Raw genomic sequence first — 54999 nt, forward strand, 5'->3', positions numbered from 1 at the left:
TTCTGGAACGGTTCCAGCGCGTTGACGCACTTGATCAGGGTGGATTTGCCCGAACCCGATGGGCCGCACACCACGATCACTTCGCCTTTTTTGACATCAGTGCTGCAATCGGTCAGCACCTGGAAGTCGCCATACCACTTGTTGATGTTCTTGATAGAGATCATACGGCAAACCTTTTTTGCAGACGCTTGACCAGCAGCGAGGCGGAAAAGCTGATGATGAAGTAGACGACACCGGCGAAGATCAGGAACTCATTGGAGCGGCCGATGATGTCGCCGTTGGAGCGGGCGGAGTTGAGGAAGTCCACCAGGCCCACGGTGTAGACCAGCGAGGTGTCCTGGAACAGGATGATCGACTGTTGCAGCAGCAACGGGGTCATCTTGCGGAAAGCCTGGGGCAGGATGATCAGACGCATGGTCTGGCCATAGGTCATGCCCATTGCCTGGGCTGCGCCCATCTGGCCCTTGGGGATCGACTGCACGCCGGCCCGCACGATTTCACAGAAGTACGCAGCTTCGAACATCATGAAGGCCACGACGCAGGAAGTGAACGCGCCGATCGGGGTGTCTTCGCCGGTGATCCAGCGCAGCACGAACGGCACCGCCAGGTAGAACCAGGTGATCACCAGCAGCAGCGGGATCGAGCGGAAGTAGTTCACGTAGGCGCCGGCCAGGCGCGACAGCAGTTTGCTGGACGACAGGCGCATCAGCGCCAGGACCGTACCCAGTGCGATGCCGCCGACCACGCCCATGACCATCAACTGCAAGGTCATGACCATGCCGTTCCACAGGCCCGGAATGGCGGGGATGATACCGCTGAAATCGAAGTCCATTATTTACCCCCCACGGAGATCAGGCCGGGCACCGCGACTTTCTTCTCGATCACGCGCATCAGCAACATCAGGCTCATGTTCAAGGTGAAGTAGATCAACGTGGCCAGGGTGAAGGCTTCAAACAGGTTGGCCGAAAACTCGGCAGTCTGTTTGGTTTGCGCCAGCAGTTCCATCAAGCCGATCAAGGACGCCACGGAGGAGTTCTTGAACACGTTGAGGAATTCGGAGGTAAGCGGCGGAATGATGATGCGGTAGGCCTGGGGCAGCAGCACGTTCCAGTAGATCTGTGGCAGCTTGAAGCCCATGGCACGCGCCGCAGCTTCCTGGCCACGTGGCAGCGCCTGGATGCCGGTACGCACTTGTTCGCACACACGGGCGGCGGTGAACAGGCCCAGGCACACGACAACGCTCAGGTAGGCCGAGGTGGTCGGGTTGAGGTCCTGTTTGTACCAGTCCTGCAGGTTCTGCGGCAGCATATCGGGCACCAGGAAGTACCAGATAAACAGCTGCACCAGCAGCGGCACGTTACGAAACAGCTCGACGTAGCAGGTCGCGATGCCCGCTACGATGCGGTTTGGCACGGTGCGCATGACCCCCAGAATGGAGCCAAGCAACAAGGCGATAATCCATGCCACGACAGCGATGGCGATGGTCCAGCCCAAGCCGGCGATGTACCAGTCGAGATAAGTCTCGCTGCCAACGCCAGTGGACTTGAAGAACACGCCCCAGTCCCAGTTGTAATTCATTAGGGTCTCCCCTCGAGATCGATCGATGTACAAGCACCCGCTTGGGGAAGATCCTTTCCCGCCTGACGGTGAACGCCAGGCACACGCGATCGGCTCGAAAACCGCCAGGTCGAGTGTTCCACATTAATGCCAGCAGGTAGTAACAGACGCCTGAGGGAGGGTTGGCTCCCTCAGGACATAAGCTTAGTCAGGTATCAGATTTTTACGTCAGGGGCTGGCTTGTCGCTTGGGTTGGCGATCAGCTCCTTAACCTTTTCGCTCATCGGGAAGTTCAGGTTCAGGCCTTTTGGTGGGATCGGGCTCTCGAACCATTTGCTGTAGATCTTGTTGATCTCGCCGGATTTGTACAGGGCAACGATGGCGTCATCCACGGCTTTCTTGAAGGCCGGATCGTCTTTACGCACCATGCACGCGTAGGCTTCGAAGGACTGTGGAGTACCGGTGATGACCCAGTCGTCCGGCTTCTTGGCCTTGGCTTCTTCGCCGGCCAGCAGGGCGTCGTCCATCATGAACGCGACGGCACGGCCGCTTTCGAGCATCTGGAAGGATTCGCCGTGGTCTTTGGCCGAGATAACGTTCATGCCCATCTGCTTGTCGGCGTTCATCGCTTTGATGATGCGCTCGGACGTGGTGCCAGCGGTGGTCACGACGTTTTTGCCTTTCAGGTCGGCAAAGTCAGCGTAGGACGGCTTGCCATCCTTGTCCTTCTTGACCAGCAGACGGGTGCCGATTTCGAAGATGTTGACGGTGAAATCAACTTGCTGGGCGCGTTCGGCGTTGTTGGTGGTGGAGCCGCACTCAAGGTCCGCAGTGCCGTTCTGGATCAGCGGGATACGAGTCTGCGAAGTCACCAGGTTGTATTTGGCCTTCAGATCGGGCTTGTTCAGGTCTTTTTTCAGGGCTTCAACTACAGCCAACTGAACGTCGTGGGAGTAGCCCACGGGTTTGCCCGAGCCATCCGCGATGTAGGAAAACGGAATGGAGCTGTCGCGGTGAGCGAGGGTGATGGTGCCGGAGTCGTTGATTTTCTTCAGTGTGCCGGTGAGTTCGGCGGCGAAAACTGGAGTGCTGATCAGAGCAGCAGCGATAGCTGCGCCCAGGATATGGGGAACGATGCGCATCAATACTTCCTCGACATTTGTTTTTTTTATGAAGCCGGCTAAGCGACTCTCTTTGTACTGCGAATGCCCATGACGGCTCCTAAGGCGCCTCAGGCAATCGTCAGGGAGTGTAGAGCATGAGTCGTGCCATACCAGAAATAAAAGGTTATTTGATTGATTTATAAGGAGATTAAGTTTGTGTTACGAGGGATTTGTAACGGTTTGGTCCGGCAAACCGAATGGGGTGGGGTGTGGCGTTCGGAAAACCGAATGGTCAGCAAGGTATTCCGAGCCAGGCTTTTTGTGGGAGCTGGCTTGCCCCGCGATGCCTGCACCTCGGTCTTTGATTGAACCGAGGTGATGCAATCGCAGGCACCGGCGGCCTATCCGGTGCTGCTGGGCTCGGCCTTCAGTGTGATTCGCGACATGGGCCTGCGCTATGCCAGGACACACCCCATAAAAAAGCCCCTGGACCTTGCGGTACAGGGGCTTCTCGTCACTGCCTGCGATCAGGCTGCTTCAATCTTCGCGCGGTTTTGCTCGACCTTGGACAGGTAGCGCTGCACGTTTTCCTGCTCTTGCGGTGTGGTGAACAAGCCCAGCTTGGTCCGGCGCCACAGCACGTCCTGCGGTTGCGTCACCCATTCTTCGGCGCACAGGTAATCGACTTCGCGGGTGTACAGGCCGCCACCCAGGTGTTCGCCCAAGTCAGCAAGCGATTGCACGCCTTCGAGCAAGCGCCAGGTACGGCTGCCGTACGTGGTGGACCAACGGCGTGCGATCTCGCTTGGCACCCAGTCAAATTTGGCGCGAATCGCTTCGGCCAAGGCTTCTGGCGTAGTCATGTTCTCGCCGCCCGGCAGGCTCGCCGTGGCGGTCCAGCTTGGGCGCATTTGCGTGAAAAACGGCGCCAGTTGCGCCATCGCCGATTCGGCCAGCTTGCGGTAGGTGGTCAACTTGCCACCGAACACCGACAGGATCGGCGCTTCACCGTTACCGCCAGACAGCGACAGGGTGTAGTCGCGGGTGATGGCCGACGGGTTGTCCGATTCGTCGTTGCACAACGGGCGCACGCCGGAGTAGGTGTGCACGATGTCGTCGCGGCTCAACTGCTTCTTGAAGTGCGCGTTGACCACTTTGAGCATGTAGTCGGTTTCACCTTCGGTAATCGCAACCTTCGCTGGGTCACCGGTGTACTCACGGTCGGTGGTGCCGATGATGGTCAGGTGGTTCAGGTACGGAATCGTGAAGACGATGCGCTGATCTTCGTTCTGCAGGATGTGCGCGTGCGCACCTTCGTAGAGTTTCGGCACGATCAAGTGGCTGCCCTGGATCAGGCGGATGCCGTAAGGCGAGTCCAGCTTCAGGTCTTCCTTGATGAACTTGGCGACCCACGGGCCGGCGGCGTTCACCAAGGCGCGGGCGCGGATCGAGAACAGGCTGCCATCGGCGCGTTCCATGTTCATTTCCCACATGCCGTTGCTGCGATGTGCGCTGATGCAACGGGTCTGGGTGTGGATATGCGCGCCTTTTTCACGGGCGGCCATGGCATTGAGTACCACCAGGCGGGCGTCATCAACCCAGCAGTCGGAGTATTCGAAGCCTTTGGTGATTTCACTTTTCAACGGGCTGTCGGGGCCGAACTTAAGGCTCTTGGAACCGGCGAGTTTCTCGCGCTTGCCCAAGTGGTCGTACAGGAACAGGCCCGCGCGAATCATCCACGCCGGGCGCAGGTGCGGGCGGTGCGGCAATACAAAGCGCATCTGCTTGACGATGTGCGGGGCCTTGGCCAGCAGCACCTCACGTTCGGCCAGAGCCTCGCGCACCAGGCGGAATTCGTAATGTTCGAGGTAGCGCAGGCCGCCGTGGATCAGCTTGCTGCTGGCGGAAGATGTGTGGCTGGCCAAGTCGTCCTTTTCGCAAAGGAATACCGACAAACCGCGCCCGGCTGCGTCTGCTGCAATGCCGACGCCATTGATTCCGCCGCCAATTACGGCAACGTCATAGACTTCGGCAAGCGGTGGAGCAGGCAAGGTGGAAGGGTTCATCGGCTGGCCTCGCGATCTTTTCGTCTTGGAATTCGAACATTAATGTTCATTTGCGAAAATGGTAGCTGATAAACGCGCACACAGCCACCCGACTTCGATTGAAAAAACTCATCGAAGGGCTGAAAAGGGAAGAATTGTGAACATGAGCCAAGGAAAGGCTCGAGAGAGGGGGGTTGGATATATCGCCATCGCGGGCAAGCCCGGCTCCCACAGTTGATCGTGTACCTGCATGAGAATGCGGTCAACTGTGGGAGCGGGCTTGCCCGCGATGGCGCCAGTCCAGGCGCTAAACCACTTCCAGCCTGACTTTGTGCTGGTTCAACAACTGCACCAACGCCGGCACCGGCTGCTGGTCGGTCACCAGACAGTCCACCAGACTGATCGGCCCCAAGCGAATCATGGCATTGCGCCCGAATTTACTTGAGTCGGCCGCCAGGATCACCTGGCGTGCATTGGCGATGATCGCCTGGGAAACCCTGACTTCCTGATAGTCAAAGTCCAGCAGGCTGCCGTCTTCATCAATGCCACTGATGCCGACCAACGCAAAGTCGACCTTGAACTGGTTGATAAAGTCGACACTCGCCTGGCCCACCACACCGCCGTCACGGCGCACGTTGCCGCCGGTCAACAGCACATCGAAGTCGTCCTTGGCACTGAGCATGGTGGCAACGTTGAGGTTGTTGGTGATGATTTTCAGGTGGTTGTGATTGAGCAGCGCACGCGCGATGGATTCGGTGGTGGTGCCGATATTGATGAACAGCGAGGCGTGATCAGGGATTTGCGCGGCAATGGCTTCGCCGATGCGTTGTTTCTCATCGCGCATCTGGTCGGCACGCATGGCGTACGCGGTGTTCTCGACACTGGAGTCATAGGCCGCGCCGCCGTGGTAGCGGCGCAGCAGGTTGGCGTCCGCCAGTTGGTTGATATCGCGGCGGATGGTTTGCGGGGTGACAACGAATAGCTGCGCCATCTCCTCGATACTGACGTAGCCGCGTTCGCGCACCAGTTCGAGAATTTGTTGTTGGCGGGGAGGCAGATTCATGGGGCGTCCTTTGGGCTGCCATACAAAAGTGGCCCATGATGCCGCAGCAATCGACTCCCCGCCAGTTACAACCCGATTTGGGTCCGACGGTTGGCTTATTCAGCGCCTTCGTGTGGTTCCCAGTCGCGGGTGCGGCTGACTGCTTTTTGCCAGCCGGCGTAGAGCTTCTCTTTGGCGGCTTCATCAAGCTGTGGTTCGAATTCGCGCTCGATGACGGCCTTGCCACGCAGCTCATCCAGGCTGCCCCAGAAACCACAGGCCAGGCCTGCCAGGTACGCGGCGCCGAGTGCCGTGGTTTCGCGCATTTGCGGGCGCTCGACCTGGGTGCCGAGGATATCGGCCTGGAACTGCATCAGGAAGTTGTTGGCCACCGCGCCGCCGTCCACACGCAGGGCTTTGAGGCGTTCGCCAGAGTCCTGTTGCATGGCGTCCAGCACGTCGCGGGTCTGGTAGGCAATCGACTCCAGGGCGGCACGGATAATGTGATCCACGCGCACGCCACGGGTCAGGCCGAACAGCGCGCCACGGGCATACGGGTCCCAGTACGGAGCGCCCAGGCCGGTGAAGGCTGGCACCAGGTACACGCCGTTGCTGTCCTTGACCTTGCCGGCGAAGTATTCGGTGTCGGTGGCGTCGGCGATGATTTTCAGCTCGTCACGCAGCCATTGCACGGTGGAGCCACCGTTGAAGACCGCGCCTTCGAGGGCGTAAGCCACTTCGCCACGTGGGCCGCAAGCGATGGTGGTGAGCATGCCGTGCTTGGATTTCACCGCCTTGTCGCCGGTGTTCATCAGCAGGAAGCAACCGGTGCCATAGGTGTTCTTGGCCTGGCCGGCTTCTACGCACATCTGGCCGAACAGCGCCGCTTGCTGGTCACCGGCAATACCGCCGATGGCGATGCCGCTTTTGGTGCGGCCGTAGATTTCCGAGGAGGACTTGACTTCCGGCAGCATTTCGCGCGGCACGTCGAGAATCTCCAGCATCTTCGCATCCCACTCCAGGGTGTGGATGTTGAAGAGCATGGTGCGCGAGGCGTTGGTGTAGTCGGTGACGTGGGTCTTGCCGCCGGTAAATTTCCAGATCAGCCAGCTGTCGACGGTGCCGAACAGCAGTTCGCCATTGCGCGCACGCTCGCGGCTGCCTTCGACGTTGTCGAGGATCCACTTGAGCTTGGTGCCGGAGAAGTACGGGTCGGTGACCAGGCCGGTGGTGTCACTGATGTATTGCTCGTGGCCATCGCGCTTGAGCTGCTGGCAGATCTCGGTGCTGCGGCGGCACTGCCACACGATCGCGTTGTAGATCGGGCGGCCGGTGATCTTGTCCCAGACCACGGTGGTTTCACGCTGGTTGGTGATACCGATGGCAGCAACCTGGTCATGGTGCAGGCCGGCTTGTGCCAGGGCCTCGACCATTACCGCGCTCTGGGTGGCGAAAATTTCCATCGGGTCATGTTCGACCCAGCCGGCTTGCGGGTAATGCTGAGCGAATTCACGCTGGGCGGTGCAGACCACGTTGGCGTCACGATCGAAGATGATCGCCCGCGAACTGGTGGTGCCCTGATCGAGGGCAATGATGTAGTTCTTATTCTGAATGTCGGTCATGTCAATTGCCTTGGACGAAATAAGGAAGTCAGAAATCAGCCTGGGCCGCGAAGGGCAGGGGCACCAGGCCGGCGCTTTCAGGAAATACGAGTCTTGCCGGTGACAGCCGTGTCAGGTGTTTCTTCAGCTATAGCAGGTGCGGCGCTCGGCAAGTGGCGGGCAATCAGCCCGCGATAAGCCGCTGCGCCGAGGCAGGCGCCGACAATCGGCGCGAAAATCGGTACCAGGAAGTAAGGAATATCGCGGCCGCCAGTAAAGGCCATTTCACCCCAGCCGGCGAAAAAGGTCATCAGCTTGGGGCCGAAATCACGCGCCGGGTTCATCGCAAAGCCGGTCAGCGGGCCCATGGCACTGCCGATAACTGCAATCAGCAGGCCGATTAACAGCGGGGCCAACGGGCCGCGGGGCAGGCCATTGTTATCGTCGGTCAGGGCCATGATCACGCCCATCAGGATGGCGGTGATGACCATTTCCACCAGGAATGCCTGGGCCGTGCTCAGCAGCGCGTGCGGGTAGGTGGAGAACACCGACGCCAATTCCAGGCTGGCCTGAGAGCCGCGAATCATGTGGTGAGTTTGTTCGTAATCGAAAAAGAGGTTGCTGTACAGCGTGTAAACCAACGCCGCCGAGCAGAACGCGCCGGCGATTTGCGCGAGGATATAGAAGGGCAGTTTGCGTTTTTCGAAATCGGCAAAAATGCACAGCGCGATACTTACCGCCGGGTTGAGGTGCGCCCCGGAAATACCGGCGCTCAGGTAGATCGCCATGCTCACGCCGACCCCCCAGATAATACTGATTTCCCACAGCCCGAAGCTGGCACCCGCGACCTTGAGCGCAGCGACACATCCTGTACCGAAGAAGATCAGAAGCGCAGTCCCCAGGAATTCGGCCATGCATTGGCTCGAAAGTGAAGGCTGTTGAAGAGCAGTAGTCATGGCAAACCTCGATTGTTGTTCTTGTTGGCGCACAGCCTCAACGGACCGTTGCGCGATTTTCACCGTAATCAGGATCCCCATCCTGACTGCAGCTTCCCGCTGGAACACTGGAGCACTATTCCTACAGTATTCGGAAACGAAAAAATATAGACAAGAATGACCGCTGTCAAAGGTCGAAAGTGAACCATTGGTCATTTTCGAACTATTGGTCTGGTGAATGATCACGGGTTAGGCTGCAAGCGCGCATGGCGGGAGGGGCGCACTAGAGCGTTTTGCGCAGGCTTGGCCTAGAATTGGCGATCTTTCTGCCGCGCCCGGAGTAGTCATGACACCCGCACTGGACCTGTTGAAAAAAGTTCGCGCCGAACATCGCATCCACAGTTACGAGCACGACCCCAAGGCAGCGTCCTATGGCCTGGAGGCCGCGGAAAAATTGGGGCTCGACCCGGCGCAGGTGTTCAAGACCTTGCTGGCCAGCAGTGAGAAAGGTGAATTGTTGGTGGCGGTGGTGCCGGTCGTCGGAAGTCTGGACCTGAAGGCGCTGGCCCATGCGGCCGGCGTTAAAAAAGCCGAGATGGCCGATCCGGTCGCGGCGCAGCGCTCTACCGGTTACCTGTTGGGCGGCATCAGCCCGTTGGGGCAGAAGAAGCGTTTGCGCACATTTATTGATGAGACCGCGCAACAGTTTGCGACGATTCATGTGAGCGCAGGCAGGAGGGGGTTAGAAGTGGAACTGGCCGCAGCGGTGCTGGCCGAGCATACCCAGGCCAAATTTGCGCCGATTGGGCGGGGCTGAAACTCACTTCTGAATGCACTGAAAATCTAATGTGGGAGCTGGCTTGCCTGCGATGCAGACACCTCGGTCTGTCAGTTGAACCGAGGTGATGCCATCGCAGGCAAGCCAGCTCCCACATTTTTTACCCGGTTTAGTCTGTTGCTCAGTGGGCGGCGCTGTAACGTCGCACGCCGGATTCAACTTGAGGAATCTGCGCCGCCGTGCTGCCCGATGCCTGAAACAACACCAGATGCTCCGCCGCCACCCGAATCCCCACCTGCGCACCCACCTGATGGTCTGCATGGCTGGGGAAAATCGACTCCAGCTGTGCACCGGTCGGCAGTTGCAAGCGGTACAAGGTCGAAGCGCCGAGGAAAGTCTTGCCGACAATCCGCGCTTTTAACGCGCTGTCGGGTGCGTAAACGATGTCATCCGGACGTAGCAACACATCCACCGCGCCACCCGTTGGCCAGGTGTAGGCACGGTTGCCACGCAAGTCACCCAGTTCGGTGCTGACCGATTCCGGCGAACTCAATTGCCCGCGAATGAAGTAACCCTGGCCGATAAAGCTGGCGACATAAGGGGTTTGCGGTTCGTGGTAGAGGTTGTAGGGCGTGTCCCACTGCTCAAGACGGCCCTCTTTGAATACGCCCACGTGATCACTCACGGCGAAGGCTTCTTCCTGATCATGGGTGACCAGAATCGCGCTGGTGCCGCGCGCCTTGAGAATGTCGCGTACTTCATGGCTGAGCTTGCGCCGCAGTTCACCGTCGAGGTTGGAGAAAGGTTCATCGAGCAGCAACAGTTGCGGTTCCGGCGCCAAGGCGCGGGCGAGGGCGACGCGTTGTTGCTGGCCGCCGGAAAGTTCGTGGGGGAAACGCTTGCCGAGGTTTTTCAGGTTGACCAGTTCCAGCAGTTCGCCAACCACGCGGTCTTTTTGCGGGTGCTTGCGAATGCCGAAGGCGATGTTGTCGGCCACGCTCAAATGCGGAAACAGCGCGTAGTCCTGAAACACCATGCCAATGCGACGTTTCTCCGGCGCCAGGGTGAACCCGGCACTGGAGATTACTTCACCGGCCAGGCTGATCTCACCTTCATGCACCGGCTCAAACCCGGCGATCGCGCGCAAAGTGGTGGTTTTTCCGCAACCCGAGGAGCCCAGCAGGCAGCCGATGTCACCGGCGTTGAGGTGCAGGTTGAGGTGCTGCACCACGCGTTGATCTTGATAGCCGCATGCCAGATTGCGCAGGTTCAGCAGTAATGGCTGGCTCATGCGTGGTGGTACGACGGCGGGACGAGGAACTCGAGCAGCGCCTTTTGCGCATGCAGGCGGTTCTCAGCCTGGTCCCACGCCACCGAACGCTCATCGTCGAGCAGGTCGAGGCTGATTTCTTCGCCCCGGTGCGCGGGCAGGCAGTGCATGAACAGCACGTCTGGCGCGGCCAGGTCGAGCAGGGCACGGGTCACCTGGAACGGCGCGAACAGCGCCAGGCGCTTGGCGGTTTCTTCTTCCTGGCCCATGGAGGTCCACACGTCGGTGCTCACCAGATGCGCGCCGATGACCGCGTCACGCGGGTCACGCACCACGGTCACGCGATCGCCGGCCTGGGCCAGGAAACGTGCATCCGGCTCGTAGCCTTCGGGGCAGGCAACGCGCAGTTGGAAGTCGAACTGGATCGCCGCTTCTATATAGCTGTTGCACATGTTGTTGCCGTCGCCGATCCAGGCCACGGTCTTGCCCTGGATCGAACCACGGTGTTCAAGGAAGGTTTGCATGTCGGCCAGCAACTGGCACGGGTGCAGGTCATCGGACAGGCCGTTGATCACCGGTACACGGGAGTTGGCGGAAAATTCGGTCACGGTGCTGTGGGCAAAGGTGCGGATCATCACCGCATCGAGCATGCGCGACATCACGCGGGCAGCGTCGGCGATCGGTTCGCCGCGGCCCAGTTGGGTGTCACGCGAGGACAGGAAGATGGCTTGACCACCCAGCTGGATCATGCCGGCTTCGAACGACACGCGGGTGCGGGTCGACGACTTCTCGAAAATCATCCCGAGCACACGGTTTTTCAAAGGCTCGAACAGTACGCCGCGGTTACGCAGGTCTTTAAGCTCAATGCCTCGACGGATCACGCTGACCAGCTCTTCGGGCGTGCAATCCATCAGGGAGAGAAAGTGCCTTGCGCTCATCATTAACTACCTTTTTGCAACAGACCGCAGATACTCAAAGCCTTGTTTATTGTGACAACGGGCGAGACCTGCGGCGAAAGCCGCACGGGGCGACGAAATAGGGGAAGGCGCGATCTTATAATTAAATGTCGCGTCTTACCAATAGGGCTACAGTTTTTAAGGGTGTTCAAGAGGGGCGCCGGAGCGCTTTTGAAGACTGATTCCTGACAGCAGCGCCCCATTTGTACACTGGCGCCAAGACCTTTTGCAATGTGTGGGGCGGGCCTGGAGCGGGTTGTGTCGGTTTCGGAGCGCCTATGCAAAGATTTGAAACACTTGCCCATGGCCTGGCCTGATGCCCCTCGATTCACAGAACGAACGTTGCTGGTGCGCGTTCAGGTGTCGGGCCATAGTTGGGCCAAAGCCCAATAAAGAGACTGGCCATGACCAAGACTCTCCACCACCGTGCCTGCCATCTGTGTGAAGCCATCTGCGGCCTGACCCTGGAAACCACCCAGGCGGACGACGGCAGCCTGGCGATCACCTCTATCAAGGGCGACCCGCTGGACGCGTTCAGCCGCGGACATATTTGCCCAAAAGCCGTGGCGCTGCAGGATATTCAGAACGACCCCGACCGCCTGCACCAGCCCATGCTGCGAGTGGGCAGCGACTGGCAGCCGATCACGTGGGACGAGGCCTTTGCACTGGTAGCCGAACGCCTCGCAGGCATCCAGGCCCGGCACGGGCAGAACGCGGTGGCGGTGTATCAGGGCAACCCCAGCGTGCATAACTACGGGTTGATGACCCACAGCAACTACTTCCTTGGCCTGCTGAAGACGCGCAATCGGTTTTCCGCCACCTCGGTGGACCAGTTGCCCCATCACCTCACCAGCCACCTGATGTACGGCCATGGCTTGTTGCTGCCGATTCCGGATATCGACCACACCGATTTCATGCTGATCCTGGGCGGCAACCCGCTGGCGTCCAACGGCAGCATCATGACCGTGCCCGATGTGGAGAAACGCCTCAAGGCCATCCAGGCCCGCGGCGGCAAAGTGGTGGTGGTTGACCCCCGGCGCAGCGAGACGGCGGCGATTGCCGATCAGCATGTGTTCGTGCGGCCCGGTGGCGACGCGGCGCTGCTGTTCGGGCTGCTCAACACCTTGCTCAGCGAAAACCTGACCCGCGACAGCCATTTGCCGATTGCTGGCCTGGAGGATGTGCGCCAGGCGATCGCCGGGTTTACCGCCGAAGCCATGAGCCGCCAGTGTGCGGTGCCGGCCGAGCAGATCCGCCAGTTGGCGCGGGACTTTGCGGCGGCGGACAAGGCCGTGTGCTACGGGCGCATGGGCGTATCGACCCAGGCCTTCGGCACGCTGTGCCATTGGCTGGTGCAATTGATCAATCTGGTCACGGGCAACCTCGACCGTGTCGGCGGCGCCTTGTGCACCACGCCGGCGGTGGATCTGGTGGCCTCCACTGGCGGCGGGCACTTCAATCGCTGGCAAAGCCGGGTGTCCGGGCGGCCGGAGTACGGTGGCGAGTTGCCCGTTTCGGCCCTGGCCGAAGAAATGCTCACCGAAGGCGAAGGGCAGATCCGCGCCCTGGTGACGGTGGCCGGAAACCCGGTGCTGTCCACGCCTAACGGTCGCCAACTGGAGAAGGCCCTGGACGGTTTGGAGTTCATGGTCAGCGTCGACCTGTATATCAACGAAACCACGCGCTATGCCGACCTGATCTTGCCGTCCACCTCAGCGTTGGAAAACGATCACTACGACACCACGTTCAATATGTTCGCAGTGCGTAACGTCACCCGCTTCAATCGCGCGATCCTGCCCAAGCCGGCCGGCGCGTTGCATGATTGGGAGATCTTTGTCGGCTTGGCCAAGGCCTTCGCTGCGCACACTGGCGTCGTGCTCAAGCCGACCATGGCGCCGGCACAGATGATCGACTTTGGCTTGCGTGCCGGGGTCTATGGCGATGCGTCCGAGCACAAACTGTCGGTGGCCATGCTCGCCGATCATCCCCATGGCGTGGACCTGGGGCCGCTCAAACCCAACTTGGCCGCACGCTTGAAAACCGCCGACGGCCACGTGCAGGCAGCGCCTGCGGTGATCCTGGCAGACCTGGCGCGCTTTGCGGCCCAGCCGGTGCCAATGGTCAATGAGCTGTTACTGATCGGCCGTCGGCATGTACGCAGCAACAATTCCTGGATGCATAACTATCACCGCCTGGTGAAGGGCAAGCCGCGCCATCAACTGCATATGCATCCCGACGACCTTGCCAGCCGACAATTGAGTGATGGGCAGTGGGTGCGCGTCAGCTCACGCGTTGGCGAGATCGAAGTGGAAGTGGTGGCCAGCCTGGACATGATGCCTGGCGTGGTCAGCCTGCCACACGGCTGGGGCCACGGTCGTCCAGGCGTGCGCATGACCATCGCCAGTGGGCAGCCTGGGGCCAGTGCCAATGACCTGACCGACGAGCGGCAATTGGATGAATTGTCTGGAAACGCCGCGCTCAATGGCGTGCCGGTGCAGGTGGCCGCCGCATAAGGCCCGAGCACTGCGCTGGAATTTTGCGTTACAATGCGCCACCGTGCCGACCTGTGAGTCGCAAAGTTCCAGCCGAGGTGTTCCATGGATATCATCGAAACGATCAAAGAGCAGATTGCCAATAACACCATTCTGCTTTACATGAAGGGCGCCCCGAACGCTCCTCAGTGCGGTTTCTCCGCGAAGGCTTCCCAGGCCATCATGGCGTGCGGCGAGAAATTCGCTTACGTGGATATCCTGCAAAACCCGGAAATCCGCGCCAACCTGCCGAAGTACGCCAACTGGCCAACTTTCCCCCAACTGTGGGTAGCCGGTGAGCTGGTCGGCGGTAGCGATATCATCACTGAGATGGCTGCTGACGGTTCGCTGCAAGCGCTGATCAAAGAAGCAGCGGTAAACGCGGCGGCCAAGACTGACGCTTGACCCGAATGCAATAAAAAGCCCCGCTTCTCGAAAGAGAGCGGGGCTTTTTTGTGATCGTTCCCACGCTCCGTGTGGGAATGCATCCTGTGACGCTCTGCGTCACCATGCTCAAGTGGGAACGATCTTCAGCGCTTATTCACCCATCTGCGATTGCAGGTAGTTTTCCAGGCTGACTTTAACGATCAAGCCCAGCTGGGTTTCCAGCCAGTCGATATGTTCTTCCTGATCTTCCAGGATATCTTCCAGCAGCTCACGGCTGCCGAAGTCGCCTTTGGTTTCGCAGTGAGCGATGGCGGCCTTGAGGTCGCTGTGGCTCTTCTGCTCGAACTTCAGGTCGCTGCTGATCATCTCCTGGGTGTGCTCGCCGATGTTCAGCTTGCCCAGGTCCTGTACGTTCGGCAGCCCTTCCAGGAACAGGATGCGCTTGATCAGCGCGTCTGCGTCCTTCATGGCCTTGATCGATTCTTTGTATTCACGCTTGCCGAGCTTTTCCAGGCCCCAATCGTCATACATGCGCGCATGCAGAAAGTACTGATTGATCGCGACCAGTTCATTGGCAAGGATTTTGTTGAGTTGCTGGATGACTGAGATGTCGCCTTTCATGACTGGGGTCCTGCCCTGTAATAGCTGTGTATAGGGCGGAGTTTGAGCGGCGAAATCCCTAGTGTCAAACCTAAGTTATTGAATAATAAATGAAAATTAATCGGAATAAGAATGTTTGTGTTCCGCGTCTTGACGCTAACTAATTGAATTACGGGCATAAAAAAACCGGACATTAAGTCCGGTTCTTCAAAACACGCCTATTTAAGCGTGTGTAAATTCTGCTGAGTAGGGGAGTGCGGCCTGGGCTGTTTGCAGCTGCGTCAGGGTTTCCCGTACCACTTGCTTGGCGAGGCAAGCACATTTGCCGCACTGGCTGGCAACGCCGGTGGTTTCACGTACTTCCTTGTAGCTGCAGCAACCTTCATAGATTGCTTCGCGGATTTGTCCGTCGGTGACGCCAGTGCAGAGGCAGACATACATAAGGGAGAACCATCGCGGGTTTAAGGCTTAAGTGCGATGGATCTTAATGTTAACGAGAATGATTGTCAAAGTAGATTCACAGGGTATTGCCAGGTACCTGCGGCGCGCTGACGAACGGTTTTTTCAGTGTATGATGGTCGGTCTTCACGAAGCGTGACCGCGTCACAGGCCTGTCGCTTAACTGCGCCAGACTTGGGCTGGTCCTTTTACTTCAATCGTCACCCTTACATCAGGAGATACCCAATGAGCGTACTCGTCGGCAAACAAGCCCCGGATTTCGACGTACCTGCCGTCCTCGGCAATGGCGAAATCGTAGACAGCTTCAAACTGTCTGAAGCCATCAAAGGCAAATACGGCCTGGTGTTCTTCTACCCGCTGGACTTCACCTTCGTGTGCCCGTCGGAGCTGATCGCTCTGGACCACCGCATGGACGATTTCAAGGCGCGCAATGTTGAAGTGGTAGCCGTTTCCATCGACTCCCATTTCACCCACAACGCCTGGCGCAACACCGCCATCAATGATGGCGGCATCGGCAAAGTCAAATACACCATGGCTGCCGACATGAAGCACGACATTGCCAAGGCCTACGACGTTGAGTCCGAAGGCGGCGTGGCGTTCCGTGGCGCGTTCCTGATCGACGACAAGGGCGTTGTACGCTCGCAGATCATCAACGACCTGCCGCTGGGCCGTAACATGGAAGAGCTGATCCGTCTGGTTGACGCCCTGCAATTCCACGAAGAGCACGGCGAAGTCTGCCCTGCCAACTGGAAAAAAGGCGACAAAGGCATGAACGCTTCGCCAGAAGGCGTTGCGGCTTACCTGACCGAGAACGCTGGCAAGCTGTAAGCCTCGTTTCAGGTACAAAAAAACCGGCCTGTGAGGGCCGGTTTTTTTATGCACTGCATTATTGACTCTGTGGCGAGCAAGCTCCCTCGCCACAACCACAAAGGCGTCAGCCTCAGTCGTTGAAGTCTTCCCAGCCGCCCATTTGCTTCCACCGATTGACGATGCCGCAGAACAGCTCGGCAGTCTTCTCGGTGTCGTAGCGTGCCGAGTGGGCCTCACGACCGTCAAAGTCGATACCGGCCGCCTGGCAGGCCTTTGCCAGCACGGTCTGGCCGTAAGCCAGGCCCGCAAGCGTGGCGGTGTCAAAGCTGGAGAACGGGTGAAACGGGTTGCGCTTCATGTCCAACCGCGTCACGGCAGCATTCAGGAAGCCCAGGTCGAAGCTGCTGTTATGGCCCACCAGGATCGCGCGTTTGCAGCCATTGGCCTTCAACGCTTTACGCACACCACGGAAGATATCGGTCAGCGCCGCTTCTTCACTCACGGCCATGCGCAGTGGGTGATCGAGCTTGATGCCGGTGAACTCCAGGGCTGCAGCTTCGATATTCGCGCCTTCAAACGGCTCCACACGGAAGAAGTGGGTGTGTTCCGGGAACACAAAACCCTGTTCATCCATGCCGATCGTGGTCGCGGCGATTTCCAGCAATGCGTCGGTGGCGCAGTTGAAACCACCGGTTTCTACGTCGATGACAACCGGCAGATAACCGCGAAACCGCTCGGCCATCGGGTGGCGGGAGCCGCCACCACTGTGCTCGTGTTCGTCGTCGTAATGGTCTTCACTCACTTGCTTTCCTCCAGCAGGCGCCAGCGCAGTGTTTCACCGGCGCGCAGCGGGATAACAGTCAGCTCGCCAAACGGCAGGCTGGCAGGGGCGGTCCAGTCTTCACGAACCAGGGTAATGCGGTCGGTATTCGCCGGCAGGCCGTAGAAGCGCGGGCCGTTGAGGCTGGCGAAGGCTTCGAGCTTGTCCAGGGCGTTGCGCTGTTCAAACGCTTCGGCATACAGCTCGATGGCGGCATACGCGGTGTAGCAACCGGCACAGCCGCACGCAGCTTCTTTGGCGTGCTGGGCGTGGGGCGCCGAGTCGGTGCCGAGGAAGAACTTCGGGCTGCCGCTGGTAGCGGCGTCCAGCAGGGCCACCTGGTGGGTGTTGCGCTTGAGGATCGGCAGGCAATAGAAGTGCGGCCGAATCCCGCCCACCAGCATGTGGTTGCGGTTGTAGAGCAGGTGATGCGCGGTGATGGTCGCGCCGACGTTGGCCGAAGCCTCGTTGACGAACTGCACGGCGTCGGCGGTGGTGATGTGTTCGAACACGACCTTGAGGGTCGGGAACAGCTCGACCACGCGGCGCATATGCTCGTCGATGAAGATCTTTTCACGATCAAACACATCCACATCGCCACGGGTGACTTCACCGTGGATCAGCAGCGGCATGCCGACTTCAGCCATGGCTTCGATTGCCGGCAGGATCTTGTCGATACTGGTCACGCCGGAGTCGGAGTTGGTGGTCGCGCCCGCCGGGTACAACTTGGCGGCGTACACAAAACCGCTGGCCTTGGCCTCGCGGATTTCGGCAGGCTGGGTACGGTCGGTGAGGTAGAGCACCATCAACGGTTCGAAGCGGCTGCCGGCCGGGCGCGCAGCGAGGATACGCTGGCGATAGGCATCGGCTTGCTCGGCATTACGCACCGGAGGTACCAGGTTAGGCATGATAATCGCGCGGCCAAACGTGCGCGCTACATCGGCCACGGTTTGGGGTAACGCAGCACCATCGCGAAGATGAATATGCCAGTCGTCGGGACGCAGCAGGGTCAGGCGGTCGGACATTGGGGATTCCAGGCGGGTCAATCTGGTGGGAATGCTACCGGAAAAGACTCTTGCAGGCACTCGCTATCAAGTTTTGCCGCACGTGTCCGATATCCCTGGGTATGCCTTAACGACGTATGACGCTTTGAAGTGTTGTAGAAACCAGTGGAGCCTCCCGTGCGCCAGCATTATCTAGCCCTGCTCAGTGTGTTCGCCAGCCTGCCTGCGATGGCACTCACATTCCAGACACGTCTGGAGAATATTGAGTGGAAGGTGGAAGGCGACCAATTCGAGTGCCGCCTGGCCCAGCCGATCACCGATTTCGGTTCGGGTGAGTTTGTGCGCCGGGCCGGCGAGCAGGCGACATTTCGCCTGAAAGCCTATAGCGGCGCGCTCGGAGCGGGCTCGGCGACCTTGCTGGCTGCGGCGGCACCCTGGCAACCGGGCCGTGGTGATATCAACTTGGGCGCCGTGCGTGTTGGCAGTGGCGACGTGCTGTTCAACAGCTCCCAGGCCCAGGCCGGGCGTTTGTTCACGGGTTTGCTGGAGGGGCGTAGCCCTACGGTGCGGCATTACGGGCGTGAGGGCGGCTACTCGGAAGTCCGCCTGTTGCCGGTGAAATTCAACAAGGCCTTCAACGACTATCAACTGTGCACCACCAAGCTATTGCCGATGAATTACGATCAGGTCAAACAGACTGAAGTCGGCTTCCCCGGCGGCGGTATCCAGCTGGACGCCGCTGCCAAGAAGAAGCTGGACGTGATTCTCGCGTTCATGAAAGCCGACCCGACGGTTAATCACGTCGAGCTCAATGGTCATTCCGACAACAGCGGTAACCGCCTGACCAACCGTGACGTCTCGCGCCGTCGTGCCCTGGCGGTGATGGACTACTTCAAGGCCAATGGCATTCAGGAATCGCAGATCACCCTGCGTTTTCACGGTGAAAGTTACCCACTGGCGCCCAATACCAATGCCGCCAACCGCGCCCGTAATCGTCGCGTGAATATTCAGCTCGAACGCGTGGCTGCCCCCGAGAAACCGGCACCCCAGGCCACTGGCCCGAGCAGCGCGGCACACACGTCATAAGGTGCGACCATCGGTCGCCCGCTCGACATAATCTGTCGCTTTATCTTCATTTGCTGTCGCGCCTCTGTAAATTCACGGTTTTGGTCGGTAGAATCGACGGCTTTCCGTACAACCCCGTGGAGTGATGGCATGGCCGACGTAAACAAGGTCGTTCTCGCGTATTCCGGCGGCCTGGACACTTCGGTGATCCTCAAGTGGCTGCAGGATACTTATAACTGTGAAGTGGTGACCTTCACCGCTGACCTGGGTCAGGGCGAAGAGGTCGAACCTGCACGTGCCAAGGCGCAAGCCATGGGCGTGAAAGAGATCTACATTGACGACCTGCGCGAAGAATTCGTCCGCGATTTCGTCTTCCCGATGTTTCGCGCCAACACCGTCTACGAAGGCGAGTACCTGCTGGGTACTTCCATCGCACGCCCGCTGATCGCCAAACGCCTGATCGAAATCGCCAACGAAACCGGCGCCGACGCCATTTCCCATGGCGCTACCGGCAAGGGCAACGACCAGGTGCGTTTCGAACTGGGCGCCTACGCGCTCAAGCCAGGCGTGAAAGTGATTGCTCCTTGGCGTGAATGGGACCTGCTGTCCCGTGAAAAGCTGATGGATTACGCTGAAAAGCATGCAATCCCGATCGAGCGTCACGGCAAGAAGAAGTCCCCGTACTCGATGGACGCCAACTTGCTGCACATCTCCTATGAAGGCGGCGTGCTGGAAGACACCTGGACCGAGCACGAAGAAGACATGTGGAAATGGACTGTCTCCCCGGAGAACGCTCCAGACAAGGCCCAGTACCTGGAACTGACCTACCGCAACGGCGACATCGTTGCACTGGACGGCGTCGAAATGACCCCGGCCACCGTGCTGGCGACCCTGAACCGTATCGGTGGCGAACACGGTATCGGCCGTCTCGACATCGTCGAGAACCGCTACGTGGGCATGAAGTCCCGTGGTTGCTACGAAACCCCAGGCGGCACCATCATGCTGCGCGCTCACCGCGCCATTGAGTCGATCACCCTGGACCGTGAAGTGGCTCACCTCAAAGACGAGCTGATGCCCAAGTACGCCAGCTTGATCTACACCGGTTACTGGTGGAGCCCGGAGCGTCTGATGCTGCAACAGATGATCGACGCCTCCCAGGTCCACGTGAACGGCGTCGTGCGCCTGAAGCTGTACAAGGGCAACGTGATCGTTACCGGTCGCAAGTCTGATGAGTCGCTGTTCGACGCCAACATCGCCACCTTCGAAGAAGACGGTGGCGCCTACAACCAGGCGGACGCGGCAGGCTTCATCAAGCTGAACGCGTTGCGTATGCGCATCGCCGCCAACAAGGGTCGCAAGCTGTTCTGAGTGCGACCCTCGTTGTAAAAATGGCCCCTAGTCCAAGGGGCCATTTTTTTTGCCTGCATATAAAGACGGGCGCATTTAAAAGCAAGCTGATGTTTAAACGCGGTCTGACTGTTTAAGGTTTGTTGAATGTTGAAGTTGAATTCGGCCGTTTCAGCGATGGCGTGTTTATTTCTGTACGGTTGAATGAATTTTTTACACCTGCACAGGAACTATGTCTTACGGAAAATTCACTACCTAAGTACAGCGAGTATGTAGGGCGCTGAAACTTCTGTAGGAAATAGGGATGTAAACAGGTATGTTGAATGGAACTAAATCAGTTGATTTCTTTTCAGCTGCTCACTGGCCTAGCTGCCATAAGCAAGGGGTATTTCCTGAAAGTCATGTGCGGTACATTTACCTCGTACCCATTCTGCGGCGTATATTTCACTCGAAATATGTATGGCCCCGGAAAGTTCTGAAGGGTTGCATAAAATTCCCTGCACCTGAGTTTGTGTTTTTTTGTAGGTTAATTCCTATATCGTTGTGGGTTGGGTCTCTGCTTGCTGTTGCTTGGGGGGGAGCGCTATGCCAACTAGGAAACGACTAGGCTATTGTGCTTGCTCTAAATAATTCGAACAGCGAAATTGGACTTTCTCATGAATAAAGTGCTGATCGTGGATGATCATCCCGTCATTCGACTTGCTGTGCGCATGCTAATGGAACGTCATGGTTATGAAGTCGTTGCCGAGACTGATAACGGCGTCGATGCGCTGCAACTTGCACGGGAACATATGCCGGACATTGTCATACTGGATATCGGGATACCCAAGCTCGATGGCCTGGAAGTTATCTGTCGGCTGGCGTCTACCAAGCAGGCTACACCCGTCAAGGTGCTGGTGCTGACGTCTCAGGCACCCGGCCATTTCTCCATGCGCTGCATGCAGGCGGGGGCGGCGGGCTACGTATGCAAGCAGCAGGACCTGACCGAGCTGCTGAGCGCCATCAAGGCTGTACTTTCCGGCTACAGCTATTTCCCCAACCAGGCGCTCAACTCGGTACGCTCGACCATGGGCAATGCCAGCGAGGCGGACATGGTTGAACGCTTGTCGGGTCGCGAGATGATGGTGTTGCAGCAACTGGCCCGAGGCAAAACCAACAAGGAAATTGCCGATGGCATGTTCCTGAGCAACAAAACCGTCAGCACCTACAAGACCCGCCTGTTACTCAAGCTCAATGCACGCTCCCTTGTGGACCTGATCGAGCTGGCCCAGCGCAACGGCCTCGTGTAGACGCGGTGCGGTTTTGCACCAAAACCCGAAAACCCGGCAAAAAAAAAGCCTCCGTCAGGGAGGCTTCCGGCCGTCAGCGCATCGATCAGAGGTCGAAGTCGTAATCGGCCAGTTGTTTTTGCAAGCGTCGCTCTTCCAACAGGTTGTCGATAGTGCGGCGTTTGCTCAAATTGGTCTTGGCCACCTCTGCCACAGGGGCGTCCCCTTCGTCTTCCGCCACATCAACGAGATCGTCTTCTACATCCAGTTGTTCTTTGCCAGTGCTCATAAGGTTAACTCCAGGCTAAGACTGCCGTTGGCGCTCCTTATAACGATAATCCACGAACGGGTAAAAAAGATTTTTTCAATCGACTGATCGAGAAAACCAATGAACCCTCAATCGTCCGAGGTTTTGTCCTTGTACTCGCACAGGTCTTCGATGCGGCAACTCCCGCAGCGAGGCTTGCGGGCCTGGCACACATAGCGCCCGTGAAGGATCAGCCAGTGGTGGGAGTCGAGCAGATAGGGCTTGGGCACAAACTTCATCAACTGCTTTTCTACCTCGACCACATTCTTGCCACGCGCGATGCCGGTTCGGTTGCTGACGCGGAAAATATGCGTGTCCACTGCCATGGTCAGTTGCCGGAACGCGGTATTGAGTACCACGTTCGCAGTTTTGCGGCCTACGCCGGGAAGGGCTTCCAGGGCTTCGCGGGTTTGTGGCACTTCACTGCCGTGCAGCTCAACCAACAAGCGGCAGGTCTCAATGACATTCTTGGCCTTGCTGTTGTACAGGCCGATCGTCTTGATGTACTCCGACAAACCCTCCACACCCAAGGCATAAATGGCCGCTGGCGTATTGGCCACTGGGTACAGCTTGGCCGTAGCCTTGTTGACGCCCACGTCCGTGGATTGTGCTGACAGGATCACCGCAATCAGCAACTCGAACGGCGACGAGTAGGCCAGCTCGGTCTTGGGTTCCGGATTGTCTTCATGAAACCTGCGGAAAATTTCCAGGCGTTTTGCGGCGTTCATGGGGCAGGTGGTTCCTTGCAGGCGATCAGCGCGATTGTAGTAATACACACAGCAGGGTTTAGCGCGGGTTTAAACGCTGTCATGAGTATCCACTTGGCGTTGTGCGTCATCGACTTTGCTTTGCGCCTCGGCCAGTTGCTGTGGTGTGGCGTTTAGATCCTGGGCTTTCTTCAATGCTGCGCGGTGCATGGCCAGCTGGATTTTAGCGCGCTTGAGATCGGCGCTGTTACTCGGTGCCGTTGCTGGCGTCGGTGTGCTCTGTACTTCCAGTGCGGCCAGCGCCTGCTCCGCTGCTTCGAACTGCTGTTGCAGCACGATCAACTGCGACTGCTGCTCAAAGGTCGGTGGATGTCCAAATGCCTTGAGTGATTTATGCAGTTGGGCGCGACTCATGGCAACGGTGATCTTGGCCTTCTTGACCGCTGTATCCCGGGCCGCCTGAGCGTCATCGGCTTGCACAGGGGCAACCGGCGGGGCCAAACGTTTAGCCCGCGCCAGGCGCTCGGCGAGTTTATGCGCTTCCTCGCGTTGCAGCCGCGCATTGCGTTGCTCAAAGCGCCGCCGCGCGCGGTCGCGCTTGAGGCCGCGCTCATGGCGTTGCCCATCATCGGCCGCCAGGCCGCCGACAATCGCCAGCACAGTGGTCGCTGGACGCATTTCAATGCAATCCACAGGGCAGGGCGCAACACACAGGTCGCAGCCGGTGCATTCATCCATGATCACGGTGTGCATCAACTTGGCGGCGCCGACAATCGCATCCACCGGGCACGCCTGGATGCACTTGGTGCAGCCGATGCATTCGGCTTCGCGGATGTAGGCGACCTGGGCCGGGGCTTCGCCGCGACTGGTGTCCAGTTCCAACACCGGCACGCGCAACAGCAGGGCCAGGCCGGCAATGGTTTCTTGCCCTCCGGGCGGGCACTTGTTGATTGCCTCACCCAACGCGATGCCCTCGGCGTAAGGCTTGCAACCCGGATGCCCGCATTTGCCGCATTGGGTCTGCGGCAGCAGCGCGTCGATACGTTGAATCAAGTTCATGGGGTGATCATTGGTATGCCGGTTGAACAAACAGTGCCTGTAGTGGCGAGCGCGCGTTCTGTGGCGAGCGGGCTTGCCCCGCGTTGCGGCGCGGAGCGGCCCTTGGTACAGGCACTCGGTTTAACAGGCCAAATGCGGCGACTTTATTGGGGCTGCTGCGCAGCCCAACGCGGGGCAAGCCCGCTCGCCACAGGCAGCCCGTTTGCCACGGGAGGCCCGCTTGCCGCAGACGGGCTTTGCGGGCTTACTTGATACGCTGACCCGGCTTGGCACCGCTGTCAGGGCTCAACAGGTAGATCTCTTCGCCGCCAGGGCCGGCTGCCATCACCATGCCTTCGGAGATGCCAAACTTCATTTTGCGTGGCTTGAGGTTGGCGATCATCATGGTCAAGCGGCCGTCGAGCTTGGAAGGATCCGGGTAGGCGCTCTTGATGCCGGAGAACACGTTACGTTGCTCGCCACCCAGGTCCAGGGTCAGGCGCAGCAGCTTGTCGGCACCCTCCACGGCCTCGGCCTTGACGATCAGCGCAACGCGCAGGTCTACAGCGGCAAAGGCGTCGAAGTCGATTTCTGCCGAGATCGGATCCTTGGCCAGCTCACCGTTACCGGCGGGCGCAGCCGAACCGGTGTCGGTCTGGCTGGCGACCAGGTCTTCTTTCGAAGCGTCGGTCATGGCCTGGACTTTCACCGGATCAATACGCGTCATCAACGGCTTGAACTCGTTCAACTGATGGTTGCTGAGCAAGGTGGCGTGGTCGTTCCAGGTCAGCGGCGCGACGTTGAGGAACGCCTCGGCATCAGCGGCCAGCAATGGCAGCACCGGTTTGAGGAAGATTACCAATTGGCGGAACAGGTTGACGCCCGTGGCACAGATAGCCTGGACTTCAGCTTGCTTGCCTTCCTGCTTGTTCAGCGACCACGGTGCCTTGTCGGCGATCCAGGCGTTGGCGCGGTCGGCCAGGCCCATGATCTCGCGCATGGCGCGGGCAAAGTCACGGGCTTCATAGGCGTCGGCGATACTTGGCGCGGCGGCCAGGAAGGCTTCGGTCAGTTCCGGTGCGGCGTTTTCAGCCACCAGTAAACCGGCATTGCCCTTGTGGATAAAACCGGCGCAACGGCTGGCGATGTTGACCACTTTGCCGACCAGGTCCGAGTTGACCTTCTGCACGAAGTCTTCCAGGTTCAGGTCGAGGTCGTCGACACCACGGCCCAGCTTGGCGGCGTAGTAGTAGCGCAGGTATTCCGGCGACAGGTGGTCCAGGTAGGTGCGCGCCTTGATAAAGGTGCCACGGGACTTGGACATTTTCTGGCCATTGACCGTCAGGTAGCCGTGCACGGCGATACCGGTCGGCTTGCGATAGCCCGAACCTTCGAGCATGGCCGGCCAGAACAGCGCGTGGAAGTTGACGATGTCCTTGCCGATGAAGTGGTACAGCTCGGCGGTGGAGTCCTTGGCCCAGAACGCGTCGAAGTCCAGCTCAGGCGTGCGGTCGCAGAGGTTTTTGAAGCTGGCCATGTAGCCAATCGGCGCGTCCAGCCACACATAAAAGTACTTGCCCGGCTCGCCCGGGATCTCGAAGCCGAAGTACGGCGCATCGCGGGAGATGTCCCACTGCTGCAGGCCGCTGTCGAGCCATTCGGAGAGTTTGTTGGCCACGGCGTCCTGCAAGGTGCCGCTGCGGGTCCAGGTTTGCAGCATTTGCTGGAAATCCGGGAGCTTGAAGAAGAAGTGCTGGGAATCCTTGAGCACCGGGGTGGCGCCGGAGATTGCCGACTTCGGGTTCTTCAAGTCCGTCGGTGCATAGGTCGCGCCACATTTTTCGCAGTTGTCGCCGTACTGGTCTTCGGTGCCGCATTTAGGGCAGGTGCCCTTGATGAAGCGGTCGGCCAGGAACATTTTCTTTTCCGGGTCGAAATACTGGGTCACCGAACGCTGGTCGATGTGCCCGGCTTCCTTCAAGCGCAGGTATATCTGGCTCGACAGCTCGCGGTTTTCTTCGGAGTGGGTGGAGTGGAAGTTGTCGAAATCGACCAGGAACTCGGCAAAGTCGGCGCTGTGTTCAGCCTGCACATTGGCGATCAGTTGTTCCGGGGTGATGCCTTCCTTCTCGGCGCGCAACATGATGGCCGAACCGTGGGCGTCGTCCGCGCAGACATAAATGCATTGGTTGCCGCGATGCTTCTGGAAGCGCACCCACATATCGGTCTGGATGTACTCAAGCATATGGCCAAGATGGATGGAACCATTGGCATAGGGCAGGGCGCTGGTGACGAGGATCTTGCGTGGCTCGGACATGGGGCTCGGCTACTTGATGAAACGGAGGTCGGCCACTATAAAGCGCCGGGAAATATATTTCACCCCGTGGTGCTGTTTCTGAATCTTCCCAGGTCTCGAAAGCATGCCGCTGGGCGGCTGGAACGGTTAGGATAGCCGCCTGTTTCAGTCAGTCTTTTTTCGGGAGTAGCCCATGAGCGCCGTCAATCGCGCAGCGGTGGAAGCCGTTCTTCGCCAGTACACCGACCCCTATTTGAACCAGGACCCGGTCAGCGCCGGCTGTGTACGTGCCATCGAGGTCCAGGGCGACCAGGTGTCGGTCCAGTTGGAACTGGGCTATGCCGCCGGTTTGTTCAAGAGTGGCTGGGCACAGATGTTGCAAATGGCCATCGAAGGCTTGGAGGGCGTGCGCTCGGCCAAGGTCGACATCCAGTGCGTGATTGCCGCGCACAAGGCCCAGGCGCAGATTCCGGGCCTGGCCAACGTCAAGAATGTCATCGCCGTGGCCTCCGGCAAGGGCGGCGTGGGTAAATCCACCACCGCCGCCAACCTGGCGCTTGCGCTGGCCCGCGAAGGTGCGCGCGTGGGCATCCTCGACGCCGATATCTACGGCCCAAGCCAGGGCGTAATGTTCGGCATCGCCGAAGGTACGCGGCCCAAGGTCAAGGACCAGAAGTGGTTTGTGCCGATTGAGTCGCTGGGCGTGGAGGTCATGTCCATGGCCTTCCTCACCGACGACAACACGCCGATGGTGTGGCGCGGGCCGATGGTCTCCGGCGCCTTGCTGCAACTGGTCACCCAGACCGCCTGGGGCGACCTGGATTACCTGGTGATCGACATGCCACCAGGTACTGGCGATATCCAACTGACCCTGGCGCAAAAGGTGCCGGTGGCCGGTTCGGTGATCGTGACCACGCCTCAGGATCTGGCGCTGCTGGATGCCAGAAAAGGCGTGGAGATGTTCCGCAAGGTCAACATCCCGGTGCTGGGCGTCGTAGAAAACATGGCGGTACACATCTGCTCCAACTGCGGCCACGCCGAGCATTTGTTCGGCGAAGGCGGTGGCGAAAAGTTGGCGACCCAATACGGGGTTGAATTGCTGGCGTCGTTGCCGCTGGCGATGGAAATTCGTGAGCAGGCCGACGGCGGCAAGCCGACCGTGGCCGCGGAGCCTGATGGACCGATCGCTATGGTGTACCAGGAGCTGGCCCGTCATGTGGGCGCGCGGATCGTCCTGCAGGAAGCGGCCGCACCGGCGATGCCGACCATCACTGTCAGCGACGACTGAGTCGGCTGAATGAAAAAAGCCTCGATCTTGTCGGGGCTTTTTTATGCGTGCTGATCAGTCAACGGTTCTCAATTACGCCTTTGCGCAATTGCACGTGTAAGCATTTGCTTACTTTTTCGTAAGTGATTGGTTTTTTAACTGGGCATGTCCATCTCGAAACGGTGAGCGAATTTTCTATCCTCATGAAAAATAACAATTATTTATACTTGAATGGGCGTTCAAGTCTGCCAGCCGATCACTTGGATCCCATTGAACTTCCCTCGGAACTCTCTAAGATCAGCCCTGTGTCCACGGATTGGCACAGCCATCAAGGAACGATGGTTGAAGGAACGTCGCAGGATGCGATTCATCAGGATGATGAAAAGGAATACAGGGACTAGGGAAAAAATGTGGGCGGGTCATACCGCCCCTTTTTTTGCCTGCAGAAAAGTGAAACCGACCACCCAGAAACGCAAAAAGGCCCGCAAGGGGCCTTTTTTATTGGGCGGCGGCGCTTTCAGCGCTCGAGGTCTGCAATCTTACCTTTCTTGCCATCCCACTCCGCTGCATCAGGCATCGGATCTTTGCGCTCAGTGATGTTCGGCCAGATTTCCGCCAGCTCGACGTTCAACTGAATGAATTCCTGCATCTCTGCCGGGACTTCGTCCTCGGAGAAAATAGCGACGGCCGGGCATTCTGGTTCACACAGGGCGCAGTCGATGCACTCATCCGGGTGGATAACCAGGAAGTTCGGGCCTTCGTAGAAGCAGTCCACCGGACACACTTCGACGCAGTCGGTGTACTTGCACTTGATGCAGTTGTCGGTAACGACGAAGGTCATTTCTAATTCTCTCCTCAGGCGGCGGCAGCGAAACCCTTTGTGGCAGGGCTCGCGAGGTTCGGGAGCGATAGTCTGCAGGCCAGGCTAATAACCTGCAGCATCCCAAACCGCGCGAGAGTCTACCAGCTTGCAAGCCTGTGCGTTATATCCGAACTTGCAGTGCATATAACATTTCGAGCGCTTTACGCGGCGTCAAGCCGTCCAGGTCAAGCTTTGCCAACTCATCCAGCACCGGATGGGGCAGGCTGGCGAACATATCACTCTGGTGCGGCGCGCTCGGTTTGGCGTTGGTTTTGGCCGGGCTTGCTACCGGAATCTCATGGGGCAGGGCGGTTTCTTCCAGGCGGCTCAGGTGTTCGCGGGCACGGCTGATGACTTGCGCGGGAACCCCCGCCAACTGCGCCACGGCCAGGCCGTAACTCTGGCTCGCCGGCCCCGGCAGCACGTGGTGCAGGAACACGATGCGCTCGTTGTGCTCAGTGGCATTGAGGTGCACGTTGGCCACCAACGGCTCGCTTTCGGGCAATACCGTCAGCTCGAAATAGTGCGTGGCAAACAGCGTATAGGCGCGCAAATGCGCCAAACGCTCGGCTGCCGCCCATGCCAGCGACAGACCATCGAAGGTGCTGGTGCCGCGTCCCACTTCGTCCATCAGCACCAAACTGCGTTCGGTGGCGTTGTGCAGGATGTTGGCGGTTTCGCTCATTTCCACCATAAATGTCGAACGCCCACCGGCCAGGTCATCACTGGAACCGATCCGGGTGAAAATGCGGTCCACCAGCGACAACTCGCAACTGGCTGCCGGCACAAAGCTACCGATGTGCGCGAGCAACACGATCAAGGCGGTCTGGCGCATGTAGGTGGATTTACCACCCATGTTGGGACCGGTGATCACCAGCATGCGCGTGTCGTCATCCAGCGACAGGTCGTTGGCCACGAACGGCGTGGTCAACACCTGCTCCACCACCGGGTGACGCCCCTGCACGATACGCATGCACGGCTCACTGACAAACCGCGGGCAGTTCAGGTCAAGGTTCAGCGCACGCTCGGCCAGGTTGCTCAGCACATCCAGTTCCGCCAGGGCGGCGGCGGTGTCTTGCAGCGGCGCCAGGCGGCTGATCAGATCTTCGAGCAACGCTTCATACAGCATCTTTTCGCGCGCCAGGGCACGGCTCTTGGCCGACAGGGCCTTGTCTTCGAACTCTTTAAGCTCCGGCGTAATGAAACGCTCGGCGCCTTTAAGGGTTTGGCGACGCTGATAATCAATCGGCGCCGACTCGGCCTGTTTGCTCGGCAACTCAATAAAATAGCCGTGTACGCGGTTGTAGCCGACCTTCAAGTTGGCCAGGCCGGTGCGGGCTTTTTCGCGGGCTTCCAGGTCGATCAGGAACTGCCCGGCGTTTTCGCTCAGCGATTGCAGCTCGTCCAGCTCGCTGTCGTAACCGGTTTTAAGCACGCCGCCGTCACGGATAATCGCCGGCGGGTTGTCGATAATGGCTTTTTCCAGCAGCGCCGCGAGGTCCGGGTAAGTGCCGGCCGTTACGGCGAGTTGTTGCAGGTGCGGCGTGTCCAGTTCGGTCATGGCCACTTGCAGCTGCGGCAGCGCGCTCAACGCATCGCGCAGGCGCGCCAGGTCACGTGGCCGCGCATTGCGCAGGCCGATCCGCGCCAGAATGCGCTCGATATCACCGATTTCTTTAAGCTGCGGCTGCAGGTTCTCAAAGCGATAGCGATCCAGCAGGCAAGTAATAGAGGTCTGGCGCGCTTGCAGCACGGTCAAGTCGCGCAGTGGGCGGTTCAACCAACGGGTCAGCAAACGGCTGCCCATGGCCGTCTGGCAACGGTCGACCACTGATTGCAGGGTGTTATCGCGGCCACCGGCCAGGTTGGTGTCCAGCTCGAGGTTGCGACGGCTGGCGCCATCGAGCACCACGGTGTCATCCAGGCGCTCATGGCGCAGGCTGCGCAAATGCGGCAGGGCGGTGCGCTGGGTTTCTTTCGCGTAGCTGAGCAAGCAACCGGCAGCGCCGATGGCCAGGGTCAGGGTCTCGCAGCCGAAGCCTTTAAGGTCCTGCACCGAGAACTGCTGGCACAGACTTTTCAGCGCCGTGTCGCGCTCAAAGTCCCACGGCGCACGACGCTTGGTCCCACGACGCTTTTCCGCCGGGAGATCCTTGGGCCAATCATCCGGAATCAACAACTCCACCGGATTGATGCGCTCAAGCTCCGCCAGCAGGTTCTCCCAGCCCTTGATCTCCAGCACGCTGAAGTTGCCGCTGGTGATATCCAGCACCGACAGGCCGAACAAACGCTCATCGCCCAACACCGCTGCGATCAGGTTGTCACGACGCTCATCCAGCAGCGCCTCATCACTCACCGTGCCCGGCGTAATAATGCGCACCACCTGACGTTCCACCGGCCCTTTGCTGGTCGCCGGGTCGCCGATCTGCTCACAGATCACCACCGACTCACCCAGCTTCACCAGCTTGACCAGATAACCTTCCAACGAATGGTAAGGAATCCCACACATCGGAATCGACTGCCCCGCCGACTGCCCACGCGCGGTCAGGGTGATGTCCAGCAGCTTGGCGGCCTTCTTCGCGTCTTCGTAGAAGATCTCGTAGAAATCGCCCATGCGATAGAACATCAACTGATCAGGGTGCTGGTTTTTGAGGCGCCAGTACTGCTGCATCATCGGGGTGTGGGAAGACAGATCGGAGGTGTTTTTACTCATCAGATAGTTAGCAAATTCGTTAAAAGGAGTGGGGCAAAGATGGGGCACTTGGCCCTGCTAATTTTGCGATGGCGGCAAGGTTAACACGCGAGGTCGAGGGTTCGCAGGTCACAAACAGCCAGGTAAAAGCCAAAAATGGCGCAGCGCCCAATGGCCATCACTCTCAAGAATGAACACCGAACCTGTGGCGAGCTACCTCGCCACAGGTTAGCGGTGCTTGAGCTATCTCTTGAGTGATCGGAATCAGGCGCCGCACCGGTTTTTCACTCGCCCCTTACTGAAGGTTACCGGGCGAATCCAACACCCTCACCACATCATCAACCACCGCCTTGACCATCTCCTGCAAGTAATGCGACGCCCAGGCGTAACGGTCCGTTTCCTTGGTCATCGCCGCATCTTCGGCGAGTTGCTTGGCGACGTGGAGGAGGTCCGAGGCATGGTGCAAGGCTTCGTGCAGGGAGACGCCGCTGTTGACGCGGAATAGCGGTTGGTCGCAGTGGAAGGAGAAGGGGGTGACGCCGAGGGTGGTTAACGCAGACGGATCTGTAGCGGTCATCGGTAAAACTCCCATATCAATTGAGAGCTGCCACATTCGTTATCAGGCGAATTGGGTGGCAGCTGTGCGCAGGCTGATAAACCGGAGATACAGGAACCCGGCAGACCCGAAGGTCTCCCACGCACAGCCGCCATTGCACGAAATGTTGGGCGAAAAAAAACGCCAGCAAATCGGGTTTTGGGGGCGCTAGGTGCGCCTGCATCTTGCCGGGTTATCAGGCCCGGTCGCTGAATTGGCAGCGACGGAGGGGAGGGTAGCGTGGTGGGGGTATGGGTGCAACTGGGGATATTGCGTCACAGAAAACGAATTTACCCCTGAACTATTCCCGTACGAAAGCTAACCCACTCAAAGCGCCGCATAGACCGGGGCGGCAAGGGGACAGATCAATTTAATTATTATCCAGAAAATAAATCAGTCCCCTCAGTTGTACTTCCCCCATTATCTAAGGCCCGCACGCGGGTAAAGTCGAGAATCACGGTAAAGCGTTGTTGCTCGAGCACCACTTCAATCTGCCAGCCCAGTTTTGCACATAGCTGGCGCATCAACTGCAGCCCCAGCCCGTAGCCAAAATCGTTAGATTCCTGCCGCGACTTGATCTCCCTGATGTGGTTGATGATGCGCAACTGAGGGTACTTGAAACTGATTTCCACGGTGCCGTCTTCTGCGTATTGCAGCGCATTGCGCAGGAAGTTACCGATCACAATGCGACACGCCGTGGGGGGCAATAGGCAGGGCTCGGTGTGGATGTTGATCATCAAGTCGATATCCCGGTTACCGATCAGGTAGCGATGCTGTTGAATCAACTCGCCAACCAACTCGCTGACGTCAATGTGTTCCTGCGGCAATGGCTCGGGGTTCTCGCGGCTCATCCACAGCAACGTCTCGGCGATCAGTTGCATGTTCAGCACCGAACGTTCGATACGTTGCAAGGGCGGTGGCAGGACGCCGCCGGACTGCATGGCCAGCAATTCAATATTGGCCTTGAGCACGGCCAGCGGGGTCCGAAGTTCATGACTGGTATAGCGCAACAAGCGCTCTTCACGCAGGCTGGCGGCCTGAACCTGCTCAACGCTTTGGGCCAGTACATCAGCCAGCATGTTGAACTCTTTGAAGCTGAAGTCCGGCCGTTTGCCAGACAAGGCTTCCGGATTTTTCAGCGTACTGGACCATTGGGCCAGACGCCCCAGCGGGCGGACCAACCACCAGACCAGTAATGCGATGATGATCAACGCCGGCACAAATACCGCCAGGCTGATCAGCGCAACGCTACGCAGTACCTGGTCAAAGTAGGCGTCGGACAGCGGAGTCTCGACCTCACCCCCGGCTTCATGATCGTGGTCGACGTCGTACATATAAAGAATTTTGCCATCACCGAGGGGCTGCTCGAGGATTATCTGAATCGGCGCGTCGTCGTCATCGGAGTACAGGTCGCCAAAGATATGCACCGCGCCGAAGGACAGACTCGGTGGTGTCGCCAGTATCTGGCGAACGTTTTCCGGTAACGCCTGCTTGCCGATGACGCCGGTATAGAAGTAGTTGCCTGGAGGCGGCGTGGTCGGGTCGTTGTTGTAGTGCCTGGTGAAATACTGGGCTTCCTCTTCCATCATTGCACTGGCGGTGTAGAGCAACCCGCGCACAGTGAATGCAGGCAGCAATTGGCTGTAAATCACTAGGACCACAGTAATCAGCAGCAGAAAGCTCCCACTGATCACCCATTTCAAACTCAGGGCGTTACGCATGGGGTTTTACCTGAATACCGACCCCGGGAAGCGTGTGGATCAAGGGTCGACCAAAGGGTTTGTCTACCGTCTTGCGCAGTCGATGCATATGGACTTTAAGCGTATTGCTGTCGGGTGGCTCGTCGCCCCAGATGCTTGTTTCCAGGCGTTCCCGTGGTACGGGTTCTGGGCTGGCACGCATCAGGTGCTCCAGTAAGGTCCAGCAAATGGGCGACAAATGCAGCGCTTGCCCGGCGCGACTGACTTTACGGGTGCTCAGCTCCATCACCAAGTCATCCACCTGCAGGCGACTGGCCTGACCACTGCGGCGCAGGCTCAGTGCTCGAATCCTGGCCACCAGTTCGGCCAACTCGAATGGCTTCACCAGGTAGTCATCAGCGCCCGCAGCAAAGCTGGCGAGTTTGTCCGACAGAGCATCCAATGAAGTGAGCATCAAAATGGGCGTCTGACTGCCTTGCTGGCGTAACCGTTCACACAATTGCTGGCCGTCCAAACGCGGCAACATGATGTCCAGGATAATGACGTCGTAGTGCTGCTCAAGTGCCAGGTTAAGCCCGGTCTGGCCATTACTGGCGTGGTCGCAGACGATGCCGCTGATCTCCAGGTATTCAATGACGGTAGTGGCCAGATCGAGATTGTCTTCGACCAGCAGCAGGTGAATATGCACGGGATGTCCCCTTGGACGCTTGTCATTTATGGCCCGAAGGATAGCGGAAGTCAGCAGGGGTTCTCTGCAGGTTTACCTGACGTTAACCCATCACTGTTTAAGCTCAGGCTCTTCATATCCTGAGAGCGGCACAGCCATGAACCTGTCCTCGATGATCAAAGGCGCTTTGTTAGCGTTGATTTTTTTCGGCCTGATGGCCAGCGCCCTGCCGTCCCGGGGGCAGTTTGTGCGTCTGGGAGGCGGCGTCTGGTTTCTGATGGGCCAGCACATCGAGCAGACACGTGCGTACGGCGTTGCCAATGCACAGCCATAACGACGGCGTCAGCTACGCCTGGCAGGTAGCCATATGCCTCACACTGGTTGTGTGTGTGTCGGTGTCCATGGGTATCTATATCGTTCGCTTGAATACGCAAATTGATAAGCAACGAGAACTGTCGCCGGTGTATCTGCACGATTGTGACAAAGGGCTTGGGGGCTTTGTGGTCTACACCGACGGCAGGCGTAGCGTGGACAGTTGCTACATAGTCAATGAAAGTGAATCAACGGGCGTCGACGGGGCGCAGGACCCAACAAGACTCACCGCGTGGTGAGCGGCTCAGATACACCCTCTCGTACAATAAAACCGCTCCCTGATCGGTTGGCACATTCCAGACACCAAGAACTCCACCCGCAGGGCAACCCGCTCAAAGCGCTGCATACACCAGTGATGACAGCCTTCCAGGCCGAGGGTCAATCATCGAATGACTGCCCGAAGTCGTGGTGACAAACCCAAAGCTCGCTCGCCTCTCGGGGTCGGCGAAGCTTATCGGACCACCCAGCCCGATATGGCCAAAGGTGCCCGGGCCCATTGCGTGGGAAGCCGTCGGATCACGTTGCTGTTCCAGCATGCAGCCCAAGCCATAACGCATTGGGCGCATCCAGACCCGGTCCATGCCGTGACTGTGTTCTCGTGTGAACTCATTGAGCAGTTCGCGACCGATAAAGTGTCCGGCCATTAATGCCGTGTAAAAACCGGCTAAACCGTGCGCTGTGCCATGCCCGCACACCGCCGGTTGCTGATAGGCCCACCAGCGTGGGTCACTGGTCCGCCTGGGCACCATACCGGGGTTGGTGAAGGCGAGTGTCGCAATGTGCGATGGCTCGTTTTTGAGCACCGTGCGCAACGCTTGCGAGTAACTGTCACCAATGCGTCCGCTGGCAGCGTCGAAACGAGCAATGCGATGAAAGTCTTTTGCGTCCACGCCAAGGTGAACGTCGAGGGCATGGGGATCCAGAATCTCTTCATGAATAAAGACACAGGGATCACGCCCGTCCACCCGGCGAATCAGCTCTCCCAGGATCCAGCCAAACGTCGTGGTGCCATACCCAAGGTCTGCTCCCGCTTCCCACCAAAGCGGCTCGGCCTCCAGGACCCGCACCATATGCTCCCAGTCATACATCATGGCGTTATGGTCGGGGGCTCGCAGTGCCGGCAGGCCCGCGGTGTGATTCATCACCTGACGCAAGGTCACCTTGGCTTTGCCGTTTTGGGCGAACTCAGGCCAGTAGCGGGCCACGGATGCATCCAACTCCAGCTTGCCCTGTTCAACCAACATCAGCACGGCCACCGCGACGTAGGGTTTTACCACGCAAAAGGTATTGGCCAGCGTGTCGTGGCGCCAGGGCGTGGTGCCTTCCTGATCCGCCGTACCGGCCCATAAGTCGATAACCTTCTTTCCGTCTACTTGCACACACAGCCCTGCACCACGCTCCTGCGGATCATCAAAAATGTCCTCGAAGGCTTGCCTGACCGCTGCGAACTGCTGCGCACAGATCCCTTGTGCTTTCATACTTCAGACTCCTTGTCGTTGTAGTGCTGCCCTTGATACGTGCGAGCGCGATGGCACTCACCCCCGCGACCGAGTGTGAGCGTGCTTCGTGGAATAACGATTCGCGCGCTTGTAGGTGCCGAAGTCATTGAATCTGACACCGGCTCGCGCCATGACTTTATGCGCATAGGGTGCCGTCATCTGGCGAAGATAGAACGGGTCTCTGACCACAAAGTGATGAATGCTGTGCGTGCTGCCAAAGTTGAAACAGAACATCTGGAACGGCCACAACCACCAGGGGTTCATCACCTGAGTTTGTTGTAACGGATTGCGCGCGGCAACATCGCCATAATAGTGCATGTTTGAACTGATGAAAAACAGGCAGAACTGGCGTATTAAGTTAGGCGCGATCAGAATAACAACGGCGCTGTTAACTATCTCGATTAACCCCGGCGTTGCAGCGGAAGGGTGAACCTCCTGGCCCATGATTGAGCCAAACCAGACAGTTGCGTGGTAGCCAAGGAACACATACCAGCACCCGCAATACAACAGGCCGAAAGGTGTGTTGAGCCGAATAATCTTGCCTAACAACTTAATCTTTTGCCGCCATCCAGGTGCAAAAATCGCGTTTAGAAAACCAAATATAAAACCATCCATCAGTTTCAATAAGCGCAGTATTCCCCACGGGCTACCACTGGTCGTTATCCAGGCCTCGACATCTGAATCAGTTCCGGACTCTTTGTGATGGTGAAAATGCAGACTGCGTCTTAACCAAGGACTGGGCATGCCCGGTCGGGCCAGCCAGCAAAAAAACATCATGGCATTATGGGCCAGTGGCTTTTTCCTGAAATAAAGACGATGAATCAAGTCGTGCTCGATTTCATGAATAAGCGAAGTCAGTAGCGCATTGATAAAAATGCACAGCCATGCGGGGATAAAACCCTTGATGTAGAGACCTCCTGTGATAACCATGCCCACCAGTGAAAACACCATGACACTTGCGCCCAGCGCATCCTGGCGCAGCAAGATCGGATAACGTTCGCGCAGGTAATTGCCATGCTCGGTAATGCTGCGGGTAACCGTATCGATCTTTTCCTGATCGGTAGTTAGCCGATCAACTTCAACGGCTTTTTCCAAGACTTTCATCCATTCATCCTCTGCTTGCGTCAGGGAATTGCCAGCCTTGTCAAGCCGGCCACGTCAACTGTTTGAACTGGAAAACAATGGGTATTTAACGCTGTTGCGTAAATCCAATGAATGCAAAATCGACGCTGTGTCAAAAACTTGTTAGGATTAATCCAGGCCTCAAAATGATAAGACAAGTTCAAGTCTTTGCAACTGTGTATTTTGGGTGGCTTCAGTGTTACGGATGTGTAAGGATTTAGTGATTTAGTTACAGTTTGTACAAGTATAAAAAGGACTTTGTACAACTATTGCCAAGGAGGCACCATGAGATCTTATCGCATTAGATATTTCCGGCACTCTCTGCAAGCGCCCTGCGATAGCATCGAGAACATACCCAGCCGTGATGTATTTGACGCGGTGTTTTGCGATGAGGCAGCAGACGAGGCGGTAAATCGCGCTGGCCTGGAAAGACTCATTCGCTACCTGCAGTGCGGGGATACCGTGGTGGTCGATAGCATGACCTCGCTGACTTCCAGTACCGAACAACTGTGTACTCTTATTCGACGGCTGATTGAAAAGCAGGTAACGCTGGAGTTTCTAAACGAAAACCTGATTTTCCGGCATGACTGTCTTGAGGTTGTGGAGACCATCATTGCGGTAATGGAGCGGATTGCGGCGTTCGAACGCGCCACAAGAAGGGAGAAACAGGCAACCGGAATCGCTGCCGCAAAGGTCCGTGGGTGCTACGGCGGTCGCAAGAAAAAACTGTCTGGCAATCAGGTGGTCAGTTTGATTGGCCGAGCCAGCGCAGGAGAAAACAAATCTAAATTGGCGCGTGATTTTGATATCAGTCGTCAGACACTTTATCGCTATTTGAAACCCTCATAGGGCGTGTCAGCGGCCGAACGCAGCCGGGCAGAGGTTGAAAATTTTTGATATTGCATAAAATATGCAATTTAGCATTTGCCAACCCCAAAAACTCCCGGCACTATCGCCGTTATGCAAAAACGCAACGTTTCAACCGTCTTAAGAGAGCTGCTGGACCGCGACCGGATCTCCCCCACGGAGCTTCACCGGCGTACCGGCGTGCCTCAATCCACACTCTCGCGGATCCTCAGCGGCAAGATCGTTGATCCGTCGGACAAGCACATCTCGCGCATCGCCGAGTACTTCCGCGTCAGCACCGACCACTTGCGCGGGCGCGCGGCGATGGGTGCTGGGCGCGATGACGGGCGCGACCCGATGCATTCGGAACTCAAGGACATAAGCCTGTGGGACGACGACACGCCCGTTAATGATGACGAGGTGTCGATCCCCTTTTTGCGCGAGGTTGAATTGGCTGCTGGATCAGGAAGATTCGTCATCGAGGAAAGCGAGAAGGCCAGCCTGCGGTTCGGCAAGCGCAGCCTTCGCCACAACGGTGTGCAGTTCGACCAGGCCAAATGCGTGACAGTGCGTGGCAACAGTATGTTGCCGGTGCTGCGCGACGGCGCGACGGTTGGGGTGAATGCGGGCAAGAGCGGCATTGGCGACATCGTCGATGGCGACTTGTATGCCATCAATCACAATGGCCAATTGCGGGTGAAACAGCTCTACCGCCTGCCTTCCGGGATTCGCCTGCGCAGTTTCAATCGCGATGAGCACCCGGACGAGGACTACAGCTTCCAGGATATCCAGGATGAGCAAATCAGCATCCTCGGCCATGTGTTCTGGTGGGGCATGTACGCCCGTTAACCTCCTTGCGTAAGACAAAGCCCGCCCATGTGCGGGCTTTTTTTCGACCGTAGAAAACCGGTAAACCCCTGGCCCATAAGGTTCGAAATGCGCTGGTGCATTCCGATAGCAAAAATAAATGCATTTGTGCATTGACTGTATATGCATACATGCATATTCTCCATCTCAAGCCAGCCAACAAGGTGGTGGAGGCGGCAAGGATGCTGCCAAGGAAAGTGACAAGGAAGGCACGCAACATCGGCAAGGACGCCATCGAAGCGATGGCAGGGATGCCAGGCAACACCGGCAAGGATGCCGACGCTCTTTAGTTACACCGCTTCAAAAAAAACAGGCAGCGATGAACCGGCCTTAACGGTTCAGAGGGTTGGCAACTGACCCGGGTGTGCAGCGTAAAGCACCAGAAGCAGTTATCCGGCAGACAGGGATCGTGGTCGGAAAAACATTGAGGAAAGAACCGTACCGCGCCAGTAGCGCCGAACGTTCGAGGAAATCATTACTGAAAGGCCCGGGCAACCGGGCTTTTTGGAATGCCGACCTATCGAAGCATGTGTAAATGAAAAATGGACTATTGAGTGCTCAGCCAGGAGGCGTGACATGACAAATGAACAACAAGCGTTAGCGGAAATGCCTATCTGGCTGGTCATCGTATTGGCCGTGATCGGCGGTGTATCCGGCGAAATGTGGCGCGCCGACAAAGAAGGCGCACGTGGCTGGTCGCTGATCCGCCGCCTGGCCCTGCGCTCCGGCGCGTGCATGGTCTGCGGGGTTTCAGCCCTGATGCTGTGCTACGCCGCCGGCATGTCGATCTGGACCGCCGGCGCCATTGGTTGCCTCACCGCGATGGCCGGTGCCGATGTCGCCATTGGCCTTTATGAACGCTGGGCCGCCAAGCGCATCGGGGTCAACCAAGGCTCCGGCCAAGACCCGCAGTAACCGTTGCAAGGATGCTACTTAATATGACCCTTATCGAAAAGCCATCCCAACTGCCCAACGCCATAGGCGCGGCGCTGCACGCGGCCTTCCCGAACTTGAAGGTCGGCAATCACCAGGATTTTCAGGGCGCCTTGGATAAAACCGGCGTGTTGATCACGGTCGAAGGCAATGGCCCAGGCATTCGCTCTCGCGAAGGGCGCAAGGCTCACGCCCTGACGATTTCTCTCCGGGCCATGGTGGCGCCGGGTGCGCTGCCGTTTGATGCCTGCGACCTGGCCAGCCAACTGATGGACCAGGTGCTGGATAACCGTTGGGGCCTGCCATTGGCCCAGTGCGATTTGCCGATAAATATCGTCGCCGCTCCGGTTGCTGCAACAACAGCAGAAACGGACTACGACACTTGGACTGTCTCCTTCACCCAGACCGTCTACATCGGGCCGGTATTACTCACAGATCCTACCGGACAGCCGCTGTTTGCCCGCACCTGGGAAGTGTCGAACATCGACGATCCCGACCAATACAAACCACTGGCGGAGTAGCCCATGTTCGACGCGCTGTTACGCATGCAGCTGGGGCCGATTGTCGAGCGCCTGGCAGAGATGGAAACCCAACTTGAAGACCTGTATCGACGCGCCGAGAGTTTTTGTCGGATCGGCACGTGTCAGTCGGTCGATGCCGCCAGCAATACCTGCAAGGTCAGCCACGGTGATTTGCTCACCCCGGCGATCCGCTTTTTCAACCCCAGCGCAGGCGGACAAACCGAAACGCGTATCCCGTCGGTGGGTGAACAATGCCTGTTGCTCAACTACGGCGGCGGCGAAGGCGGTGGGCAGTCTGTGGCCTTGTTCGGCCTCAACAGTAGTCAGTTTCCGCCCGTCTCCAGCGTTGCCACATTGACCCGACGACGCCATCAGGACGGCACCCAAAGCGACTATGACGATGCCAGCCACATTTTCAATTGGGTCAACGGCCCCACCACGTTCAGCGGTTCGCGCGAACAGGTAGACGTCAAAGTCGGCGCCGCCAGCTTGGTCATGAGCGCCCAGAACATCACCCTGCAAATCGGCGGCACCAGCCTGGTACTGGACGCTGGCGGCGCGCACTTCAGCGGCCCGCTGGTGGACCATCAAGGCCGCGTCATCAGCCCTCGATAAGGACATCCCATGCTCGGCATCGATCGAAACACCGGGGCAGCCGTCGATGACTGGCTGCAGTTCGTGCAGCGCGCCACCCGAGCGCTGACCACCCCCGTGGGCACTCGGCAGAAACGCCCGCTATATGGCTCGCTGATCCCGCAACTGCTCGGCCAGAACCTCGGCGACGACCTGCTGATACTCGCCCAAAGCCACGCCGCGCAGGCGTTCTACAACAGCCACAACGGCATCGGCGATTTTCAACCCCAGGTCATCGTCGCCACCCGCCAAGGCGCCGGCCTGCTGTTGCGCTTCGCCGGCACCTGGAAAAACCGCCAACAAACCTTCGAGGTCGTGACATGAGCATGCTGATCCCCGGCCAGAACCAACTGGCAGAACCGGCCATCATTGCGGTGGATGAGTTCGAGCCGTTGTTGGCCGAATTCAAGGCGTTTGTTGTGGACTACGTCGCCACCCGCGCACCGCAAAGCGCGGCCAAACTCAAGGTCAGCCTCGACAACGAAAGCGAGTTGCTGACCCTGGCCCTGGAAGCCTTCTGTGTAAGGCTGCAAACCCACGAACGCAAATACAATGCCCGTATCAAGCAGATGCTGGCGTGGTGGGCCACCGGCAGCAACCTGGATGCGCGCCTGGCGGACATGGGCCTGGAACGCCAAGTGCTCGATCCAGGCGACCCGGCGGCGTTTCCGCCGGTGCCGCCGACGTTGGAGAGTGACGACGACGCTCGCTTGCGTTATTACCTGGCACCCCATGCCCCGGCAGCCGGCTCGCGGATGCAGTATCGGCGAGAGGTTTTTACCCTGGGTGAACGGCCGTCGGTGAAGGTGCAAAGCGCGACGCCGGGCGTGGTGACGGTCAGCTACACCTTTGATCCCGACGGTTATGCCGCGCAGGTCAAGGACGGTAACGCTCGTCGAACAGCGCCCGGTGAAGTGATGGTGACTGTGCTTGCTCGTGAGAGCGACGGCACGCCGTCCGCCGATTTGCTTGACGGGGTTCGTCGCCATTTCGCACGGCCGGATGTGCGTCCGGAGACCGATCTGGTTAGCGTGCAAGGTGCGCAGATCCTGCCTTATAAAATCCGTGTGGTTGCGAAGATCAATGCCGGCCCGGATTCGGGGCTCACGCAAGTTGCCGCGCAGAAACTGCTACAGGACTATGCAGAGTCTTGTCATCGGCTGGAGGGGCGGGTGGATCCGAGTTGGATTGACTATGCGATTCACAGCGCCGGGGCGGCGCAGTTACAGATCCTTGAACCCTTGGCACCGATTATTGCGACGGCCTTTCAGGCGCCTTATTGCACCGGGGTTGAAGTACAGGTACGCACGCTATGAGTGAGCGCATACCGAGCCTGCTCCCCGCCAACAGTTCGCCCTTGGAAAAAGCGTTGGACCAAGGCTTCGGTCAGTTACTCGAGCGAGTAACCCCACCGTTCCCCGCGTTGATGGACCCCTCGCAAACGCCTACGGATTTTTTACCTTATCTCGCAGCGGATCGTGGCGTGAACGAATGGAGTTCTACTGCCGCCGGGGCTGAAAAGCGTGCGACGGTAAAACTCGCCTGGCCAACCGCTCGACAGGCCGGTACCCGTACAGCACTCGAAAATGCTGCCAAAGGCCTGCAACTGATCCCTGAGGTAAGGGCCTGGTATGAGCAGTCGCCGCGAGGTAATCCTTTCAGTTTTTCCATCAGGGCTTACTCCGAACTGCCGTACAGCGAAGAAATCGACGCGAGGCTGGATCTGCGTCTAGCAGAGGCCAAAAGCGAGCGTGACATTTTCACCGTCACGGTCGGGTTGAGCGCGTTTGGTAGCCATTCAGTCGGCGCTGCGACTGTCTGCGGTGAGCTGACCACTATCTATCCGATTGTTATCGAGGGGCTTGAAGCGTCCGGCATGGCCTTTTTGGCAGCCGGCTTCTACAGCGTCGAAACCGTCACTATCTATCCACAGGGGTCCTAAATGGCCGACTTTTATACCTTGCTGACCAACGCAGGGATTGCTTATGAAACTGCCTGCAAGGCTGCGGGCGTGCCGATCAAACTCGCGCAAATTTCGGTGGGCGATGGCAATGGCTCTGTCTACAACCCCGACGCCACTGCAAAAGCGCTGAAACGTGAAGTGTGGCGCGGGCCGCTGAATGCGCTGTTTCAGGATGAGAAGAATCCAAGCTGGTTGCTGGCCGAGGTAACGATTCCGCCTGAGGTCGGTGGTTGGTATGTGCGTGAGGCCGGGCTTTGGACGGACACCGGGGTGCTTTACGCAATCGTTAAGTACCCGGAGTCTTTCAAGCCGGTTCTGGCAACTTCTGGTTCGGGGAAAGAGTTTTATATTCGGTCGATTTTCGAGACGAGTAATGCATCGCTGGTGACGTTGTTGATTGATGACACGGTGGTCAAGGCGACGCGGGCTTGGGTGATCGGTTATGTGGCTGATGAGTTGGCGAAACTTGATGCTAAACAGTCGGCGCGTGTGGCTACTACGGCAAATATCGCACTGAGCTCAGCGCAAATTATTGATGGGGTGGCGGTTGTTGCGGGTGACCGGGTTCTGGTTAAGAACCAGACAACCCCTAAAGATAACGGGCTTTATGTAGTGACTAACACCGCATGGGTTCGCACTAAAGATGCTGACGCCAATGCTAAGGTGACATCATCGTTGACGGTGTCTGTCGAACAGGGACTAACGCTTGCTGACACGATCTGGCAGTTAGTGACAGATGGAACAATTGTTCTGGGAACGACGCCTTTGGCGTTTCAGAATGTGACACAAGGGTTCGCGCCGCTCAACTCACCAGCATTTAAAGGCTTGGCAACGGCGGAGTCAGCGCCACGGTTCGATAACTCCTCCTTGCTGGCGACAACTGAATGGGTGCGGCGCCAAGGCAAGTACTATTCGGGAGGTACTGCTTTTAACGGTAACGGATCGATTCTTGCATCTGCGGTAGGTCAGGTCTCCATGTTGTTTGGTGACGCAGCGAACACTATTAATCTTCCCTATTCGGCGGACCTGCCCAATGGGGCGACTGTCACGATAATCTGTTACAACACCGTGTCTGCTGCCATTACTCGGGTTGGGACTGACCTTATATACGGTGCAGATCCGGGGCAGTCCGTAAGTGTAAAGAGCATATCTATGCTCTACGGGGATATTCTAGAGCTAACATTGCTGGGTAACAACGCGGGTGCGGGTGCATGGTATGTCAGTGGTGGCAATATGTTCACCAGTGTGCTGGTCTCGCAGTTTGATAACAGCCAGCGACCCGCGTCTACTCAGTTTGTGCAACGAGCCCTCGGTAACTACAGCAACGTGTCAGTGCTTTCAGTTAATGCAAAACTAACATCGCAGTACTTTGGGCGGGTATTGTTGTTGAACTCAGGTGTTGAATTTACTGTTACGTTACCGCCGTCAAACTCTGGGCCTACAGGAAGTGTTATTTCCGTCAGGAATGTTGGCTCGGTTAATGCGACATTGGTGCCTTCTGGTAATGATACTTTCGCGACTATAGCAACGAGGCCCCAATCGGGAATAATTGTTCCTCCCGGATCTTTTGTTGATCTTGTGTTGCAGGGGAGTAGTTACTTCTTGTCGGGCACGGCCGCGCTGAAGTTAAGTGCTGAGTTTGCAAGTAATCGTGCAGCCAATGGATGGAAATGTGATCCATCTGGGTTGATAGAGCAGTGGGGTGTCATTCCCGCGATTCCAGCTGGTGGTTCGGCTTTAGTTTCATTTCCAACTGCGTTTAGTGCGGGGGCGATTGGCTATGCCTTGGCATCTGGCGGCTCCGGGGCAGGAGTACCAGGTGTAAACGTTAACAATGTGTCAGAAACTCAAGTTCGTTTCTGGAATCAATCGAACACCGCATCTACACAAGCAGGCGGTTATCGCGTTATCGGTTACTAAGGGGGGATTTTTATGTTTGCTGCAAAGTCTACGTGCGGTTTTTACGACCCTTCTTTTCAACAATGTATACCGGATGACGCGGTTGAAATTACCGCTGATGAGCACATGGTACTACTGGAGGGACAAGGAAAAGGTAAGTTGATTAGTTGGGGGGACGATGGTTATCCCTTCCTGACAGAAATGCCAGCGCCTTCCCCTGAACAGCTTGCAACAGTTGAGCGCGCGTGGCGTGACTCTAGGCTTTCGGCAACGGACAGCGTGGTGGCACGCCACCGTGATGAGCAGGAGGAGGCACTGGGAACCACACTCACTTCCGAGCAGTACGTGGAGCTACAGACCTACCGCCGCACATTGCGCAACTGGCCTGAGGCTGGTGGGTTTCCGTTGAGCGAACACCGGCCCCCGGCCCCGACTTGGCTCTCAACGTTGCCTCAATAGATGTCTCGCTATGACGAGGCGTTTCTTTTTTGGCGCTCACATCTTGATAACCCACTAAAACCGCCCTGCGGTTTTTTTTATGCCCGGAGATCCACCTATGGCCAACCGCCAAACCTACACCGTCCTCATCCCATTCCCCACCGGAGGTGGCCACTGGTCCACCGCCGGCGAGGAGCTTGAACTGCTGGACGTCGAAGCATCCGCCCTGCGCACCGCCGGCCGCCTGGAACTGACCAGCGTCCTTAACTCCACCCCCAAGAAGGCTGACTAATCATGGCTGAGGTTTTGAACTTCGAGCACAACGGCATCACCGTGAATGCCACCGAATCCCCCGAGGCCATGGGTGGCCTGGGCGACAACGTTATCGGCCTGGTCGGCACCGCGCCGAATGCCCACGCGTCGATCCCGAAAAACGCGCCGTTTCGCATCAACAGCTTCACCACCCAGGCGCTGCTGGACCCGACCGGCGCCGAGTCGGGCACGCTGTTTCAGGCGGTGTACCAGATCCTCAAAGTGGTGAAAGTGCCGGTTTATGTGGTGATCGTGGAGGAGGGCGCAACCCCGGCCGACACCGTCAATAACGTGATCGGCGGCAACGAGCCAGCCACCGGCCGCAAGCTGGGCCTGGCGGCTCTGAGCAGCGTCCCGGAAGACCTGACCATCATCGGCGCCCCAGGCTTCACCGGCACCAAGGCCGTGGCCGGTGAGTTCGCTGCCTTTGGCAAGCGCATCAAGGCCCGTGTGGTGCTGGACGGCAAGGACGCGTCCGTCGCTGACCAAGTGACCTACAGCGGCGAGCTGGGCGGTGCCGATCTCGGCTTCGACCGCTGCCTGCTGGTGCACAATATGCCGTCGGTGTATTCCAAGGCGGCGAAGAAAAACGTGTTCCTGTCGCCATCCTCGCTGGCCATCGCCGCACTGGCCAAGGTCAAGCAATGGGAAAGCCCAGGTAACCAGGTGACCTTCGCCGAGGACGTTTCCCGTGTGGTCGAGTACAACATCCTCGACACTTCCACCGAAGGCGACCTGCTCAACCGTTACGGCGTGAGCTACTACGCGCGCACTGTCCTTGGCGGCTTTTCGCTGCTGGGTAACCGCTCCATCACCGGCAAGTTCATCAGCTATGTCGGCCTGGAAGATGCCATCAGCCGCAAGCTGGTCAAGGCCGGCCAGAAAGCCATGGCCAAGAACCTCACCAAGTCGTTTATGGACCAGGAGGTCAAGCGCATCAACGACTGGCTGCAAACCCTGGTGGCCGATGAAACCATCCCCGGCGGCAGCGTGTACCTGCACCCGGAGCTGAACAGTGTCGAGAAGTACAAGAACGGCACCTGGTTCATCGTCATCGACTACGGCCGCTACGCGCCGAACGAACACATGATTTATCAACTCAATGCCCGCGATGAAATCATCGAGCAGTTCCTGGAGGACGTTCTCTAATGTTTACCAACCGTGTAAGACAGGCCATTGCGGCCACCCTTCAAGGCCTGCCGTTGTCCGCGACAGTAGAGGAGTTCACCCCGCCGAAGATCGAGTTCGACATGGAATCCATGTCCGGTGGGCGCTTCATCGCCGAAGAAATGGCCAAGAGCGGCAAGGTGCTCAATGCCAAGTTGGTTCTGCAAGGTGCCGGGCCGGAAATCATGCTGGCCCTGGGCGTGCGCTTGGGTGACGACATTCTGCTGAACGTGCGAGAAGCCGGTCAGGATCAGGATGGCAAAACCTACTTCACCTACCACACGGTCGGCGGCAAACTCAAATCCCTGGAGGAGGCGAAGCTGAAGATGGGCGACAAGGTCACCACCACTTTGGAACTGTCCTGCCGTACCTACAACCGTCTGGAAAACGGCATTTCGGTGATCGACATCGACGTGCGCACCCAGAAGTTCGTGCTCAACGGCGTCGACATTCTCGGCGATGCACGCCGCGCGGTGCTGATGCCTTAAAGGCGAAGCGGGCACGGACAATGTGGGAGCTGGCTTGCCTGCGATGGCATCACCTCGGTGCACCAGACATACCGAGTCGCCTGCATCGCGGGCAAGCCCGGCTCCCACATTGACTGTGTTTAACCTCAAAAATGCTTAACAAGGAATTGCCCCATGGCCTGGATGCCACCGCTGCACATTCTGCTGTCCCCGATCACCGCCGACACTGGCGCGGCGATCCAGCAGATTCAACTCAAGCCGTTGTTTTACGCCGCGCAAAAAGACGCGCTGGCTCGGGCCGGTGATGACGAGGACGACCAGTTTTTTGAACTGGCGAAACTCGCCACCGGCCTGTCGGAAAAAGAACTCGACCAGCTCAAGCGCCCGGACTACGTGAGCATCGCTCAGTACGTACATGACATGTCGACACGCCCTACGTCGTTCTTCCTGGATCAGCCTGAAGAAGCGAACCACGATCAGCCTGTCCAGCTGTTGCTGGCCCTTGACGCGGCCGGTCGCAGCCTGACCGAACTACCCCTGGAAATGCCCGCCCTGCGCGCCACCAAGGTGATGAAAAAACTCGCCACCAACAAAGAACGCGCCGAGTTCATCACCGCTCATTGCACCGGTTTGATGATCCCCGATCTCGCTGGCCTGACCGTACCCGACTGGACGGAACTGCAGGAGCGCATCGACGATTTTTTAAATCAACCGGCGGACTTCTTTCGCAGCGCGACATCGAAGTAATCCTCGATGTGGTGCCGCTGATTTACTCGGTCAATGAGGCAGAGATCCTCGACTGGGACGCCGGCAAAGCATTGCGCCGCTACGACATCGCGATCACTCGCCTTGGCGTTAAACAGGAGTAAGCGGGATGCAAAACAAGTATTCGCTCGCGTATGCCATGGCCAAGGATGGCCAAGGTATTTTTAGCAACGCAGACAACGCAAAGGGGGGCGAGATTGTCAGCCCAGGCCCTTTGGTCTCTGGTGCTCTCGCAGAAGCGCCGTCGTTTTCCTCGATGAGTCTGGCGCTGACCAATGCAGGCTTGCAACTCAATGGCCTCTCGCTGTCCCTGGGGTTAGTGCGCAACAGCGTGGACGCGCTGGAAGACGCCTTGTCGCGGCTGAAGGCGGTGGACGTTGAACCGTCTAAAATCGATCAGCGTAGTGAGCAGAAGACGACCACCGAGGTTAAGTCGAGCGCATCGCAAGATCGGAGCTTGGTCCGTGACGCCATGACGTTGCGCGATGTAAAGAGCCTCGATCCGGTCGCAGCCTTCCAGCAATCGTTTGCTGCACCCGCCGTTGCGGAAAAAACTACCACTCAATTGCGAGAGGAGTCGTCAAAGAGTGAGGAGCGGCTCTCCACCACGCTGAAGCTCGCGCCGGTGCTCGGGGAGGACTGGTGGCTGCAAGCCAAGACCCATGTGATGGACCGCGCCAACACCATAGCGGGTGAGTCGCCCACAGCTGTCACCGCTGTAAAAATGGCTGAGGTGGTCGTTTTGCCGGTTATTTCACCCGTCATTACTGGCTTTTTTTCGGGCTTGGGAGAGACGATCAAAACCCGGGTAACGGGTAACTTGGTTGATGTAACGCTTGGCAAGTTGCCTGGAGTCGCCGGCAAGCTATTCAAGAGTGATGGCTTTAAAAAGGATAAGTCCTGCTGCTGTGCTGCTGCTGTTCAAGCCTCACCCAGTAGCCGCCGCGTCAGCCGTAGAAGTTCTTCTGCCAGGAAGAAGAATACCCAACCGCCAAAATCGCAGAATAAGAAGACGCAGCGCGCGCAGAACAAGCAAGGTTCGCAGAAGAAACAGGCTTCCGTGGCCAAGCCAGCTGCTACCAGGCTTGCATCCACAAAAAGCGGCGGCGTGATGGCGACGCTGCGCGGTGTGTCCGAGCGCTTTGCCAAGTCCTTTTTCCCTGCGCAGTCGAATGGTTTTCACGCCGGTGGCCCTACTCAGGGGATGCAACTGCGCGAGGTCCAGGCAAATAGTCGAAAGCAGGGCGCTGATTACCGTCAACCGGCTGCTGGCAGAGGGCCGGGGCTGATGGAGGCCTTGGAGCGAGGGCTTGTCCCCCTGCCTTCTGATGGGCGTATGACTGCTCTGCCAAACACACAGACCTTCAGCCATGAGCGCTCAACTGAGGCGCTGCCTCACGCGCCGAAGCTGCCGGCCTCCGGCCTGTCAGGCGCGGTGAGCAAGCTGGAGTCCTCCGCCGCCCGCCGCCTCGGCCCGATGAGGTATGTCGACACTGCCATGGATGTGGCCGAGGGTATCCGCAACGGCGACGCCAAAGCCGTCGGTGCAGGCCTCACCACTGCAGGTGGCGCCTGGGCAGGAGCCTCCGCCGGCGCGGCCATTGGCACGCTGATTTTTCCCGGTGTCGGCACCGCGGTCGGCGGCGCCATTGGGGGTTTGCTTGGCAGTGAAGCGGGCACCTGGCTGGGTGACAAATTGTTCGGCTCAACCGACCGACTGCCTGCACCCGGTGCAGTGAGCAAAGAGCTCAACGCCGCGCGTACCGACAATGTGCAAGTCACCCTCGCGCCGAGCATTCAGATTACCGGCGTGAACCCCGCCGATGCCCAGCAAGTCGTCAACCAGGTGATCCAGGCCCTGCAATTTCAGTGCATGCCGATGGTCACCGACACCCTTGGCATTCGGCGCAACGCGGCGCTGGCCGATCCACCAGGAGGTGATTGATGCAACAACAAATGGTCCTCGGCGACTTTATTTTTGGCCTGTCCCGTGGCTTTGCTTATTCCGGGCTGGTGCGTACCACTGATGGCGGCTGGAGTGACCTGGCGATTATTGCCAGCAAACCCCAGTCGCGGCAAAGCGGGCAGAAGCTGGAGAAGCTCACGTTCACCGGCACAGCGATGTATGCCATCGGCATGCAGCGCCTGGACGAGTTGCGCGCCCTGCAAAATGCGCGTGCGCCCTTACCGCTGGTCGATGGCATCGGCCGTAACTGGGGCCTGTGGCGGATCAATTCGGTGATGGAAACCCAGAGCAACGTGATCGATGACGGCACTGCCATGGTCATGGCCTGGACTATGGAACTGGAGGAATTCGTCAATGCGTAGAGTGCGAAGTATTGCCGGTGATTCGGTCAACCTGTTGCTCTACCGCGAATTGGGCCGTTGCGATGACGCGGCGGAAGAAACCCTTTGGCGTCTGAACCCCGAGCTTGCCGAGTACGGGCCGGTACTGCCCGCTGGTGTGTGGGTCATCGTGCCGGAAATGCAAGCGCGGCCGGCTGCTGTGCGGCCTGTTCTGGCGTGGGATTAAGGAGGCAACATGGCACAGGGATTTACGCCAATCGTGGAGTTTTATGGCGCCAATGCCGCGCTGCTCAATCAACGCCTGATGCGTTGGAGCCATACCGACGCCGCAGGTATCGAGTCTGACCGGCTGGAGTTGACTCTCAATATCGAGGGGCTGGAAGGTTTGCCCAGCCTGAGCGGCAAGATCGGTTTGCGCGTGGGTTATCAGGAGTCGGCGCTGGTGGAAAAAGGCGAATTTGTGATCACGCAGCGCACGCCCGTGCTGTTTCCCATGCGCTTGATGATCGTGGCGACTGCCGCGCCTTTCAGCATGCTCGACGCCAGCGGTTATCGCCAGCGACGGTCGGCCAGTTACGGACCAACCACGCTGGGCGCACTGTTTCGCCAACTGGTCAGTCGTCACGGTTTTTCACCGCGTGTTGCACCTGCGCTGGAAGGCATTGTGATTGCCCATATCGATCAGTCCAACGAAAGCGACATGGCGTTTATCACCCGCCTTGCCAAACGCTACAGCGCGGTCACCAAACCGATCAACGAGTTGTATGTGCTGGCCGAGGCGGGGCAGGTTAAATCGCTGTCCGGGCAATTATTGCCGCAGGTGAAGCTGTCCGTGACCCAGGACAATCGCCCCGGCGATCAGGCCTTCATCACCGCCAAACTCGACGAAACGTCCCGCTCCAAATACATGGGCAGCCGCGTGACCTGGTGGGATGCCGCAGGTGGCAAACAACAGGTAGTCGAAGTTGGGGTGGCCCCATTCAAAACCTTGCGCCAGCGCTGCCAGAACCAAGCCGAGGCGCGTGCCGTGGCTGAAGGCGAACTGCGACGTGTGGGACGCGAAGGTTTGAAACTGCTGATTGATTGCCCTGGCAACCCTTTGTTGGCTGCCGAAGGCGTGTTGTTGCTGGATGAAACCTGGCCTTCGTATATGCAGGGCCAGTGGTCGATGAAACAGGTGGTGCATGTTGGCGATCCGGCGACGGGGTATCGCAGTTCGATCACGGCGAATGGGTTGTCGGCGTGAACAGGTAAGTCATTCGCAGCAGCAGTTCACTGATGTTGGAGGAACTTATGTTGAAAGAGCTTCGATGCGGAAACTGCAAAAAACTCCTTGCTCGAATTGGCGAGGTTACAGAACTCCAGATCAAATGTTCCCGATGCGGGGCATTGAACCATGTGAAGGCCACGCGCCTCGAGCAATCGCCCATGAGCGCCATACGCCCAATATAGAGGCCTGAACTTAAATCAGCTCAGTAACGGAGTTTAAAATGGAAAACGCAAACTCAGCGTCTCAAACCTTGCAAGATCTTTGGACTCAAGTACAACCGGTGGATAACACCGGCATGCTTAGGCGCGTGGTTTTTGCGCAAGGCAAGTTTTATGCGGTTGGTGGCAACGGTCTTACCACAACCACTCAGGTTGTCAGCGGAGGCGCAACTGGTACAGCGTGGACCAAGCTTAAGGGCGCCCTCACCTCTGATAGCGGAAAGGTCCTCAACGAGCTGTACTGGAACGGTATTGGGTCATCGCTTCAAGCCCTTTCTCAATCCGGCAATCTGATCTTCGGCAGCGCAGACCACCCTGAAAGGGCTTGGACAGACCTTACGGCAACTGTTCGCGCGTCCGGAGACTTGCAAGGCATTGTGTTTTATTGGCCAATTTACGGCGAGAACTACACCTGGATACTGGTTGGGTCTAACGGTAAAGTCTTTTCCCGTTATGGCGATTGGTCAGGCCAGGTGGAGCGCACTACGACCTTCACTTCTAGCGAGACTGTGTACTGCGTCAACGTCATTGGCAGTTTTGTGTTGATTGCGGGATCGAATGGGAAGCTGCTTAGCGCTGTGAAGATGGCGACGGATAATCCGCAAACATTCACGACCAGAACCAGCACCTTCGGCTATAGCACCATCCTTTCCATGAAGCTTTGCAACGGGAAAATGTTTATCGTTGGTGCGGATGGCAAGATGGCATATTCATCCGATGGGCTTAGCTGGACTGCTGTTGAAGATACCAGTTTCGGTGGAACCATCATCCGCGACATTGCTTACGGTAATGGCAAGTATGTAGCTGTTGGCGACGGCGGCAAGACAGCCGTTTCCGAGGATGGGATCGGCTGGGTTCAGCAAGCCAACACTTTCGCAGGAACCGATATCCGGAGCGTTGCCTACGGCAACGGCAATTTTACAGCTGTTGGTGCAGGCGGCAAGATTGCTTACTGGACTCCATGATCTTCTATCTCCTTGCGTAATAGAGCCCAGCCGTCGCGCTGGGCTTTTTATTGCCTAATTTTCCCCAAGCCCTCAAAGCCTCTGACTTGTCACGCTGATGAGGGACCTATTCAGGGCCTCAGCATTCGCTGGGGCTTTTCGTGTCTGGAGGTTCAGCATGCTGCTCAGAAGTCTCGAAGAGGCGAAGCTATTTGTGGTGGTCGACGGCATCGCATGCGCCTACTACGCGCAGATCGGTGCAACCGAAATCGAAAATGCAAAACAGGCCGACTCGATTACACCAGAGCAGCGCTGGTTCCTGAAAGGGCTCACCTTCGGACCTATCAATCGTTAATTCCAGGCCTCGCCATTGAACGGGGACGTTTGCCTTAAGCCGTTCGTCCATTGATTGGCACTGACCATGACCTGCCAGCCTCCCATGTTCAAGCGCGGATATCCCGAGCATAAAAACGGAGAGTCAGCATGGACATCGATAAGAATGCGCCAGGCAATATTTCTCAGCAGGAAGTCACACGCGGCACTGATAACGAGACAGGGCATGACCCAAGGCGTGATGAGGACAAGATCCCGCTGCCGCCTGACGACGATGCACCTCTCGAAGAGGATATGTCGGATGTGGACGCCGCTGATTCAGTAGCGAGCGAGCATCCTGACAACAGAGTAAAATCAGCTAACAAACCCGGCGATTGTGTCGGGTTTTTTATTGCCCACGGAAAGGGTAATTCAGCAAAAGGAATTTGCAGATGTTGAAAGAATTCAGATGCAGTAACTGCAAAAGACTTTTCGCCTGCACAGGTGGGTTTACAGAGCTCCAGATCAAATGTTCCCGATGTGGGATGCTGAATCATGTGAAGCCCCCGAGCCTCGAGCAATCGCCTTTGAGCAACATGAAAGTGGAATCTTCCGCGACAAGTCATTCGACTCCATAGGTGAATACACATGAACACTATATTGAACTTCATCGTCTCTGAGAGCGCCAGGTGGCAGCATTCGCGTGCGGTTAATTCAAGGCGCGTGTGCTGCGTAATAGCTAAAGGATGGATAGGAAAAAGGGAGGCTCTATGTTTACGATTGACTACAACACTTATCGCACGCTTAAACCTTACGGCAAACGTGTACGTTTCCTGGTGTTGCACTACACCGCGTTGGACTTTTCTGGCTCGGTCAAATCGCTGACCACCGGGGCTGCAAGTGCGCATTATCTGATCCCGGATCCAACCGATCCGAGCTACATTGCGGCGGGCTTCAAGGGGCAGAAGATTTTCAGTCTGGTGGCGGAAGAGGACCGTGCGTGGCACGCAGGTGTCAGCCAGTGGGCCGGTCGTTCAGGGTTGAACGACACCTCTATCGGTATCGAGATTGTTAACCAGGCCACGGATGTCGACGGCGTTTTCACGTTCCCTGACTACCAGGCTTCGCAAATCAGAGCCCTCAAGCAATTGGCGAGGAACATCCTGCAACGTTACCCGGACATGTCGCCGAAAAACGTGGTAGGCCATTCCGATATTGCGGTCGGTCGCAAATCAGACCCGGGCCCCAAGCTTCCCTGGAAAGACCTTGCGCAGGCAGGTATCGGCGCCTGGTACGAGGATTCAGTCAAAGACAAATACCTCCAGCAATTCAGTGGCGAAATGCCTGAGCGTGAGCAAGTGGTTCAGGCATTTTCCCGCTATGGCTATGGCATTGAAACGCCCACTTCTGATGGTTTTTTCAGTGCGCTGGTACGGGCTTTTCAACTGCACTTTCGGCCTGAAAACCATGATGGCGTGCTGGATTGCGAAACCTGCGCGATCTTGTATGCACTGAATGAAAAATACGCCTGAGTTCGTGCGGCACTCAAAGCTCGATCTTCATTTCGAAGCGCCGAGGAGGGCAACATGGTCCTGTCCGAGCAACAGTTAGTTAAAGTCTTACCACGCTCACGGCTTAAAGCCGGCGTTTTCATTTCTGCGTTAAACGCGGCCATGTCACACCACCAAATCATCACACCTGAGCGCATGGCCGCATTTCTTGCTCAAGTCGGCCACGAATCCGGCCAGTTGCTCTATGTGCGAGAACTGGGCAGCGATCAATACCTGAGTAAATACGACACCGGCACCCTGGCCGCGCGTTTGGGCAACACCCCCGATGCCGACGGCGATGGTCAGAAGTACCGGGGCAGGGGGCTTATCCAGATCACGGGGCGGCGCAATTACCTGGCCTGCAGCCAAGCGTTATTCGGCGACGAGCGCCTGTTGCAGCAACCGCAACTGCTGGAGCAGCCTCAATGGGCGTGTGAGTCCGCCGCATGGTTCTGGCAGAGCAATGGTTTGAACGAACTTGCTGACAAAGACCAGTTCACCACCATTACCAGGCGCATCAACGGTGGGTTGAACGGGTTGGAGGAACGTCTGCAATTGTGGGCGCGGGCCAAGGCCGTGTTAGGCGTTTCCCAAGCGCGTTAGTGTCTTGATGCACTCTGCAACTTGCATGGCCGATAGGCTCCTGTAGGGTAGGCAAACCCCCGCCCATACTTGGAGACGACCGTGAAGGAAATCACTCAACTGGCCGCTGAACTGGGTCGCCGTTTGCAGGTGCTCAATGCCCACGTCACCACTGCCGAGTCTTGCACCGGTGGCGGTATCGCCGAAGCCATTACGCGTATTCCGGGCAGTTCGGCGTGGTTCGAGGCCGGGTATGTCACTTACTCCAATCGGCAGAAGACCCGCCAGTTGGGTGTGCCTGAG

Annotated in this window: 60 protein-coding genes and 1 pseudogene (2 of these 61 only partly in view); 36 read left to right on the forward strand and 25 right to left on the reverse strand. The window is 57.9% G+C overall.

Features of this window, described 5'->3' with window-relative positions:
- The 8 genes from HBO23_RS02375 to HBO23_RS02410 form a co-directional block, all read right to left on the reverse strand.
- Nucleotides 1–164, reverse strand: the beginning of a protein-coding gene (locus HBO23_RS02375) for an amino acid ABC transporter ATP-binding protein (protein WP_017137029.1). 571 nt of this gene lie to the left of the window's left edge; only the first 164 of its 735 coding nucleotides appear in the window; its start codon is at nt 162–164; the stop codon falls past the left edge of the window.
- Nucleotides 161–832 (reverse strand): ABC transporter permease subunit, encoded by a 672-nt coding sequence (locus HBO23_RS02380; RefSeq protein ID WP_017137030.1) that lies wholly within the window; start codon nt 830–832, stop codon nt 161–163. The genes HBO23_RS02375 and HBO23_RS02380 overlap by 4 nt, the downstream gene beginning before the upstream one ends.
- Complete coding sequence (locus HBO23_RS02385) at nt 832–1578, reverse strand: amino acid ABC transporter permease (RefSeq protein WP_099548514.1); 747 nt, start codon at nt 1576–1578, stop codon at nt 832–834. Before HBO23_RS02385 ends, HBO23_RS02380 begins: the two co-directional genes overlap by 1 nt.
- A gap of 194 nt (nt 1579–1772) precedes the next feature.
- Nucleotides 1773–2699, reverse strand: a complete 927-nt coding sequence (locus tag HBO23_RS02390; protein WP_058421600.1) for a glutamate/aspartate ABC transporter substrate-binding protein — start codon at nt 2697–2699, stop codon at nt 1773–1775.
- A gap of 488 nt (nt 2700–3187) precedes the next feature.
- The gene (gene glpD / locus HBO23_RS02395; protein ID WP_017137033.1) at nt 3188–4726 is read right to left on the reverse strand and encodes a glycerol-3-phosphate dehydrogenase; all 1539 of its coding nucleotides are present in this window, start codon (nt 4724–4726) and stop codon (nt 3188–3190) included.
- Nucleotides 4727–5012: 286 nt separating this feature from the next.
- Nucleotides 5013–5768 carry a DeoR/GlpR family transcriptional regulator gene (locus tag HBO23_RS02400; protein ID WP_010212755.1) on the reverse strand — a complete coding sequence of 252 codons (756 nt, stop codon included), beginning with the start codon at nt 5766–5768 and terminating at the stop codon, nt 5013–5015.
- Between the two features lie 95 nt (nt 5769–5863).
- On the reverse strand, nt 5864–7369 hold the full coding sequence (glpK, locus tag HBO23_RS02405) for a glycerol kinase GlpK (RefSeq protein WP_017137034.1): 1506 nt from the start codon (nt 7367–7369) through the stop codon (nt 5864–5866).
- 77 nt (nt 7370–7446) lie between these two features.
- Nucleotides 7447–8304 (reverse strand): MIP/aquaporin family protein, encoded by an 858-nt coding sequence (locus HBO23_RS02410; protein WP_026013709.1) that lies wholly within the window; start codon nt 8302–8304, stop codon nt 7447–7449.
- Between the two features lie 325 nt (nt 8305–8629).
- Here HBO23_RS02410 and ybaK point away from each other — a divergent pair, with 325 nt between their 5' ends.
- Nucleotides 8630–9100 (forward strand): Cys-tRNA(Pro) deacylase, encoded by a 471-nt coding sequence (ybaK, locus tag HBO23_RS02415; protein WP_017137036.1) that lies wholly within the window; start codon nt 8630–8632, stop codon nt 9098–9100.
- A gap of 142 nt (nt 9101–9242) precedes the next feature.
- Here the strand turns inward: ybaK and HBO23_RS02420 are convergent, their stop codons facing one another.
- Entirely contained in the window at nt 9243–10352 is a 1110-nt protein-coding gene (locus tag HBO23_RS02420) for an ABC transporter ATP-binding protein (protein ID WP_099548516.1), read from the reverse strand.
- Nucleotides 10349–11269, reverse strand: coding sequence for an ornithine carbamoyltransferase (gene argF / locus HBO23_RS02425; protein ID WP_069786197.1), 921 nt, complete (start codon nt 11267–11269; stop codon nt 10349–10351). Before argF ends, HBO23_RS02420 begins: the two co-directional genes overlap by 4 nt.
- 422 nt (nt 11270–11691) lie before the next feature.
- Between argF and HBO23_RS02430 the strand changes: the two genes are divergently transcribed.
- Nucleotides 11692–13800, forward strand: coding sequence for a molybdopterin oxidoreductase family protein (locus HBO23_RS02430; protein ID WP_170036379.1), 2109 nt, complete (start codon nt 11692–11694; stop codon nt 13798–13800).
- A gap of 84 nt (nt 13801–13884) precedes the next feature.
- Nucleotides 13885–14223: a Grx4 family monothiol glutaredoxin gene (gene grxD, locus HBO23_RS02435; RefSeq protein WP_058421605.1), complete on the forward strand. Its 339-nt coding sequence runs from the start codon at nt 13885–13887 to the stop codon at nt 14221–14223.
- 132 nt (nt 14224–14355) lie between these two features.
- Here grxD and bfr read toward each other — a convergent pair whose 3' ends face one another.
- Together bfr and HBO23_RS02445 are read right to left on the reverse strand one after the other, a co-directional pair.
- Nucleotides 14356–14826, reverse strand: a complete 471-nt coding sequence (bfr, locus tag HBO23_RS02440) for a bacterioferritin (protein WP_017137040.1) — start codon at nt 14824–14826, stop codon at nt 14356–14358.
- Nucleotides 14827–15027: 201 nt separating this feature from the next.
- Nucleotides 15028–15246, reverse strand: coding sequence for a bacterioferritin-associated ferredoxin (locus HBO23_RS02445; RefSeq protein ID WP_010564137.1), 219 nt, complete (start codon nt 15244–15246; stop codon nt 15028–15030).
- Nucleotides 15247–15489: 243 nt separating this feature from the next.
- On the opposite strand from HBO23_RS02445, the gene HBO23_RS02450 reads away from it, so the two are divergent.
- Nucleotides 15490–16092, forward strand: coding sequence for a peroxiredoxin (locus HBO23_RS02450; protein ID WP_003172097.1), 603 nt, complete (start codon nt 15490–15492; stop codon nt 16090–16092).
- A gap of 112 nt (nt 16093–16204) precedes the next feature.
- On the opposite strand, the gene rnt is transcribed toward HBO23_RS02450, so the two are convergent.
- A complete protein-coding gene (rnt, locus tag HBO23_RS02455) occupies nt 16205–16876 on the reverse strand; it encodes a ribonuclease T (protein ID WP_017137041.1) in 672 nt (223 codons plus the stop codon).
- Nucleotides 16873–17919: a dihydroorotase gene (pyrC, locus tag HBO23_RS02460; protein WP_017137042.1), complete on the reverse strand. Its 1047-nt coding sequence runs from the start codon at nt 17917–17919 to the stop codon at nt 16873–16875. Before pyrC ends, rnt begins: the two co-directional genes overlap by 4 nt.
- A gap of 156 nt (nt 17920–18075) precedes the next feature.
- Here pyrC and HBO23_RS02465 point away from each other — a divergent pair, with 156 nt between their 5' ends.
- From HBO23_RS02465 to HBO23_RS02475, 3 genes are all read left to right on the forward strand, one after another.
- Nucleotides 18076–18984, forward strand: a complete 909-nt coding sequence (locus tag HBO23_RS02465) for an OmpA family protein (RefSeq protein ID WP_170036381.1) — start codon at nt 18076–18078, stop codon at nt 18982–18984.
- A 129-nt stretch (nt 18985–19113) separates the two neighbouring features.
- A complete protein-coding gene (locus HBO23_RS02470; RefSeq protein WP_003208700.1) occupies nt 19114–20331 on the forward strand; it encodes an argininosuccinate synthase in 1218 nt (405 codons plus the stop codon).
- 635 nt (nt 20332–20966) lie between these two features.
- Nucleotides 20967–21599 carry a response regulator transcription factor gene (locus tag HBO23_RS02475; protein ID WP_017137044.1) on the forward strand — a complete coding sequence of 211 codons (633 nt, stop codon included), beginning with the start codon at nt 20967–20969 and terminating at the stop codon, nt 21597–21599.
- An 85-nt stretch (nt 21600–21684) separates the two neighbouring features.
- On the opposite strand, the gene HBO23_RS02480 is transcribed toward HBO23_RS02475, so the two are convergent.
- The 4 genes from HBO23_RS02480 to metG form a co-directional block, all read right to left on the reverse strand.
- Nucleotides 21685–21867: a hypothetical protein gene (locus HBO23_RS02480; protein WP_017137045.1), complete on the reverse strand. Its 183-nt coding sequence runs from the start codon at nt 21865–21867 to the stop codon at nt 21685–21687.
- A gap of 107 nt (nt 21868–21974) precedes the next feature.
- Nucleotides 21975–22613 carry an endonuclease III gene (gene nth, locus HBO23_RS02485; RefSeq protein WP_017137046.1) on the reverse strand — a complete coding sequence of 213 codons (639 nt, stop codon included), beginning with the start codon at nt 22611–22613 and terminating at the stop codon, nt 21975–21977.
- 69 nt (nt 22614–22682) lie between these two features.
- Nucleotides 22683–23651 carry an electron transport complex subunit RsxB gene (gene rsxB / locus HBO23_RS02490; protein ID WP_099548519.1) on the reverse strand — a complete coding sequence of 323 codons (969 nt, stop codon included), beginning with the start codon at nt 23649–23651 and terminating at the stop codon, nt 22683–22685.
- Between the two features lie 244 nt (nt 23652–23895).
- Entirely contained in the window at nt 23896–25947 is a 2052-nt protein-coding gene (gene metG, locus HBO23_RS02495; protein ID WP_017137048.1) for a methionine--tRNA ligase, read from the reverse strand.
- Between the two features lie 172 nt (nt 25948–26119).
- On the opposite strand from metG, the gene apbC reads away from it, so the two are divergent.
- On the forward strand, nt 26120–27214 hold the full coding sequence (apbC, locus tag HBO23_RS02500; RefSeq protein WP_017137049.1) for an iron-sulfur cluster carrier protein ApbC: 1095 nt from the start codon (nt 26120–26122) through the stop codon (nt 27212–27214).
- A gap of 496 nt (nt 27215–27710) precedes the next feature.
- Here the strand turns inward: apbC and fdxA are convergent, their stop codons facing one another.
- From fdxA to HBO23_RS02525, 5 genes are all read right to left on the reverse strand, one after another.
- Nucleotides 27711–28034: a ferredoxin FdxA gene (gene fdxA, locus HBO23_RS02505; protein ID WP_003208688.1), complete on the reverse strand. Its 324-nt coding sequence runs from the start codon at nt 28032–28034 to the stop codon at nt 27711–27713.
- 142 nt (nt 28035–28176) lie between these two features.
- Nucleotides 28177–30768 (reverse strand): DNA mismatch repair protein MutS, encoded by a 2592-nt coding sequence (gene mutS, locus HBO23_RS02510; RefSeq protein WP_170036383.1) that lies wholly within the window; start codon nt 30766–30768, stop codon nt 28177–28179.
- 274 nt (nt 30769–31042) lie between these two features.
- Entirely contained in the window at nt 31043–31324 is a 282-nt protein-coding gene (locus HBO23_RS02515; protein ID WP_170036385.1) for a DUF3077 domain-containing protein, read from the reverse strand.
- A gap of 395 nt (nt 31325–31719) precedes the next feature.
- Nucleotides 31720–33063 (reverse strand): HAMP domain-containing sensor histidine kinase, encoded by a 1344-nt coding sequence (locus HBO23_RS02520; RefSeq protein WP_170036387.1) that lies wholly within the window; start codon nt 33061–33063, stop codon nt 31720–31722.
- Nucleotides 33056–33730 carry a response regulator transcription factor gene (locus HBO23_RS02525; RefSeq protein WP_138451275.1) on the reverse strand — a complete coding sequence of 225 codons (675 nt, stop codon included), beginning with the start codon at nt 33728–33730 and terminating at the stop codon, nt 33056–33058. Before HBO23_RS02525 ends, HBO23_RS02520 begins: the two co-directional genes overlap by 8 nt.
- Before the next feature lie 136 nt (nt 33731–33866).
- Between HBO23_RS02525 and HBO23_RS02530 the strand changes: the two genes are divergently transcribed.
- Nucleotides 33867–34043: a hypothetical protein gene (locus HBO23_RS02530; RefSeq protein ID WP_170036389.1), complete on the forward strand. Its 177-nt coding sequence runs from the start codon at nt 33867–33869 to the stop codon at nt 34041–34043.
- A 370-nt stretch (nt 34044–34413) separates the two neighbouring features.
- On the opposite strand, the gene HBO23_RS02535 is transcribed toward HBO23_RS02530, so the two are convergent.
- A complete protein-coding gene (locus HBO23_RS02535) occupies nt 34414–35559 on the reverse strand; it encodes a serine hydrolase domain-containing protein (RefSeq protein WP_170036391.1) in 1146 nt (381 codons plus the stop codon).
- A 57-nt stretch (nt 35560–35616) separates the two neighbouring features.
- Nucleotides 35617–36684 carry a fatty acid desaturase gene (locus tag HBO23_RS02540; protein ID WP_170036393.1) on the reverse strand — a complete coding sequence of 356 codons (1068 nt, stop codon included), beginning with the start codon at nt 36682–36684 and terminating at the stop codon, nt 35617–35619.
- Between the two features lie 303 nt (nt 36685–36987).
- On the opposite strand from HBO23_RS02540, the gene HBO23_RS02545 reads away from it, so the two are divergent.
- The 27 genes and pseudogenes from HBO23_RS02545 to HBO23_RS02675 form a co-directional block, all read left to right on the forward strand.
- On the forward strand, nt 36988–37551 hold the full coding sequence (locus HBO23_RS02545) for a recombinase family protein (RefSeq protein ID WP_170036395.1): 564 nt from the start codon (nt 36988–36990) through the stop codon (nt 37549–37551).
- A gap of 102 nt (nt 37552–37653) precedes the next feature.
- Nucleotides 37654–38397 (forward strand): XRE family transcriptional regulator, encoded by a 744-nt coding sequence (locus tag HBO23_RS02550; RefSeq protein WP_169985843.1) that lies wholly within the window; start codon nt 37654–37656, stop codon nt 38395–38397.
- A gap of 149 nt (nt 38398–38546) precedes the next feature.
- Nucleotides 38547–38705: a hypothetical protein gene (locus HBO23_RS02555; RefSeq protein WP_017137056.1), complete on the forward strand. Its 159-nt coding sequence runs from the start codon at nt 38547–38549 to the stop codon at nt 38703–38705.
- Nucleotides 38706–38991: 286 nt separating this feature from the next.
- A complete protein-coding gene (locus HBO23_RS02560) occupies nt 38992–39330 on the forward strand; it encodes a phage holin family protein (RefSeq protein WP_053254660.1) in 339 nt (112 codons plus the stop codon).
- A 23-nt stretch (nt 39331–39353) separates the two neighbouring features.
- A complete protein-coding gene (locus HBO23_RS02565) occupies nt 39354–39869 on the forward strand; it encodes a hypothetical protein (protein WP_170036397.1) in 516 nt (171 codons plus the stop codon).
- Between the two features lie 3 nt (nt 39870–39872).
- On the forward strand, nt 39873–40484 hold the full coding sequence (locus tag HBO23_RS02570; RefSeq protein ID WP_170036399.1) for a phage baseplate assembly protein V: 612 nt from the start codon (nt 39873–39875) through the stop codon (nt 40482–40484).
- 9 nt (nt 40485–40493) lie between these two features.
- Nucleotides 40494–40826, forward strand: a complete 333-nt coding sequence (locus HBO23_RS02575) for a hypothetical protein (RefSeq protein ID WP_053254663.1) — start codon at nt 40494–40496, stop codon at nt 40824–40826.
- The gene (locus HBO23_RS02580; protein ID WP_170036401.1) at nt 40823–41818 is read left to right on the forward strand and encodes a baseplate J/gp47 family protein; all 996 of its coding nucleotides are present in this window, start codon (nt 40823–40825) and stop codon (nt 41816–41818) included. The genes HBO23_RS02575 and HBO23_RS02580 overlap by 4 nt, the downstream gene beginning before the upstream one ends.
- Nucleotides 41815–42444, forward strand: coding sequence for a phage tail protein I (locus HBO23_RS02585; protein WP_169985340.1), 630 nt, complete (start codon nt 41815–41817; stop codon nt 42442–42444). The genes HBO23_RS02580 and HBO23_RS02585 overlap by 4 nt, the downstream gene beginning before the upstream one ends.
- Nucleotides 42445–44385 (forward strand): phage tail protein, encoded by a 1941-nt coding sequence (locus tag HBO23_RS33755; RefSeq protein ID WP_225933035.1) that lies wholly within the window; start codon nt 42445–42447, stop codon nt 44383–44385. It abuts the gene before it with no gap.
- A 180-nt stretch (nt 44386–44565) separates the two neighbouring features.
- Nucleotides 44566–44823 carry a phage tail assembly chaperone gene (locus HBO23_RS34085; RefSeq protein WP_346274606.1) on the forward strand — a complete coding sequence of 86 codons (258 nt, stop codon included), beginning with the start codon at nt 44566–44568 and terminating at the stop codon, nt 44821–44823.
- Nucleotides 44824–44902: 79 nt separating this feature from the next.
- Entirely contained in the window at nt 44903–45094 is a 192-nt protein-coding gene (locus tag HBO23_RS02600) for a hypothetical protein (RefSeq protein WP_146233153.1), read from the forward strand.
- A 2-nt stretch (nt 45095–45096) separates the two neighbouring features.
- The gene (locus HBO23_RS02605; protein WP_170036405.1) at nt 45097–46263 is read left to right on the forward strand and encodes a phage tail protein; all 1167 of its coding nucleotides are present in this window, start codon (nt 45097–45099) and stop codon (nt 46261–46263) included.
- Nucleotides 46263–46769, forward strand: coding sequence for a phage major tail tube protein (locus HBO23_RS02610; RefSeq protein ID WP_099548528.1), 507 nt, complete (start codon nt 46263–46265; stop codon nt 46767–46769). Before HBO23_RS02605 ends, HBO23_RS02610 begins: the two co-directional genes overlap by 1 nt.
- Nucleotides 46770–46922: 153 nt before the next feature.
- On the forward strand, nt 46923–47495 hold the full coding sequence (locus HBO23_RS02615) for a phage tail assembly protein (protein ID WP_170036407.1): 573 nt from the start codon (nt 46923–46925) through the stop codon (nt 47493–47495).
- A gap of 127 nt (nt 47496–47622) precedes the next feature.
- Nucleotides 47623–49458, forward strand: coding sequence for a phage tail tape measure protein (locus HBO23_RS02620; RefSeq protein WP_170036409.1), 1836 nt, complete (start codon nt 47623–47625; stop codon nt 49456–49458).
- Nucleotides 49458–49841: a phage tail protein gene (locus tag HBO23_RS02625; RefSeq protein ID WP_017137070.1), complete on the forward strand. Its 384-nt coding sequence runs from the start codon at nt 49458–49460 to the stop codon at nt 49839–49841. The genes HBO23_RS02620 and HBO23_RS02625 overlap by 1 nt, the downstream gene beginning before the upstream one ends.
- Nucleotides 49834–50046, forward strand: a complete 213-nt coding sequence (locus HBO23_RS02630; protein ID WP_017137071.1) for a tail protein X — start codon at nt 49834–49836, stop codon at nt 50044–50046. The genes HBO23_RS02625 and HBO23_RS02630 overlap by 8 nt, the downstream gene beginning before the upstream one ends.
- Nucleotides 50047–50055: 9 nt before the next feature.
- On the forward strand, nt 50056–51066 hold the full coding sequence (locus tag HBO23_RS02635; protein WP_170036411.1) for a contractile injection system protein, VgrG/Pvc8 family: 1011 nt from the start codon (nt 50056–50058) through the stop codon (nt 51064–51066).
- A gap of 47 nt (nt 51067–51113) precedes the next feature.
- Nucleotides 51114–51272 (forward strand): Com family DNA-binding transcriptional regulator, encoded by a 159-nt coding sequence (locus HBO23_RS02640; protein WP_138451102.1) that lies wholly within the window; start codon nt 51114–51116, stop codon nt 51270–51272.
- Nucleotides 51273–51310: 38 nt separating this feature from the next.
- The gene (locus tag HBO23_RS02645; protein ID WP_170036413.1) at nt 51311–52273 is read left to right on the forward strand and encodes a hypothetical protein; all 963 of its coding nucleotides are present in this window, start codon (nt 51311–51313) and stop codon (nt 52271–52273) included.
- A 157-nt stretch (nt 52274–52430) separates the two neighbouring features.
- Entirely contained in the window at nt 52431–52607 is a 177-nt protein-coding gene (locus HBO23_RS02650) for a hypothetical protein (RefSeq protein ID WP_170036415.1), read from the forward strand.
- 128 nt (nt 52608–52735) lie between these two features.
- Nucleotides 52736–52930 (forward strand): annotated as a pseudogene (locus HBO23_RS02655) (hypothetical protein); the annotation flags it as partial.
- Between the two features lie 80 nt (nt 52931–53010).
- Nucleotides 53011–53202, forward strand: coding sequence for a Com family DNA-binding transcriptional regulator (locus HBO23_RS02660; protein ID WP_170036416.1), 192 nt, complete (start codon nt 53011–53013; stop codon nt 53200–53202).
- Between the two features lie 132 nt (nt 53203–53334).
- Nucleotides 53335–54096 carry an N-acetylmuramoyl-L-alanine amidase gene (locus tag HBO23_RS02665; RefSeq protein WP_170036530.1) on the forward strand — a complete coding sequence of 254 codons (762 nt, stop codon included), beginning with the start codon at nt 53335–53337 and terminating at the stop codon, nt 54094–54096.
- Nucleotides 54097–54150: 54 nt separating this feature from the next.
- Nucleotides 54151–54717, forward strand: a complete 567-nt coding sequence (locus tag HBO23_RS02670; protein ID WP_170036419.1) for a glycoside hydrolase family 19 protein — start codon at nt 54151–54153, stop codon at nt 54715–54717.
- Nucleotides 54718–54798: 81 nt separating this feature from the next.
- Nucleotides 54799–54999, forward strand: partial view of a CinA family protein gene (locus HBO23_RS02675; protein WP_099548533.1) — the 5' portion only. The gene runs 300 nt beyond the window's last position; only the first 201 of its 501 coding nucleotides appear in the window; its start codon is at nt 54799–54801; its stop codon lies beyond the right edge, outside the window.

It is taken from the genome of Pseudomonas sp. WS 5532, from assembly GCF_012985445.1.
GTDB classification, from domain to species: domain Bacteria; phylum Pseudomonadota; class Gammaproteobacteria; order Pseudomonadales; family Pseudomonadaceae; genus Aquipseudomonas; species Aquipseudomonas edaphica.

What these genes read in the sequence shown, in the direction of transcription:
- HBO23_RS02380 (WP_017137030.1), bottom strand. Translation starts at nt 832, where the DNA reads ATGGACTTCGATTTCAGCGGTATCATCCCCGCCATTCCGGGCCTGTGG.
- HBO23_RS02385 (WP_099548514.1), bottom strand. Translation starts at nt 1,578, where the DNA reads ATGAATTACAACTGGGACTGGGGCGTGTTCTTCAAGTCCACTGGCGTT.
- HBO23_RS02390 (WP_058421600.1), bottom strand. Translation starts at nt 2,699, where the DNA reads ATGCGCATCGTTCCCCATATCCTGGGCGCAGCTATCGCTGCTGCTCTG.
- glpD (WP_017137033.1), bottom strand. Translation starts at nt 4,726, where the DNA reads ATGAACCCTTCCACCTTGCCTGCTCCACCGCTTGCCGAAGTCTATGAC.
- HBO23_RS02400 (WP_010212755.1), bottom strand. Translation starts at nt 5,768, where the DNA reads ATGAATCTGCCTCCCCGCCAACAACAAATTCTCGAACTGGTGCGCGAA.
- glpK (WP_017137034.1), bottom strand. Translation starts at nt 7,369, where the DNA reads ATGACCGACATTCAGAATAAGAACTACATCATTGCCCTCGATCAGGGC.
- HBO23_RS02410 (WP_026013709.1), bottom strand. Translation starts at nt 8,304, where the DNA reads ATGACTACTGCTCTTCAACAGCCTTCACTTTCGAGCCAATGCATGGCC.
- ybaK (WP_017137036.1), top strand. Translation starts at nt 8,630, where the DNA reads ATGACACCCGCACTGGACCTGTTGAAAAAAGTTCGCGCCGAACATCGC.
- HBO23_RS02420 (WP_099548516.1), bottom strand. Translation starts at nt 10,352, where the DNA reads ATGAGCCAGCCATTACTGCTGAACCTGCGCAATCTGGCATGCGGCTAT.
- argF (WP_069786197.1), bottom strand. Translation starts at nt 11,269, where the DNA reads ATGAGCGCAAGGCACTTTCTCTCCCTGATGGATTGCACGCCCGAAGAG.
- HBO23_RS02430 (WP_170036379.1), top strand. Translation starts at nt 11,692, where the DNA reads ATGACCAAGACTCTCCACCACCGTGCCTGCCATCTGTGTGAAGCCATC.
- grxD (WP_058421605.1), top strand. Translation starts at nt 13,885, where the DNA reads ATGGATATCATCGAAACGATCAAAGAGCAGATTGCCAATAACACCATT.
- bfr (WP_017137040.1), bottom strand. Translation starts at nt 14,826, where the DNA reads ATGAAAGGCGACATCTCAGTCATCCAGCAACTCAACAAAATCCTTGCC.
- HBO23_RS02445 (WP_010564137.1), bottom strand. Translation starts at nt 15,246, where the DNA reads ATGTATGTCTGCCTCTGCACTGGCGTCACCGACGGACAAATCCGCGAA.
- HBO23_RS02450 (WP_003172097.1), top strand. Translation starts at nt 15,490, where the DNA reads ATGAGCGTACTCGTCGGCAAACAAGCCCCGGATTTCGACGTACCTGCC.
- pyrC (WP_017137042.1), bottom strand. Translation starts at nt 17,919, where the DNA reads ATGTCCGACCGCCTGACCCTGCTGCGTCCCGACGACTGGCATATTCAT.
- HBO23_RS02470 (WP_003208700.1), top strand. Translation starts at nt 19,114, where the DNA reads ATGGCCGACGTAAACAAGGTCGTTCTCGCGTATTCCGGCGGCCTGGAC.
- HBO23_RS02475 (WP_017137044.1), top strand. Translation starts at nt 20,967, where the DNA reads ATGAATAAAGTGCTGATCGTGGATGATCATCCCGTCATTCGACTTGCT.
- HBO23_RS02480 (WP_017137045.1), bottom strand. Translation starts at nt 21,867, where the DNA reads ATGAGCACTGGCAAAGAACAACTGGATGTAGAAGACGATCTCGTTGAT.
- nth (WP_017137046.1), bottom strand. Translation starts at nt 22,613, where the DNA reads ATGAACGCCGCAAAACGCCTGGAAATTTTCCGCAGGTTTCATGAAGAC.
- rsxB (WP_099548519.1), bottom strand. Translation starts at nt 23,651, where the DNA reads ATGAACTTGATTCAACGTATCGACGCGCTGCTGCCGCAGACCCAATGC.
- metG (WP_017137048.1), bottom strand. Translation starts at nt 25,947, where the DNA reads ATGTCCGAGCCACGCAAGATCCTCGTCACCAGCGCCCTGCCCTATGCC.
- apbC (WP_017137049.1), top strand. Translation starts at nt 26,120, where the DNA reads ATGAGCGCCGTCAATCGCGCAGCGGTGGAAGCCGTTCTTCGCCAGTAC.
- fdxA (WP_003208688.1), bottom strand. Translation starts at nt 28,034, where the DNA reads ATGACCTTCGTCGTTACCGACAACTGCATCAAGTGCAAGTACACCGAC.
- mutS (WP_170036383.1), bottom strand. Translation starts at nt 30,768, where the DNA reads ATGAGTAAAAACACCTCCGATCTGTCTTCCCACACCCCGATGATGCAG.
- HBO23_RS02515 (WP_170036385.1), bottom strand. Translation starts at nt 31,324, where the DNA reads ATGACCGCTACAGATCCGTCTGCGTTAACCACCCTCGGCGTCACCCCC.
- HBO23_RS02520 (WP_170036387.1), bottom strand. Translation starts at nt 33,063, where the DNA reads ATGCGTAACGCCCTGAGTTTGAAATGGGTGATCAGTGGGAGCTTTCTG.
- HBO23_RS02530 (WP_170036389.1), top strand. Translation starts at nt 33,867, where the DNA reads ATGAACCTGTCCTCGATGATCAAAGGCGCTTTGTTAGCGTTGATTTTT.
- HBO23_RS02535 (WP_170036391.1), bottom strand. Translation starts at nt 35,559, where the DNA reads ATGAAAGCACAAGGGATCTGTGCGCAGCAGTTCGCAGCGGTCAGGCAA.
- HBO23_RS02540 (WP_170036393.1), bottom strand. Translation starts at nt 36,684, where the DNA reads ATGAAAGTCTTGGAAAAAGCCGTTGAAGTTGATCGGCTAACTACCGAT.
- HBO23_RS02545 (WP_170036395.1), top strand. Translation starts at nt 36,988, where the DNA reads ATGAGATCTTATCGCATTAGATATTTCCGGCACTCTCTGCAAGCGCCC.
- HBO23_RS02555 (WP_017137056.1), top strand. Translation starts at nt 38,547, where the DNA reads ATGCATATTCTCCATCTCAAGCCAGCCAACAAGGTGGTGGAGGCGGCA.
- HBO23_RS02560 (WP_053254660.1), top strand. Translation starts at nt 38,992, where the DNA reads ATGACAAATGAACAACAAGCGTTAGCGGAAATGCCTATCTGGCTGGTC.
- HBO23_RS02565 (WP_170036397.1), top strand. Translation starts at nt 39,354, where the DNA reads ATGACCCTTATCGAAAAGCCATCCCAACTGCCCAACGCCATAGGCGCG.
- HBO23_RS02570 (WP_170036399.1), top strand. Translation starts at nt 39,873, where the DNA reads ATGTTCGACGCGCTGTTACGCATGCAGCTGGGGCCGATTGTCGAGCGC.
- HBO23_RS02575 (WP_053254663.1), top strand. Translation starts at nt 40,494, where the DNA reads ATGCTCGGCATCGATCGAAACACCGGGGCAGCCGTCGATGACTGGCTG.
- HBO23_RS02580 (WP_170036401.1), top strand. Translation starts at nt 40,823, where the DNA reads ATGAGCATGCTGATCCCCGGCCAGAACCAACTGGCAGAACCGGCCATC.
- HBO23_RS02585 (WP_169985340.1), top strand. Translation starts at nt 41,815, where the DNA reads ATGAGTGAGCGCATACCGAGCCTGCTCCCCGCCAACAGTTCGCCCTTG.
- HBO23_RS33755 (WP_225933035.1), top strand. Translation starts at nt 42,445, where the DNA reads ATGGCCGACTTTTATACCTTGCTGACCAACGCAGGGATTGCTTATGAA.
- HBO23_RS34085 (WP_346274606.1), top strand. Translation starts at nt 44,566, where the DNA reads ATGCCAGCGCCTTCCCCTGAACAGCTTGCAACAGTTGAGCGCGCGTGG.
- HBO23_RS02600 (WP_146233153.1), top strand. Translation starts at nt 44,903, where the DNA reads ATGCCCGGAGATCCACCTATGGCCAACCGCCAAACCTACACCGTCCTC.
- HBO23_RS02605 (WP_170036405.1), top strand. Translation starts at nt 45,097, where the DNA reads ATGGCTGAGGTTTTGAACTTCGAGCACAACGGCATCACCGTGAATGCC.
- HBO23_RS02610 (WP_099548528.1), top strand. Translation starts at nt 46,263, where the DNA reads ATGTTTACCAACCGTGTAAGACAGGCCATTGCGGCCACCCTTCAAGGC.
- HBO23_RS02615 (WP_170036407.1), top strand. Translation starts at nt 46,923, where the DNA reads ATGGCCTGGATGCCACCGCTGCACATTCTGCTGTCCCCGATCACCGCC.
- HBO23_RS02620 (WP_170036409.1), top strand. Translation starts at nt 47,623, where the DNA reads ATGCAAAACAAGTATTCGCTCGCGTATGCCATGGCCAAGGATGGCCAA.
- HBO23_RS02625 (WP_017137070.1), top strand. Translation starts at nt 49,458, where the DNA reads ATGCAACAACAAATGGTCCTCGGCGACTTTATTTTTGGCCTGTCCCGT.
- HBO23_RS02630 (WP_017137071.1), top strand. Translation starts at nt 49,834, where the DNA reads ATGCGTAGAGTGCGAAGTATTGCCGGTGATTCGGTCAACCTGTTGCTC.
- HBO23_RS02635 (WP_170036411.1), top strand. Translation starts at nt 50,056, where the DNA reads ATGGCACAGGGATTTACGCCAATCGTGGAGTTTTATGGCGCCAATGCC.
- HBO23_RS02640 (WP_138451102.1), top strand. Translation starts at nt 51,114, where the DNA reads ATGTTGAAAGAGCTTCGATGCGGAAACTGCAAAAAACTCCTTGCTCGA.
- HBO23_RS02645 (WP_170036413.1), top strand. Translation starts at nt 51,311, where the DNA reads ATGGAAAACGCAAACTCAGCGTCTCAAACCTTGCAAGATCTTTGGACT.
- HBO23_RS02650 (WP_170036415.1), top strand. Translation starts at nt 52,431, where the DNA reads ATGCTGCTCAGAAGTCTCGAAGAGGCGAAGCTATTTGTGGTGGTCGAC.
- HBO23_RS02665 (WP_170036530.1), top strand. Translation starts at nt 53,335, where the DNA reads ATGTTTACGATTGACTACAACACTTATCGCACGCTTAAACCTTACGGC.
- HBO23_RS02670 (WP_170036419.1), top strand. Translation starts at nt 54,151, where the DNA reads ATGGTCCTGTCCGAGCAACAGTTAGTTAAAGTCTTACCACGCTCACGG.